Below are 57,671 nucleotides of genomic sequence, written 5' to 3' on the forward strand. Positions count from 1 at the left end.
TTGTTCATTGTCTTACTGGCGATTCCCTTCTTGGGGCAACGCGCACTTCAATATGTCAAAGCAAAACGCGTGAGCTAAAGGGCTCACGCGTTTTTTGTATAGAAAAAGTCCTGAGTAACATGCGGATTACTCGGGACCCTATTTAGGAATCTGTTAATAAATCACTTGTTTTGGGGGGAGTGCATCTATAGACAGTGATTCCTATCATCTATCACAGTGCTTAAGGTCAGAACGTATCACGAACTAACTACGATTATCATAATCGCTGCGTAGATTGTTCGCAAGTGAAATGTGACGATTGCAATCAAGTGGCTAGAAATACGCAAAAATCGTTAGTAGGGTGTTTGAAATCCGGCGTCGTGTCAATCCCAACAAGTCCCTTAGTTATAGGGTGATAAGGTAATTGGGCCAAGACAAAATTTCTATGGTAAGCGATTTAATTTGCTTATTTTAAAAAGGGGCGATATAAGTTATGGTATCGATGATAAGGAAAATCCGAACAAACCGTTAAAATTAGGGGAACGGCTAATGAACTTACATACCGGTGCGAAACAGCGCTTACTTAAATAGAAAATTATGATATCTGCATAAGAAAAATGGTAATAAAACGAGTGCGAGTTGCACTTTTATCCGCCATTTTCTCTAAAATGTGAGACTTTTAGCTGATATTGCCTGTTTCCCGAGACGAAGTCATTTATCTTTCGCTAACTTTCAAGTAGACTATCTTTAGAATCGTTTTTCATGTAGGAGGGTAAACATGAAAGTCATCATTGTTGGTAGTACACACGCTGGTACAAATGCAGCGTTACAGATTTTACGGGATCATCCGGAAACTGAAGTGACTATTTACGAACGACACACAACTGTTTCGTTCTTGTCTTGCGGGATCTCTCTATTCCTCGATGGTCAAGTTAAGCATCTTGAAGATATGTTCTATTCTTCACCTGAAGCACTAGTTGAAGCCGGCGCAAAGGTCTTGACGCGCCGCAACGTTATTAAGATTGATTCAGAAACCAAATCACTTGAGATTGTAGATATGGACACTGGGGACGTTTCTACGGATACTTATGATAAATTAATTATGGCCACCGGCTCGACTGTGACGGTGCCACCAATCTTCGGAATCGATGAAGAAAAAGTTCTCATGTGTAAGAACTATGACCAAGCTGTGGCCATCGATAAGGCAGCCAAAGATAACAAGCGGATCGCGATTATTGGGGCTGGCTATATTGGAACGGAACTTGCTGAAAGTTACGCGCGGACCGGTCACGATGTCCAGTTGATCCAGTCACGGGATATTATTTTAAATCACTACGTTGACAAAGAATTCTCCAATCATATTGTTAGTATCTTGAAAGATCACGGCGTTAAGGTCATGTTGAACAGCCGGGTCACCTCGTTTACTGGGGATGAGAATGGTCAACTGGTCATTGAATCCACAAATGGTGACTTCACGGCCGACTTAGCCGTTGTCTGCACCGGATTCGTGCCAAACACTGAATTGCTGCGGGGCCAAGTTGACATGGACCGGCACGGCGCAATCATTATCAACGATTACGTTCAGACGTCCAACCCAGACATTTTTGCCTGTGGGGATGCCAGTGTCGTTAACTTTAATCCAACGGGTAAACCTGCCTACACGCCACTCGCCACGAACGCGGTGCGGCAGGGGATGCTGGCCGGAATTAACGTTTTTGGTAATATTCAGAAATACATGGGGACGCAAGCGACGTCAGCCATGCAGATCTTTGGCCGGACTTTAGCTTCTACTGGGTTGACGATTGACCACGCCTTGAAGGCTGGAATGGATGCCGACCAAGTGACCTTCCAAGGAACTTGGCGGCCGGATTATATGCCATCGACTGATGATTTGACCATTAACCTGGTTTACAACCGGGAGAATCGGCGGGTCTTAGGCGCGCAATTTATGAGTAAGCATGAGGTTGCGCAGTCGGCTAATGCTATTTCAATTGCGATCCAGAACCGCAACACGATTGATGACTTGGCTTTCATTGACATGCTGTTCAATCCGAACTTCGATGCGCCATTTAATTATCTGAACATTGTGGCTCAGATGGCGGTTGAAAAGGAAACGAAGCGTGGTAACAACCATCCACGGCTGACAGCTGGGATGACTGAAGATTCAGAAAGCGTTTAACTGTAGAAAACGATTCTAACGAGGCTTGGCGTGAGTGCGCCGAGCCTTTTTTTGCGATTTGCGATAGTCGTGTGGGCCTGGCAATTCTTTAGGAAGCAAGCAAAAGACTAGCCAAAGTATACCTATGGGGGTATACTGAATCCATTAATTCATTTTGAAGAGGAGTTGCGAAGCATGCAAGCAATTACGAGCAAGGATTTTGAGCATATTGGTGACGATACTGCCGTGACGGTCGTTGATTTTTGGGCCGATTGGTGTGGGCCATGTAAGATGCAGACGCCAGTCTTAGAAGATCTTGACAAGGCCTATGGGGATCAAGTGAAGTTTGCCTCCCTCGATGTCGATAAGAACCAGGACCTTGCGCAGTCTTTGGGCATCATGAGTATTCCTTCACTGGTGATTTTTAAGAATGGTATGCCGACGGAAAAGGTTGTCGGGTTCCATCCTAAATCAGCCTTGAAGAAGTATATCGATGAAAAGCTTACTGAGGTGACAGCTTAATGGTTCAAACGACGTCGAACCAACTCAAAAACCGGTTGCGGCGCGCTGATGGACAACTCCAAGGGATTTTAAAGATGGTCGATGAGGGGCGGGAGTGCAAGGATATCCTGACCCAATTGGCTGCCGTTCGTTCCGGTGTGGAGCGAATGATGGGGGTTGTTGTCGCCGAGAATGTGAAGCAATGCATTACAGAGAACCAACTCGATGAAGATCAGCAAGCCGAGCTACAAGATGCCTTAGATTTAGTCGTTAAAACACATTGATCTAGAAGTCGCCAAATGGGGCGGCTTTTTTGGTATAATCGAGAGATCTTATTTGAGAGGTGACCCAAATTTATGGCCAATATTTTTGCAATTGTCGTGTGTGCGTTCATCGGCGGCAGCGGACGGTACCTGCTAGGCACCCTGCTACCCGTCACGGCTGGCTTTCCCTGGGCGACGGTTCTAGTCAACTTACTAGGAAGTGGCTTGCTAGCCTGGTTATCTCACGCGGAGACAGTGACGGCCAAGTGGCCCAGTGCTGTGACTGTTGGCGTGGGTGTTGGTGGTCTTGGGGCGTTTACGACCTTCTCGACGTTTAGTCTGGACCTGGAGCGCCTCTTGGCACAACAGTCCTGGGGAACTGCCAGCCTCTATGTGGGTATTACTCTGATTGGTGGTTTATTGTTGAGTTGGTGCGGCGTCTGGAGTGCTCGGCGTTGGTGGGCCTTTCCCGTGGAGGAAACGTCATGATGGCTGCGGTAGCCGGACTTGGTGCGGCGATTGGTGCACTGGGGCGTTATGGCATGACGCGGCTGATTCAGCGATGGACCGGCAATCGCTGGCCAGTGGCAACCTTGGTCATCAACTGGCTGGGGTGTTTCCTGTTGGGGGGTGTCACAGGCTGGCAAATGACGCAACTCGCGGCCGTTCTACTGGGAACCGGTATTTTGGGCGGGTTCACAACCTTTTCGACCTTTAGCCACGAACTGGTCATGTTAGCCGACCAGCGGCGTTTTGGTGCCGCACTAGGGTATTTAGGCCTGAGTGTTGGTGGCGGGCTGTTACTGGCTGCTAGTGGGCTCTGGTGTGGCCTGCATTTTCGGTAAACAATAGAAATCAGTGGTGTTTTACCGGAAACTTCCCTATCATGGAAACAGAATGTTTTTTCGAAGGGAGTGGCAAGCGTGGCGCGAATTGCAACGATTATCAAACGAAATGCCGCGATGCAGGAGCAATTGAATACGGTTAATCAGGCCTACTGGAGTCAACTGGTCAGGCATTTACGGGAACAGCCAAAGTATGCGGCTGATGAAACATTATTACAACAGGACTTGGCGGACCTCTTAACGGAGATTCTGGCCGCCCAAGAAGCTGGTCAATCCGCCAAAGATTATCTGAGTGGTGGCCCGGCAACGGTGGCCATTGCCATGGGAAAATTGGTCAAGCAGCGTCCTTGGTGGCAAACTTGGGACGCCTTGGTACCGCTATTGGTCTTCACGCTGGGCACCATCCTACCTGTCGTCATCTTACCAGCGGTACCCCTACAGATGTTGTTGGTGGCCGTGCAGTACGGGCTCTTCTTCCTAGCGATGGGATTGGGTCTTTGGCTGACACAGCGTTTTACGGCACGCGGCCGGTTAATTGGCTGGTTGGTCATCGTCGTGGGTCTGTTGGCCGCGATGGGGATCGCAGCGCGAACGATTCCGGCACACGGCCTCGTGTATCTGACACGGGTTGGGGGGAGTATTACCTTGCTGGTCTTTGCAGTGGTCGTTACCGGTTTGGCTTGGTGGCAGAATCGGCAGCATCCGAATGCGTGGTTACCTGCCGTGTTAGGGAGTTTGTGGATCACTACGTTACTGGCACTGCTTGCACGGATACCGGCGACATCAGGCCTGATGGTCACGAGCGCCGGTAACTTTCTGATTGGTCTAGGAACCTTACTGGGAGATGTCAGCGTCTTGATCATCGGTTGGCGAATCTGGCGAGCGCGGCAACAAAAGACAGAAGAATCATAGGCTAAGCTTGGCTATTGTTAGACAAGTTGATAAAACTTTAGAAATACGCGCCTGAAGGCATTTGCGAGAATGCCTTCAGACGCGTATTTTAGTTAGTCAAAACGTGATTGATGGCAGTCAGCACCCTGCGTTCCAATTTTTTTAGAAGCCGAGTGGATCGATGGCGTCCGTTTGAAAGCTAGGGGTTGTGGGTAGTCCCAACGCTTGCCGAAGACCTGCGGAGACTTTGGTGATTTCACGCTGTGGTGCAATCTGGTAGTCGATACCATTGAGCGTGGCATTCTCACCTTGGAGCGTTTGGGACTTGATGTGGCGGCTGGTGTGGCCGTCTTTGGCCCGCAACCACATGAGGTCGTTGAAGGTCAGATTGGTCTGGAGGTTGCTACTCAGTGAGTCTAGGACGGATTGGTAGCGGGTCAGCGAGCTGATGCTGGCTTCCTTGAGGACCAGAGCCTTAATGATCTGTCGTTGCCGTGCCTGTCGACCGTAATCACCGAGCGGATCTTGATCGCGCATTCGTGAGTAGGCAAGGGCACTGGCCCCGTTCAGATGAATCTTGTGTCCCTTGACCACGTTAGCTTGCTCGTAGTGAAAGGTCAGTAAGGGATCGACGGAGACTCCCCCCACCGCGTTAATCATTTTCTTCAGGCCGCCCATGTTCAGTAGAACATAGTAGTTGATGGGAATGTTGACGAGGTGTTCCACGGTTTTGATGGTCGTCTTGGCGCCGTAGAGGGGATAAGCGGCGTTAATCTTTTCCTCGTCCTGTTGGCTCCCATAGATGTTGACGAGGGTGTCGCGGGGGATGCTAGTCAGCTTGGCCGTCTGCGTTTTCGGGTTGATGGTCGCCACGATCATGGTATCGGTTCGTCCCACGTCATGACGGCCCAGAGCCCCGGTGTCGGTACCTAATAGCAAGATGGCAAAGGGTTTGCCGCTGGTCAGAGCAGTATTCGTTGGTTTGAGACCATCGGCACGATAGGTCTGAGAAAAGGTGGCTTGAGCCGCGTGCCAAGCGCGCCATCCATAGATGCCACCGCCGATTGCCAGGAGACTACAGATGACAAGTAGCCATCTTAGTAGGTGATGATGAGGCATGAAGGTCCGATGACGTGGTGGTAAAGGTGTATTTTGCATGATGATTCCTCCCCTGAATCTCTTAATCCGCAACCCAGTATAGCCGGGTTTGGTGGCGATGGCGGAGGGAACGCCCAGTTTTGTCATTTTCTTAGGTAACTTTAGAAAACTGCAAGGGAATTAGTAGGCAACGCGTATCTCAGTAATTGTGGGTAGGAAATTAGTAGCAACTGCCTGGACGGTTGGTGTACAGTAAGGGAGTACACATATTTTTAATAAGGGAGTTGGCACAATAATGGCAAAAGTTGAAAGTTTTACGTTAGATCACACCGCTGTTAAGGCACCTTACGTTCGTTTAATTACCCGTGAAACGGGGACGAAGGGTGACGTTATCTCGAATTTTGATTTACGGTTAGTTCAACCCAACACCAATGCAATTCCAACGGCCGGACTACATACGATTGAACACTTGTTAGCAGGCTACCTTCGTGATGAAATGGATGGCGTCATTGACTGCTCACCATTTGGTTGTCGAACTGGGTTCCACTTGATCACTTGGGGTGAACAATCCACCGAAGAAGTTGCCAAGGCTTTGAAGGCTGCCCTTCACCGGATCGCATTTGATACGGAATGGAAAGATGTTCAAGGAACTGACAAATACAGTTGTGGGAACTACCGCGACCACAGCTTGTTCTCCGCTAAGGAATGGAGCAAGGATATTCTCGACGAGGGAATTTCTAAGGACCCATTCAAGCGTGAAGTTATCTAGGCTGACTAAATTTAGAAAGTAACACGCACGTGCTGATTTAAAGGCACGTGTTTTTTTTCGGAGAAAATACTGAAATTTTGGCGACAACGCCCTATACTTAAGACAGTTGATTATTTTCGAATACTTACTTTGGGGAAAAGAGATTCTTATGTCAAGTTGGAAAAGTTTCACATGGTTCTTTGTCATGGGATTTTTATTGGGGACGTTGGGATTGCTGTCGAGTACGCCCGCGTTAGCCTATCACGTTGTTCATCAGCAGTCTAGCGCGTTAAGTGTCGGGCGACTCCGGACCATCAACGATAGTGCCGTGCATTACGTGCAGGTCCCTAAGAAGTATCGTCCTGCGGCTAATCTTCATCGGGCCAACGTCATCAAGCAAACGCGGGGAGCCAGCATTGCCTTTAAGACAAACTATTTGTTGCCGTATCCTGGTTATCGGCATCAGGCCTGGGGTAATCCACAGAGTATCGCAGTCACTGGTCGCTATCTTTACGTGGTGTACTGTCCAACGGCTTGGCACAATCGTGGCCGTCTTGTGCGGTATGACTTGTCGGTCCTACAGAAGCTGCATGTGACGCCGCAACAGGTACAGCAAACCTATCAGACGGGGACGGCTCAGTCACAGGCTATTCGACGTGCCATCAAGGTTGGCCCCGCATTTGTGACGGGACACGGACAGTCTTTGGCGTATAACTGGCATGATCATCAGCTCTATATGTGGTGCGATAAGGAAAAAGCGCCACGAGTCCCGACCAGTCAATATGGGTATATCAGCCAAATCAGTGGTAGCCAGCTGAAGCCCGTCCATCAGGTTCGATTTCGGTTAAAGCACGGGCGTTTTGCGGTTGCAGGCGGCCATGTCTTAACGTTTGACAAGTACGGCAACGCCTACTTCTGGACTCGACCGACCACGCATCACGTCTATATTTATAAGGGCCGGGTCTCGAGTCGTCACGTGAAGTTTCGGTTGACCCATCAGGTCTTACAGCACGGCCCTGGAACGCGGGTTCAAAGTATGGGGTATAATCCGCGCACGGGCAAGCTCTATCTGGTATCTGATGATTCTATTGCCAAGTTGCCGGCGAAAAAATTGAATGGCAAGGGGCACCTAACCAAGGGAAATGTGACTTGGAATAAATTTGCCTCGCGGCGAGAGTTTGAAGGCCTGGCATTCACTCACAATGGTCAAGCCTATCTGCTCAGCAATCATAATCCCGAGATTTTAGCTGGTAACCAGCGCAGTTGGTAGCTAGTAAGTTGAATGAGTAATAAAAATAGTTTCAGACCCCAGCTTTTTCTGGCCGCCTTATACTGGCTGAAAAGATTGGGGGGTAATGAATTATGCGAAAAATTCATTTATGGGGAGCGTTACTCGTAAGTCTTATCTGGGGCGTCACGGCAACTGTACCAGCCCATGCCATGACTACTGTGAGGCAACACGCGGCGGCCTTAGTGACGCCGGCTAAGTTACGGCCACTCGATGACAGTCAAGTTCATTTTGTCACGGTACCCAGTAGCTATGCGCAGGCCGCCAACCTTCACGGAACCAATACGATTGCTAGTGACCAAGGATCCGCGGTGACCTTTACCACGAAGTACCTGCTGCCTACACCGGGCTATCGGGGTGAGGCTTGGGGAGATCCGCAGAGTATGGCCGTGGTTGGGCATTACCTCTACGTCGTCTACTGTCCAACAGCTTGGCACAACCGTGGCCGCATCGTTCGGTTCAATATGAGCAAATTAGCTAGTCTAAAGGCAACACCCCATCAGATTCAGCGGGTCTACACGATTGCGGCAAACCTGTCGGCGAAGGAGAAGCAGATTCGTACGGCAATCAAGGTTGGGCCAGTCTTCGTGACGGGTCACGGTCAATCGTTAGCTTACGATTGGAAGACTCACCAACTTTACATGTGGTGCGATCGTGAATCGGCACCACGGGTACCCGTTAGCCAGTATGGGTACCTTCAGCAGCTGAGTGCCAGCACGTTGACACCGATCCATCGGATTCGTTTTCGGCTACGCGCGGGAGACTTTGCGGTTCCCGGTGGCCACGTCTTAGCGTTTGACCATCAGGGGCGTGCTTATTTCTGGACTCGGCCGAATGCGACGAATGTCTATATTTACCAGGGCCGAGTCGGACGGCATCACGTTGATTTTCGGCTGACTAGTCAAGTTCTGAAGCACGGGCCCGGAACTTGTGTGCAGAGCATGGCGTTCAATCCCAACAATGATCGTCTGTATCTGGTTGCCGATGAGTCAATTGCCAGTCTGCCGGTGTCTAAGCTTGTGGGAAGCGGCCACTTGACCAGTCAAGATGTGAAGTGGACCCATTTCGCCTCGAAACGAGAATTTGAAGGCCTGAGCTTTGGCGGGAATGGACAAGCTTACTTGCTGAGTAATCACCAGCCAGAGGTTTTGGCCGGAAATGTATTGGACTGGTAAATCTCGTCAAATCAAATAAGCAAACGTCAGAATCGTCACACGTGAGTCCAGTCGCTTGGACTCACGTGTGACGATTTTTTAGGGTATGGCTTTCAACCGGTTAGGCGTAGAATATAAATTAATAAATAGTTAATGAGGTGGTACGTATGCGGTGTTGGAAAATGATATTGGCGGTAGTGATTGGTTGGGGCGTATTTAGTGCTACGACGACTGCACAAGCGACGACGGTCAATCACGAACAGATAGCGATTAGAAAAGTAATTAAGCGCGACATGGGACCCGTTCATGGTCGTTGGTCCGTCAAGGTAACGCGACTTGGTCAGCAGCCACTGGCGATAACCGCGGGAAATAAAAAGGTTCAAGGGCAACGGTCGGCAAGCACCATCAAGGTCTACGTCATGCTGACAATCTTTCAGCGGGTTCGGACGCATCATCTAAAGTTGACGAAGGCGGTCAAGTCCGAACTAGGCCGGATGATTCATAATTCGGACAATGCTGCGACCAATCGGCTGATTCATCGGCTAGGAGGCTTTAAGCGCGTCAATCAGACAATGAAGAGCTATGGCTTTAATCATTCCCATCTGCGTCGTTACATGATGGACACACGGGCGTTGCGGCAGGGTCACGATAATTATACGTCGGTCAATGATCTCACCCGATTCTTAACGTTAGTCAGCCAGCATAAATTATTGGGAAAAGTTTATGACGGTAAGATGATGGCGTTACTTCACCACTGCAAGAACCATTCAAAATTACCGAAACTCGTCAAGCATGCAGCGGTATACAATAAAACGGGTGAATTTCCGGCAAAGGGTGTTCAGAACGATGCCAGTCTCTTTGGGACCAAGCATGGCACCTATACGGTTGTCGTCATGGCACAGCAAGGGAAGCAGGCGCAACAGTATCGTGCAATGAATCGACTAGGTCGCGATACCGTGAAGTATCTGGATAGTCATTAAGAGTTGAAAGTTAAATTGTTTGCGTTACTAGGAATTAGCACGGCTAAATTAGTGAAAACAGCTGCACTCCGGCTGCCAGGGATTCCGCTTGCTGTGGGGAACGCCTCCAGCCAAAGGACGGGCTTCCGGCTCTGATTGTGCACGTCAATTTCAATCACTGAATTCCAAATGGTTCCTAAAATTCAAGCATAAAACAATAACATTTCTATAGGCATAATCCACGTTGCCTCAAACCAACTACGGTAGCCGAGAGGTGGGCAGATATGGGCTTAGGCGCGTCGTTCTACTTAGTCAGGGGGTGATTTCCCCACTGGCTTAGTAGAAAACCAAGCTTGTAGACTCGGTCCTCTCGAGGCTTCAAGTTGTGTTCGCACCGATCCAGCTCATATCTGCCGGTCGGCAAGGCGATGACTAGACGATATTGCCTAATTTTAGGTTGCGTATCGTTGTGACAACAGCCATAATGAGCGCTTTGGAACTTTTAACCTTTAGATAGTCATTAGTTCAAAAGATTGTAAGTGGGCTGTGGTAGATACTGCAGCCTTTTTAGTACAGAGTAGCGTGCCAGTTAATGACTTATGAACAATACCTCTTTTGACTTAATGCTGCGCATAATTTATGTAACGGCTTTAATAATTAATTTTATAAAACACATCAGTAGCTTTTGCGAGGTCAATCCGGTAAGCTGGGGATAATCAAAATTCTGACATGGGAGATGGTGGCGACGGCTAGGATTGTTTTCGCAGAACGGCGAGCGCTGGATAGGCTTCCGCAGGAGAACCACTTTGTGTATATTGTCGATTATCCCATTTGCCAGGTCGATCGAGCGGGCCAGTTGCTGGTGGCGAAGAACTACACGAGTTGGGGTGAGATTAAGCAGATTACGATCGATGCTCACCAGCGGTTTGTCATTAAATCAACTTCGGGACATTCCCTCACGCTGGGTGCCAAGAAAATTGTCAATTACGATACTGATGCAGAGGCTATGAGTGTGGCGGCGTTGTTAAAAACGAATGGGTACAGCTTGCCTGTGACGGCTGCCCAACCGATAACCGATGAATTTAAAGTGAAACTGGCAGCAGTCTTTCCGACGGTTGAAGCGTTGACGGAGATTCCAGAGAAGTACGCGGTGATCGACTGCGAATTTGGCGTTCTGTTTGGGACACAACACCAGGGCGACAGCATCGTGCAGCGCCGAGCTACGGTGTACGGGGAAAAGGCGGGGATCTTTCAGCTGGCGGTGCTGGGATATACAGGTAATCGAGCACTAGATTTGTTCTTTAATCATTACTTGGATAATCCCAACTTTTCGGCGGAAGTTAAGCTACGCGGTCTCAAGGAAACTAAGCTGACTTTGGCTGAGTATGATAAGCAGACCGATCCAGTGACCGTGTTGAAAGCCTTTGTCCACGAAGTTTTGGCACGGCGGCTACCGCTAGTCTTTTGGGACAAGAGCAATGACCTACGATTGCTTCGGCACACGTTGGCCGTTAACTTCGACGCATTTTCTGCGGCGGAACAAGCGCTTTTAGGAACGAAATTGGCGGTGTTTGACGGGAGTATTTACACGAATCAGGTCATTAATCGCAGTAATCATCGGAAGAAGGATACGCATCATTATTTGCCATTGAACGGCGTGGCAGGACTCTTAAATATCTTCAACCCGCATCAACACAATGCCTTATGGGACGCGCAGACGACACACGCTGTCGTCAACGCGTTAGCTAAGATTCAGCAGACGGAACCCATGGTTTTGACGCGACCACAGGCAGGCGTCCGGTTAGAGCCGGTAATTGAATCGACAGGGGGATTATCTCAGCAGAAAATCCAGCAGCACGTGTCAGCACAACCACAGGTGTTAGTGCCCACCCCCGCAGTATTTTGCCAATTACGAACAAATGGAAAGACCTACCGGGAGATTGCCAAGCTGTTTGGCATCAGTACTAGCACCGTCTGGCGAGCCGTAAAACAGCATACAAAAAGCGCCATCACCAATTGAATTGGCAATGACGCTTTGATTTTCAAGATTACAGTCGAGGATTATAGGGTAATTGTTGCTTCGGTACCGGTTAAGGCAACCTTGGTAACTTTCCCGTTTTCGTGGACGTAGATGGTGGCCGAGCCAGTCAGATCAAAAGTCGTAACCTTTAATTGGTTACCACTGCGGTCAACCGTGACCTTACCAGCATCCTGTCCCTTTTGGTCAACGACGGCAACGGATGTCGTTCCTTCATGCATGTCGTACAAGTTGATGTCCAGGTCTTTAGTGAAATCGTAGTCGGCGTGAACAGCTTTTGGATTCCGTAAGAGGATCGTGTTGTCACGAGCCAGTACAGGCAGGTCCAATTCACCGTAATCCTTACTGATCCACTTACCATCGGTGACGTCGTAAGTTTCGTCATCATTGATGATGCTAGTCCACTTGCCGGCTGGCAGGTAGAAGTTTACGTGGCCTTCGGGATTGAAGACGGGGGCGACTAAGAGTTGGGTTCCAAACATGTATTGGTTGTCCAACGTGTGAGCCGTCCGATCTTCCGTGAAGTTGAACCACATTGGCCGCATCAGGGGGTTACCGTAAGCCGTGTCATGAGCGGCTTGGGTGTACAGATATGGCATCAGGGAAAGCTTTAAGTTAACAAATTTCCGTGTGTTGTCCACGGCTTCATCATCGAAGTTCCAGGGTACCCGGTAGACATTGCTACCATGATAGCGGCTGTGAGAGGATAGCAAGCCGAATTGTGTCCAACGTTTGTACAGGTCTGGCGTCGGCGTGTCGGGACCATCTTCGAAGCCACCAATATCGTGGCTCCAGAAAGCAAATCCGGAACTCAAGAAGGACAGCCCACCATGTAAGGTATCGGCCATGTTCTTGAAGTTAGATAAGGCGTCACCACCCCAATGTAAGGGGTACTTTTGAGACCCAACGGTAGCGGAACGCGCAAAGACGACAGCCTCGCCCTTACCCTTGTTTTCTTCAATCGTGTCGAAGACGGCCTTGTTGTATTGCAACGTGTAGTAGTTATGTTCACGCTTAGGATCTGAACCGTCAAAGAAGACAGCATCTTCAACGGGAATCCGTTCACCAAAGTCGGTCTTGAAGCAGTCAACACCCATGTCGAGTAGGGCCTTTAACTTGCTCTTGTACCACGCAACGGCATCGGGGTTGGTAAAGTCGACGAAGGCGTTACCAGCTTGCCAAAGATCCCATTGCCAGAGGTTACCATTTTCACGCTTGATGAAGTAACCGTTCTTCTTGCCTTCCTCAAACATCTTCCCTTTTTGGGCGATGTAGGGGTTGATCCAGACGCAGACCTTGATGCCCCGGTCATGAATCTTCTTGATCAGGCCTTCTGGGTCAGGGAATTCGTCGTGGTCCCATTCCATGTTGGACCATTCGAAGCCCTTTTGCCAGAAGCAGTCAAAGTGGAAGACATCCAAGGGGATGTTGTGGTCCTTCATGCCATCGATGAACTTCAGAACGGTTTCTTCACTATAGTCAGTCGTGAAGGAGGTCGTCAGCCAGAGACCGAATGACCATGCAGGTGGTAATTGCATGCTGCCGGTTAATTCGGTGTAGCGGTGCAAAATTTCCTGTGGCGTTGGGCCGTAGATCACGTAGTACTGTAAGGATTCGCCTTCAGTACTGAATTGCACGCGGTCAACATTTTCAGATGTTACTTCGAAATCAACCGTTTGTGGTTGGTCAACGAAGACACCGTAGCCTGCATCCGTCAGGTAGAAGGGAATGTTCTTGTAGGATTGTTCGGAAGCCGTCCCGCCATCTTGGTTGGTGATCTTAACTTCTTGACCGTTCTTAATGAAGTTCCCGAAGCGTTCGCCTAAACCGTAGACCTTGTCTTCAACACCAACGGATAATTGTTCACGCATGTAGTGAACGTTGGTGTCATGGTTCAAGATTTCACCCTGGGCTTTGTTGCGGGATGCCGTAATGACTTTGCCATTAGCAGTGAATTCCATATCAAATTGTTGACGGAGTGGGAGCGAAACGGTTAGGTCGCCACTGGTCAATGAGGCTTTCTTATCCGTAACGTCGATGTTGACGTCAGGGTCTAAGTTGTTGAGTTCATATGAAGGGCCTTGGGTATCTTGATCAAAATGCGTTAGCTTCACACCGATCACATTTTCGACCGGGGAGGTGAGCTTGATTGTGCTCATCCCGAGGTTCAATTCGTCTCCCCGTGTGTTGATTCGCTTGTAAGGGGCGAAGACGTTTAAGGTCTTGCCATCCTTTTCGGCTTCGAATGCTTCAGCCGGTGAGTTAACGTCGTATTCTTTACGAGTTAACCAATAACCATTAGTAAACTTCAAAGTAGCCACTTCCTATTCATAATTTTAGTAATCTATTTTCAAAATTGGCACCAGGCCCAACAAGCCGGATACCAATTTTAAAGTCTAAGTTTTAGTCTTCGACAGTCTTTTCAGCAGCGTGACGAGCAGCGATTTCTTCGTTCATCTTTTCAACCTTTTCATCGGTCAAGTGGTAGAAGGCGAAGACAACCATGGCCAAGATGGTCACGATAATAGGAATAATTGTCGTAGTCATTCGAATGCCGGCTAAACTCCGTGCGGTTTGCTGGTGATTAGCTACGAAACCATAAGCGGCTAAGACGTAACCAGGCACAACCCCACCAAGGGCCATCCCAAACTTGAAGAAGAAGCCGATAACGGCGTTGATAATCCCGTTTTCACGCTTACCTGATTTCCATTCCCCATAAGTGATGGCTTGTGGAACCAGTGCCCACTGGAATCCAGTGGAGAGGATAATACCAGCGGCTTCAATCGTCCGGCCAATGAAGGTCCAAGTCAAGTTGGTAGCTGGAACCGCATACATGATCAAGAACCCAATAACGGCTAAACCAAGACTACCTTGCATTAACCACTGGGTCCCGATCTTTCGGTTCAACCAGGGTGTAATTGGGACAACGATGAAGGCTGGTAAGGTTCCCAGTAAGTTGTACCATTGCATCATGCCAGCGTTACCGGCGTTGTAAGTCATGTAGTAAGCACCCACGGAGTTCACCACGGACATTAAACCAAAGGTGATAATGAAGAAGATAGCCAACGTCCGGAGTGGCCCGTTGATAACCAGTTGGTGATATAGGTCAGAAACCTTAACGCTTGATTCTTGTTCTGGCGCCATCTTAATTCGTTCAACGGATTGGCTGAAACAGAAGATTAAGATTGCGGCACCAGCGATCCCATAGATCACCATCGTCCAGAACCAACCATTTTGGGATTGAACACCAGAATAGTGACCACCAGAAATCATCTTAACGAAGATAGGAACACCAAAACTAACGGCCAAAGACCCTAAGTTAGCTAGGAGCATCCGTACGGAACTCATAGAAACCAATTCCTTGTTGTTCCGCGTCATAGCGGCGTTTAAGGAACCATAAGGAATGTTGACGGTCGTGTAGATAACGGACAGGCCAACGTAAGTGACGTAAGCGTAGACTAACTTGCCCATGGCGCCAACGTTTGGCACATGGAAACAGAGCATGGCGAGTACGGCTAATGGTACTGACATGTAGAGCAACCAGCCACGGTACTTCCCCCAACGGGAGGTGTGTTTGTCAACAATCGTCCCAACGATCGGGTCGTTGATGGCATCAATCAGCCGAACAACCAGGAACATGGTTGCGGCGTCAGCAGCGGGCAGACCGTAAACGTTTGTATAGAAAAATAGCAAATACGTAGAAATAGTGGTATAAATCAAGTTTTGCGCGAAATCCCCGGTTGCCCAACCGAATTTCTCACGCCATGGAAGCTTGACGTCGGTTTGTTCCAACGCTTTAGATGCAGAATCCATTTCTCTCACCTCATATGATAGTTTGCCAATCAAGCTAAGTTGGTTGGTTGTTTACCACAACATACTAACACCTTTTGAAAACGCATACAAGAATAAATTTATTTTTGCTCGGAATTTTGGCGAAAATGACGCGGATAAAGCGGCTCCATTAGCACAATGAAAATGATGTAAACCATTACATAGCTATCATGGCACACTATGAAACCTGATACAATGGTGGGATAAGAATCATTCTAAATCTGATTACTTTCTGAAAATAAACATATTTATGAAGTATTAGTAAATTTGTAAGGCGTTAGTTGGCCGCTTCCAAGTAAAATCCGTATAATGAAAGTCATGAAGTCACAAGTAGGGGGAGTTAGGATGGTTAGATTATTTCGGGGACTGTGGCGCGTCAATCAACGCGTTGATCAATGGCGGGCGATGCGAGCGGTTCATGAGGCATTACGAGTTGCCTATCCCTTTATTTTAGTGATGGCATTGGTAGATGTTGTTGGGCAAGGATGCTTGTCCAAGAGCGGTTTCTTTTTTCAGATTTATCATATTGGAACTTGGCTGCCTGGGCTGGAATTCTGGCGGGAAATCTTACAGGGGGTCAGCGTGGTGGTCAATGGCTTAGTAGCGGTCATGATTGCCTTTACCACAGGTCATTACATGGCGCGGACTTATCACGCGGATGCGTTGGTCGTCGGGCTTATGAGCGCACTGGCTTTTCTAACGCTGAATGTGAACTATGATGCCTTCGGGCAGACCAGTCATGGTGATGAGCTCGCACAATTTTGGATGCCCAACTTGGGACCACAAGGCATCTTTCTAGCAATCCTCGTGGGGTTAGGTGTTGGTTGGCTGGCCAGTCATCTGATGCGTGGACTGGCAACGTGGTGGCGGCATCATCGGCACACATCGTTGTCCTGGACGGGACGGGTGGCATGGTCACTCGTTGTTGTTTTAGGCGTGACGGCTGGGATTGGCTATGGCTTAAGCTGGTTAACCGATGGTGGTATCAATGATCTCGTATACTATGCGTTGCAGTCATTAAATACGAACCTTGGACATAATAGTGTGCGGATTCTGACAGTCACGGCAATCAGCAATGGTCTGTGGTGGCTGGGATTGATTGGCCCCATTGACGTGGCAGGTAATAGCTCCGTCACGTCCCTGCAGAACCTGGCCTACGCAGTCCAACATGGTTCAGGATGGGGTGCCCCCCATCCGATTACGCTACATACGTTGGGGGATGCCTATGCCAACTTTGGGGGTGCGGGGATGACGCTAGCACTCTTGATTGCAATTTGGCTTGGTTCTCGGCAGGCGAGCTACCGACGCGTTGCCACGCAAACAATCTTACCCAATCTTGTGAATTTGAATGAATCCACGTTACTAGGGTTACCCGTGTTATTCAATCCTATCTTACTCTTCCCGTTCATCCTGGCACCGGCTGTGAACATGGTGCTGGCGTGGACGGCGATTACTTTGAAATTAGTCCCGCCAATCGTGTATCCAGTACCGCGAACCACGCCGGGACCACTCGTGGCCTATCTAGGAACAGGTGGTGACTGGCGTGCCCTGTTATTGAGTGTGTTGTGTCTCACGGTTTCCGTCCTAATCTATTTACCGTTCGTTCGGTTGCTCAATACAGAAGGAGGTGCGGACCATGCGGCATAATTGGTGGCGGGGGGCACTACTTATCGTGGTTATTCTGGCTATTTTCTTACCTAGTCAGATGTGGTTGAAGCAGCGCGTTACTAAATATAAGTCAAGCTACAAAACGCCGTTGGCCCCCACGATTATGGTGCCGGGGTCCAGCGCCAGTCAGAATCGGTTCGACGCATTGATTACGCAGTTGCGCAAGGAAACTAAGAAAAACCATAGTGTGCTGAAGGTCAAGGTTGCTGAGGATGGCACAATCAGCTACACAGGCAACATTCGTCAGGGTGATAATCATCCCTTTATTGTGATTGCCTTTGAAAATAATCGCGATGGTTATGGCAATATTAACAAGCAGGCAAAATGGTTAAACTTAGCATTTAAGGATTTGGTCAAGACGTATCATTTTAATCATTTTTCTATGCTGGGTCATTCGAATGGGGGATTGATTCTGAGTCTCTTTACGGAGAAGTACTTGGCACAGACCAAGCACGTCAAGCCGGACCGCTTGATGACGATTGCCACGCCGTACAACATGGAGTCCAACAGTACGACCAAACAAACGGCAATCTTGCGTGAGCTGATCAAAGGCCGGTCTAAGTTGCCCAAGAAGCTGACCGTGTATTCCGTTGCCGGAACCGAAAACTATTCCAGTGATGGCACGGTTCCTGCCAATAGTGTCAATCAGGGGAAGTATGTCTTCCAGAATCAGGTGGCACACTATACGCAAATTACGGTGACCGGGGATGACACGACGCACTCGGATTTGCCGCAGAATAAGCAGATCGTCTTGCTAATTCGGCAGTATATGCTGAAGGAAGTCTTGCCTAGCAAGGACCGTGTACCAACAAGTAAGCAGACCGAGAATAAATCAGCTGATGGAGCGGGGCTTCCCTAAGATTTGATATAATGAAAGAAATGGGTTGTAGGAGGTCCAGACATGAATTTTCGCCAATTGGAATACTTTTTAGCGGTAGCCGACGCGGGGCAAATTACGGCGGCTGCCCACCAACTACACATGGCCCAACCCCCGTTGAGCTATCAGATTAAGCAATTGGAAAGTGATCTGGGGGTACCACTGCTTAACCGATCGGCGAATGGCGTGACGTTGACGCCGGCGGGCCGACTGCTCCAAGACTATGCCTGGCAATTGGTCGACCTGCGTGAACGGGCCGACAGCCAGGTCCGATCGTTGGGACAGGGCTTAGCCGGTGTCTTGTCGATTGGTGTGGTATCTTCTTCAATCGGCGCTACGCCCAATGCAAAGCTCCGAACGTTGACGCGTCACTATCCCAAGGTACAGATTCGCTTGTTTGAGGACAATACCTATGGACTGATCGACCGGCTGGAAAAGCATCTGATCGACGTGGCCATTGTGCGGACACCATTCTCGGCCCCCGGATTGGCCAGCAAAGAGCTCGCCACGGAAAGTATGGTTGCGGTGGTGCCGCATAAGTATGATCACTTTACTGGGGCCACATTGCACGTTGAAGATCTAGCCGAGGTGCCGCTGATTATCTACCGGCGTTTCGAACAGATCTTTCAGACGACCTTTGACGAAAAGGACATGCACCCCTTCGTTGCCTGCACTTGTGATGACGCCCGAACCGCTGTGCAGTGGGCCGAAGCGCGGATGGGCGTAGCGGTGGTTCCACAGACAGTTGCGGAGGAAACAAGTGGGGTAGCGACTAACATTCGGCCGATTCGTTATCAACCGTGGCGGACCACGCTGAAGCTGGTCTGGCCCGCGACAATTACGCCCAGTCCACTTTTACAACGGTTTATCGATAGTTATTGAACATATGCGAAATACAAATCTGAGGGCTTTGCCATATTTTAAAAGTATGGCAAAGCCATTTTGTGTTGTAACCGGTTCCTACGGTGATGGGCTAGTCTTTTCCGAATAGAAATTGGGAGGTAACTGATCGTACTCAAAGATTGATGTTTTGTGTAGATATGCACGAACATGTGGTGAATAGCTTGAACATCGGATTATCGGCACCTCATGATACGTTTAACCACTTGGATAACGTGAGCCAACTTGACTTGTGAGCAAAACGACGAACTTGGCCATCTTTTTAGACGATTCAACTTGCCCTGTGCCAATGAAAAGTTGATAATCAATGACGTAGATTGATTCGTGAGGAGGAAACAAGAAATGATTCAAACAGCCTTAATCATGATTGGGGTGGGTATCTTCGCCGGAATTGCCGGAGCTATTTTGGGCATCGGTGGTGGGATGATCATTACACCAATCCTGACCCTGGGAATGGGATTAAATATTAAATATGCGATCGGTGCCAGCATCATTGCTGTGATTGCGACCAGTTCGGGGTCGACCATCGCTTATTTGCGGGACAATGTCCTGAATCTGCGCGTCGCCATGTTCTTGGAAATTGCAACTACCATTGGGGCCATTGTCGGGGCGTTGCTAACGGGCGTGCTAGATCCGAAGTACCTGTACCTGTTATTTGGGTGCCTGCTGGTCTTCTCCGGGTGGAACATGTACCGCAAGCTACGACGGGGGCAAGAAGTTCTCCAACGTGTTGAACCGGATAAAATCGCCAGTAAGCTCAAACTTAACGGCAGTTACTATGACAAGGCCGAAATGAAGACCATCGACTATCAAGTTGAAAACGTCCCGGCCGGTTTTTCCGTGATGTTTGGTGCCGGAGTGGCCAGTGGCTTGTTGGGTATTGGTTCCGGGGCCTTCAAGGTGATGGCGATGGATACCTTCATGAAGATGCCACTAAAGCCGTCTAGTTCCACGTCGAATCTGATGATGGGGGTCACGGCAGCGGCCAGTGCAACGGTGTATTTCTTCAATGGGGCCATTTTGCCTGGAATCGCCGTTCCAATGGCGCTCGGCATTTTGGGTGGCGCCGTGATTGGTTCGCGGATCATGCAGGTTCTGCCAGCACGGTGGATTCGTATCGTGTTCATCCCCATCATCTTGTACATTGGCATTCAAATGTTGGGTAAGGGACTGGGGGTACACTTCTAATGCAAGAAAAACAGAGCGCAACCGCAACAGAAATGGCGCAGGTCGAAACAATTATTGGCCGGATTTTGCAAATCGGGGTCGTTTTCTCCGCTATCGTGATGGGAATTGGCTTAGTACTGTTTCTGGCGACCGGTAATTCTGGATATGCAGGGCACACCGTCCCGTTAACGATGGGTGCTATCCTAGTCGGCAGCTGGCAGTTAAAGTCATATGCCATTATGATGTTGGGGATGTATTGCCTGATTCTAACGCCAGTCTTGCGAGTCGTGGTGTCCATTTACGCCTTCTACAAGGAACGTGATCACCTCTACGTGGCAATCACCACAGCGGTACTCATCATCCTAATGATTGCGTTAGCCATTGGGGTAACGGGGAAATAACCCGCACACTTATAACTAATGTAAATTTCCTGAGATTTGTCTCATCTTTTTCGCAAAACAACTGATTTTTCGTTTTAATTGCGAATTGGTTGTGGGACACAAGCACGAAAAAAGCCACCGGCAACTGCCAGCGGCTTTTTATTTTTAGTGAGATTAATCTTTATTGCGCGGTGTAACCACCATCAACAACGAATTCTGCACCAGTAGCGAACTTAGATTCGTTAGAAGCTAAGTAAACACAGATCCAGGCAATATCGTTAGGTTCACCGATGTGGCCCATTGGTGTCTTCGTACGTTCTGACATAGCTGCTTCAGCACCAGGGAGATCGTCAACTAATGGCGTCTTGATGTAACCTGGGTGAACGGTGTTAACACGAACATCGTAGTCCTTCAAAGCACAGTCAACGGCAGCTGACTTAGACATGATCCGAACGGCACCCTTAGATGCATTGTAAGCACCTAAGTTAGGGTCACCAACAAGGCCTTCGATAGAAGAAATGTTGATGATTGAAGCACCGAGGTTCTTGTTCTTCATGCGTTGGATACCTAAACGAGTCCCATAGAAGACACCGTCCAAGTTAACGGCTAATTGTTTCTTCCATTCTTCGGTCGTGGTGTTTTCAACACTCTTGTTAACGGCCATACCGGCGTTGTTAACGATCGTGGTTACTGGGCCAAAGGCCTTTTCAGTAGCATCGAATAATGCCAACCAGCCGGCTTCGTCAGTAGCATCGTGTTGGAAGAATTGGATAACATCTGGGCCACCAATGCTCTTAGCAGCTTTTTCACCAACGTCACTGTGACGTCCAGTGATCATAACCTTACCGCCTTCTTCAACGAATTTGTCGGCAACAGCCAAACCAATTCCGAGAGTACCACCAGTAACGATTGCAACTTTTCCATCTAAACGATGAGCCATGTGTATTACCTCCAAATATTTGTGTGATCTGCGTCATGTGTTCTGCTGATTCTCAAATGACTAGGTTTAACGACAAGTGAGGATTGAAAGGACTATCAACAAAATTATAAGTGAACTACGTCACATGCTTGTCACCTATTATGAAACAAAACCATCAAAATTCCAACCCTTTTATTAAAAAAGTTTTCAAAGATTTTTGAAGGGCAATATAACGGCGGTATAACGGGATTTATGCTACACTAATAGTTAATGCATTTTTAGAAAAGTTAAGAGGCGATGACATCGTGGGTACACGAAAGCCTGAACAATGGCGGCGAAATTTAGCCGTTTTATGGTTGGGAACTTTTATTGCGGGTATGGGATTTAGTGAGGTCATGCCATTTTTATCATTGTATGTCGATGACTTAGGTACTTTTTCCAAGGGGCAATTAACCATGTACAGTGGGGTGACCTACGCCGTGACCTTCTTCGTCATCGCGCTAGTTTCACCATTGTGGGGGAAATTGGCCGATACTAAGGGTCGGAAGATCATGTTGCTCCGCTCATCGTTTGGAATGGCCATCGTCATTGGCCTGATGGGGTTTGTTAGTAATGTGTGGCAACTGATTGCGCTAAGATTCCTTCAAGGTTTCTTTGCGGGCTACATTCCCAATGCGACCGCACTGATTGCAGCGGAAACGCCCCGGGCAAAGAGTGGGAGTGCACTGGGCATCCTGACGACTGGATATGTCAGTGGTAACCTGATTGGCCCAGTCCTCGGTGGGATTTTGGCCCAGGTTTTTTCCATTCGTTGGACGTTTATCCTGACGGGGATCTTTCTGATTATTGTCTTCATCCTGAGCGCCACGTTAGTTCACGAACACTTTACGCCGATCTCTCGCGATCAGCAGGAACAGTCTGGCAGTTGGTTACATAGGGTCAAACGGCCCAAGCTGATTCTCGTGTTACTGGTCTCTACGATGATTATCCAGATGGGAAATAACTCAATCACGCCCATTATTAGTCTGTACGTCAAACAGCTGATGAATAATGTTGGGCCAATTACCTTGGTCGCCGGAATCATTGCCGCGTTGCCTGGAATTTCCACGCTACTAGCGGCTCCTAAGTTAGGAGATTATGGCGATCGACGGGGGACTAGCCGCGTTCTCATCTTTGGCTATGTCTTTGCAGTACTCATGTATTTTCCCCAAGGCTTCGTCACAAGTATCTGGCTTCTGGGAATCTTACGGTTTATGATTGGTGTATCTGACGGGGCCTTGTTCCCGGCAGTCCAAACGATGCTGACTAAGAATTCACCCCAAGAATTGACTGGGACCGTCTTCAGTTGGAATCAGTCTTTCCAGGCTGCTGGGAGTATGTTTGGCTCCCTGTTTGGTGGTCTTGTGGCAAATATCTTCAATTATAATGGTGTGTTTATATTCACCGCTATTACCTTATTGCTGAATTTCTTGCTGTTATGGTGGGCCGTCCCCGAAGTACGGCATTTTCGGCAAAAAAACGCGTAACTAGGAAGGATTAACATGGCTAACGAGAATTTACCTACACAATTTCCCAATGATCCGACGTCGCTGGCGGCGGTCGATAATTTTCGGCGGTTGATGCTGGATTATAACAGCGCCGTGAAAGTGGTCCGGACTAAGATTGAGTATCTCGACCAGGAGTATCAGATTTTACACGGCCACACGCTGGTTGATAGCTTACAGTCGCGGATCAAGTCGCCGGAAAGTATCTTGGAAAAGGTTCAGCGTAAGCACTTTGATTTTGATTTGCAGAAGTTACCGGAGGAGATGCATGATATTGCCGGTATCCGGATCATTGTCCGGTTCGAGGACGATATTCTCGCGATGGAAAGTCGCTTGGAGAAGCAGCCGGATATTCAGATTCTACGGCGAAAGGATTACATTACCCATCCCAAGGGCAATGGTTATCGGAGCTTACATTTAATTCTGTCGGTGCCTGTGTATCTAGATGCAGGGGTTGAACCGGTCAAAGTGGAGGTTCAAATCAGAACGATTGCCATGAACTTCTGGGCGTCGCTGGAACATGAGTTAAGCTACAAAAAGAACGTCCAGCATCAGGATGAACTTCGTAAAGAGTTGATTGCTAAAGCAGAGTTGGTACATCAGCTGGATCAGGATATGAATGGAATTAAGAATGAGATTCGGGCCGAAGATGGGCATTTATAACAAGGTATGCAAAGTAAAGAAAGTTATAGGATGATTTTAATCACCCTATAACTTTCTTTTTTGATCATATTTACAAATACAAGTAAGGTTACTTTTGGCAAAATTATGGTTACTCGATAGCATAGACCACCGAAATGTAATCGGATACAATTCAACTATAGCCTAGGTTAGAAACAATTGCATATATGATGTGAACTAAGTTTGCAGACGGGAAAGGAGTAGCAAAATGGAAAAAATTAAGAACCCAATTTTATCTGGATTCAATCCAGATCCATGCATTATACGAGTGCAGGATACCTTCTACATTGTAAATTCTACATTCGAATGGTTTCCAGGTGTCAGGTTACATTCATCAAAGGACTTAATTCACTGGAGACAGTTAGAGTCACCATTGAAGAATAAAACACAACTAGATATTAATGGGGTACCAGCTTCCTGTGGGGTATGGGCACCCGACCTATCCTTTTATGATAATAGATTTTGGTTAGTCTATTCAGTTGTGAGAAACAAGAATAAAAGTTTTACCGATTTAACAAATTATCTAATTACTGCTTCTAATATCGAGGGGCCATGGTCAAAGCCAATCAAGCTGAATGGGGTCGGCTTTGATGCCTCTCTATTTCATGATAGTGATGGCAAAAAGTATTTGGTCCAGCAAACTAATGATTATAGAGAACATAGAATTCCATTTAATGGAATTACGATTACTGAATTTGATGTAAAGACGATGAGGTTATTGCCTCAAACAGCGAGAAAGCTATTCGACGGTACAGACGTGAAGATGATTGAAGGACCACATCTGTACAAAATTGATGGTCTATATTATCTTTTTGCCGCACAAGGGGGAACTACGTATACGCATCAAGAAATCGTTGCAAGATCAAAAACTCTAAGGAGTGGGAGCTTTGAGATTGAACCTAAAGGTCCCTTTCTAACGAACTATGATACGCCAGATTTTGAAATTCAAAAGCAAGGTCACGGATCATTGGTGAAATCGACTAATGATAAGTGGTATTATGCAAGCTTATCAGCAAGACCTTGGCATCACGATTATGAATCGTCCTATGGACCTAGAGGATGGAGCACCCTAGGCAGGGAGACTTCGCTTCAGCAGGTGGTTTGGGATGATAAGGGATGGCCACGGATAGTGGGTGGACATGCAGGCCAATTAGAGATTGAAGCACCTGAAAATATTGAGTCGGCAAAAGAATTAAAGAATACTGATTTTATAGTTTCTGATGAATTTTCTAAAAATACTTTGAATAAGGATTGGAGTACATTAAGAATCCCATTTGACCATCATATGGGGTCAGTTGGTAATGGAAAGTTAAAGTTGATTGGTCAAAATTCTTTAACAAGTACGTTTGACGTTTCGTTAGTTGCTAGACGATGGGAACATTTTAACTTTGATGCAACGGTAGGAGTCAATTATTCTCCAGAAACGTATCAGCAAATGGCCGGGCTATTTAACCTTTACAATAATATGCATTGGACAGGAATTGTTATTTCTTGGGATGAAATTAAGGGAAAAGTGATTGATGTTGTTAATTTTAATGAAAAATATTGCTCTCGATTGGGAAAAGATCTAATCGACATTCCAAATAAGTCAGAAAAAGTATTCTTCAGGACTAGGATTCGAAAGTCTGTATACACTTATGAGTACTCATTTGATGGTCAATACTGGAATGCTACTGGGGTCGAATTTGACGCTGCTGAGTTGTCAGATGAGTACATTCAAAAGAACTATTCGGGCGGCTTTTTTACAGGCGCATTCGTAGGTTTAGGTAGTATTGACTGTTCGGGTAATGAAAAAGAGGCTCAATTTACGTCGTTTGAATATCGAGAAGTTCTTGTGTAATTGTTAGCTTATCTAAGGAGAAAAATCATGGATGAAGTAAAACCCGTTAAACAAAAGGAAAAGATTCCTTGGCGTATAGGTTTTGGCCTGTTCCTTGGTGTCGTTGGTTGGTTTCTACCTTACGCGGGATTAAATGTAACATTATTGCCAGCACAAATTAATTCTGTTGATCCAGTACATAAGGTTCAGTGGATTGCTATGTTTGCAACGGTAGCGATGATTGTAGCGGCGATTGCTAACTTAGTTGCTGGTGCACTATCTGACAGAACACGAACAAGATTTGGAAAAAGAACACCCTGGATTGTTTTAGGAACCTTGGCGACAGTTGTATTACTGTTTGCTATCTCAATGTCTCATACTATTCCTATGCTATTGTTATTTTGGTCACTGTATCAAATTTCATTAAACTGTGTAGTTGCAAGTGTAGCAGCGTTATTAGCTGATGTAGTTGATCCTAAATTACGTGGTACGGTATCAACGTTTATGGGAATTGGTACTACTGTCGGTAACTATGGCTCCGGTTTAATTGCTGCGCATTTTATTGTGCACATTCGAGTAGGAATTTGGGTGTTTGCTTTATTGGCAGTGATTATCGAAGGGTTAGCAATATTCTTAATTAAAGAGCCCGGTAATAAAGAAGTTGCACGTCCTGAAGTCAAAAAGCTAATCGATGTTGTAAAAATGTTTTCACTCCCCAAAAAAGGAGCACATGACTTCTACTATGCCTTAATTGGTCGTTTCTTGATGATCGCCGGAACACATATGATCTTAGGCTATCAGTTATATATCTTTACGGATTATATGAAACTCAGCTCGGGAGAAACTGGATCGTATATTGCTAGGATGTCGAGCATTATGCTGATTGGAGGGGTTATTTGTTGCTTCTTTGCTGGGCCAATTGCTGATAAAATTGGTCATTATAAGCTACCAGTAGTCGGTACAACAATTACCGTTGCAATCGGGGCTGTAATTCCATTCTTTACACCAGATCCATGGACAATGATGGCGTTTGCTGTTATTGCTGGATTCTCTATGGGTGTTTATAACGCAGTTGATCAGGCGTTATTAGTATCAATCCTACCAAATAAGGATGAAGCGGCAAAGGATTTAGGTATACTAAATTTAGCTAATACGGTTGGAAATATTATGGGACCTGTATTAGCAAGTACTGTGATCTCAGTATTGGGTTACAAGTTCATGTTTCCAGCTGAAGCAGCAGTTGTGTTACTATCAGGATTCCTAATCTCTAGAATTAAAGGTGTGAAATAGCTAACAAAAAGATGCAGGCACTTCAGTAGCCAGCATCTTTTGCGTATTATAAGTTTATAATGAAGGAAGGAATGAAGAAGTGTGACTTGTAAATGGCCAACGAAAGGAAAATCTTATGGGACAGCGGATCTTATTTCAAACGTTGGAATCAGGAGTGTATATCTTTGGATGCCATTTAGAAACAGTACCGGCAAGATGGCAGTATCGAAGCGATAAACATGATTTATTTGAGTTGCTCTACGTGATGGATGGCCATCAAAAAACAGTTTTAGAAAATCAAAGTCCAATTATTTGCGGGCCTGGTGAGGCCATAATTATTGCGCCAGGTACAGTGCATAAAAACTTTAATAATAGTGAAAATGATAAGATGTCTTATTTCTGTTTTCACTTTACCGTAGAAAGTCTAGCAATTAAGGCGAAGCTTATTAGAAATATTGTCAATACGAAAATTGAAAGTGAAACGGAAATTGCCAGAGCATCGCAAAAGGTTGCTGAACAGATGATTAGTTATAAAAATGACTGTCAGATAAGTGATGAAGAACGAAAAATAAAGAATGAAATTGTTTTTTTAGAATTTGTTTTAGTTTTGATCAGAGATAATGTTATTTATAAAGAAAATCCAGCATTTACTGTTCGTGAGGCACAAGTAGCACGTGATATAGCAAATTTAATTGAAAATGACTACAGCAATATTCGGTATGAAGATGAGAAGGTTAAAAAGCCTACAAGCTTCGGGGAGATCTGTTGCGCACTGTCTATTAGTACGGGCTATGGACATCGTGTTTTTAAAAAGGTATATGGTATTACACCGCTTAAATTATCTTCTGAGTATCGATGTCAAAGAGCTAAAAGACTTTTGGGCGTTTCAGAGTACTCGATTGAGGATATTGCCTATCTATTAAGTTTTAGAAGTTTAGCGAGTTTTAGTAAACAGTTTAAGAGATGGACGGGATTGACACCTAGCAATTATCAGAAGAAACTTAAAATTGATCGTCATGAGGCCAACTATTTATTATAAATACGGTCGGTTTGTTTCAAAAAATAAAACCCTGGCATTTCGCCAAGGTCCCGGTTGTTTCGGTCATGCTTATTGTGAACGCTTATTTACCTTCAGAAGACTTGATGTCGCTACGACCGAGTAACATGATCCCATTGACGGCGACGACAGATACAACTGCCATAGTAATGCCAATAGTCATTGGGTCGTAAGTTACTTGTTTCAAGGCACCAACGATGTAGCCAATGACCTCACCAAAGATAACCGCCCAAAAAATCACGACTAAGTTAGATTCTAACCACTTCACACGCGTCACCTCACAATCGTTATTAGTTTAACACGATTCGAGGGTTGCGGGTAGCTCTAAATTTCAGCGATGAAGTTGAAATTTAAAGAATTTGTGCGCCGACCGTTAGTTGTGGGGCTGAAGCATCTAGCCTGGTGCGGTTGGGTTGCGGAGAGACCAGTTCTTCTGTATAATATAAACTAATTAAATTAAAGATGGTTGAAGCGACTGCTTTCAAGAATAGTGTTCTCCTTGGGTTGGGAGGGCCGTTTTGAGGCGGTCGCTTTTTAGCTGCTTGGGGTAAAATGGTCAGCTAATGGGGGCCAAAACGACAGATAAAACCAACTATAATGGAAAATTAAAAGGAACTCGTCAAACAAAGGAGGTTACTCGTGGAACTCTTAAGAAATTTAACGTTAATTCTATTAGCAACAACGATTGTTGGCCACTACAGTACGCGAATCGGCATTCCAGCCGTTATTGGACAACTCTTGGTGGGGGTCATCATTGGTCCGGCCATGTTGGGGTGGATCAGTCTGACGCACACGCTCGAAAGCTACGCCGAACTAGGTGTCATTATTCTTATGTTTATTGCGGGCCTGGAGAGTGACCTGAAGCTGCTCAGACGTTACTTGAAACCGAGTGTCTTGGTGGCTATCATGGGGGTCTTGATCCCAGTAATTGGGACGTATCTGGTGGGGATGATCTATCACCTTGGGACCACAGAAAGTCTCTTCATCAGTGTCATCTTCGCAGCAACCTCTGTTTCCATTTCTGTAGAAGTCTTGAAAGAAATGAATGCGCTGAACAGCCGAGAAGGGACCACGATTCTCGGGGCCGCCGTCGTGGATGATGTGCTGGCTGTGATCATCCTGAGTGTCTTAGTCTCCACGACTGGGACGGCTGTGGGTGATAGCGCCGCGGCTTCTGGTAGCCTATTGTTGACAACGATTGAGCAGATCGTCTACTTTGCGGCTATCTACTTCGTGGTTCGCTGGGTCGCACCTTACATGGCTAAGATTGGTGATCGGTTATTGATTCCAATGGGGCAGACGCTGATGGCCATCATCCTGTGTTTTGGGATGGCTTACGTGGCTGAATTGGTCGGCTTGAGCGACGTGGTTGGGGCATTCTTTGCCGGAATCGCCATCTCTCAGACCAGTGCCAAATCCACCGTCGACCGGCACATCGAGCCAATAGGTTACGCACTGTTTATCCCAGTATTTTTCGTCAGCATCGGCTTGAACATGGACTTCAACGGTTTGGGCAAGCAGATGGGCTTCATTGTGGTATTGACCATTGTTGCGGTTCTCACCAAGTTGATTGGAGCAGGCGCTGGTGCCAAAATGGCCGGCTTCTCGCTGGATAGTTCCACGGCCGTTGGAGCCGGGATGGTCTCACGGGGTGAAATGGCTTTGATCATTGCCCAGATTGGGTTTACGGCGAAATTGATGTCGCCGGTACGGTACTCGGCCATCGTGGCGGCCATCATTGTTGCGACGTTGGTTGCACCATTCCTCTTACGGGTGACCATGAATCGAGCCCATCGTGGCGAAGCCGACCGATCTAAGGTTCGACCATCAGAATAGTTAGAATTAGGACAGTGAAATTAGCTGCGTCTTGGCATACGTTTCAGTAACTGAAGGTTGAAAAATCTAAAATACCCATCATAACTGTTGCAACAACGATAGTGAGACTAAAATTAGGCAGCGTCGTCTAAACCAGTCGGCTTACCGTTCACCAAATTTAGGCTGGAACGCTGTGGGGAGGACGCCGCCAGCCTAAGAAGCGGTCTGCCAGCTCGCTTTGAACCGCCCAACCTGCGTTTCAAAGTCGCCATTTTCCAAGTTAAACCACTTGAAAAATCCCACGGCTGAGCCTAAATTTGGTTCACTCACGCCTACGTAGACAGTGACCAACTATCGTGGACTAACGTTGTCAGTCCAGCGATTGTCAACTAGTTTTGTGGATTAAATCTCTGTTAGCTGGGCCTTTCTAGGTGTACTTGGACTTTCAACCTTCAGTCAGTAAGACAAATTTAGAAATGAGCGAAGAGTCTAGGGCTTTCCTAGGCTCTTTTTTAGGCAGTTGTGGCCGATGATAATTTTGCGGTTAAAACGATTTTTATAAAAAGATGAGACAACTTCCCCAAAAATTACATTAGTAGTAAATAGGTGGGCAAAAAGAAGGCCAACTCAATTTGAGCTGACCTTCTCGTTAAAACTTTAAGTTAAGATTGATCCGTTTTGCGTTGTGCCTTGCGCCGCCGTAGTGGTCGTAACCATTCTCCGGCAATCAGCAAGAAGGCGAAGATAACCGCCCCTACAGCACTCAGCAGAGCGCCAACCGTCAGACCTGGTGTCGTATATTTCAGGACCACGTGATTCTTACCTACGTGAATCGGGACGCCAATCATGCCGCGGTAGTTCTTGACCACGGGGATGATCGACTGGGCATGCATAGCCGAACGAATCTTGACCGGCTTGCCATCAACTGTAGCGTGCCATCCAGCTGTGTCCGGAATCGACACGTAGAGTAGGCGACGTTGTGGCGTTCCCGTTACGTGCCCTGACAACCAGGTGACCCCACTCTTACGATCCAACTTGAAGCGATTTTGCTTCAGACTTTGTGCTAGCTTGACGTACTTGGCTTGGTCCAGCGAAACGAACTCGTTATCATAACCAGCCTGAGGACGTGATGTGACGTAGCTGACCGTCACGACTTCACCCTTAGTATGCTGGCCCAGCTTGAAGACGTAACGCGTACCATCGGCGTTGATCAGCGGTTTAGCTTTCTTGCCGTTGACCAGCAGGCTGGAGTAGATAACGTTGGCCGATGGGGAGTAGGCATGCAGGAGCCCGGTCGCGTTGATCCGGAGCTTAAACGTTTGCACGTACCGGGGACCCTGATGACGATTGTGTTTGACCGTCGCTCTAGCCGCTTCCTTGGCCGTTGCTTTGTGTGCAGAGATATTCATGACCGTTGCCCGGGAGAACGTATTCGGTTCCGCGCCCAAGGCGTCCAGGATCATCTGCTGGTTGAACAGCGCCGTTTGGTCACGGAGTTGAACATCGGCTAACTTGCTTGGTACGGCAAACCCGAGGCCAGCGTACGAGTTCAAGCGCGTCACAGGGTGCTTGTTGTCAGCGTTTAACCGGTATTTCACACTGAACAGTGTATCCGTCAAATGCGTGTAGCCCTGTGCACTGATTCGCCGCACGTTAGGGCTAAAGTAACCCAAATCGTGTTGGAAGACCCGCGACTGTTCGTCCAGCGTGGATGAGTAGGAACTCAGACCTGCATAGTCAAACATTAACGGATCGTTGTAGTGGTTATACGTTCCGGTGTAGGCATTTCCAATGGTTGAATGTAGGTAGTCGACCCGGTGCAGATTGAACTTAGTCGAGGACGCATCAATTTTGTTGAGAATTGCAGAATCTTTTTTGAAGTATTTCTCGAACTTAGTCTGAGATCCGAAATCCATCCCGTGTGTGGCAACAAGCAGATTGCCGCCCAACTCACAGGAGATGATCAGGCCCAGCAAGCTGATTCGAATCGGTCGCCATTCCGTCACGAAGATCAACATGGTGTTGAGTAACAACAGACCCAGTGCCAGCCACAGTAAGTGGAAGTTGGGTTGGCTGTTGAGGTAGAGATCGTTGTTGTAGCTTGGTGACATCTTTTCCCACAGTTTGGGGATGAATTGAGCCGACACGAAGCCAATCGTGAGCAATCCAGCGCCCCATAACAAGGCGAGAATCTTCTGCGGGTCGTTCATACTTTGATCGGGATGCGTTTGCCAAGCCCGATAAGCCGTAACGATGGCCAAGAAGGTAAAGAAGTAGACGTTTCGGAACGGGAAGCCGGCTGGCTGCTGCATCATGTGCCAAATAGTATTGAACACTGTCAAGAACAGGCTCAGTCCCATCGCAATCAGCAGCCACATCGTCCGGGTCTTTTCGACTGCCTTGATCTTCGGTGACACGAAGTAGACAATCAGCAGTAGGAACATCAATGTCTCCATAAATAAGCTTGGTGCATGGTACAGATGTGATGTGAAGTCGGTCGTCCCCACCCCAAACTGGGCGAGAACTTCTGGGCCGAACAGCGGTGTCGGCAGGTAGTTATCCACGAAAAAGTTGCTCTTCCCCGTTTGTAACATGCCCAAGGCTGTCGGAATTAGAACGACCATCGACATCAGACCAGCTAGCAGCGAGCCGAAGATGAACTGTCGAATTGCTGGCCAGTGCATGCGCCACGTTTCTTTGAACGGTGTGGGTACCGGCTGGTGTTCTACAGTCAAGTAGATAAAGTACATGAGTGAAAACAGACAGGTCATGTAACCTAGATAGTAATTAGACAGGATGGTCAGCGTTAGGCTCGCGGTGTAGAGGCCAAAGTGATGCGTGCTGATAATCCGGTGGAGTCCTAAGGCGACGATTGGCAGCCAAATCAGGGCATCCAACCACATGATGTCGTAGAAATACATGGCCACAAAGCCACACAGGCTAAAGGCCGTTGAGAACAGCAGGAGTGACCAACCACTACGCAAGAAAGCGTGGCGTAGGAAAATCGCCATGGTTAAGCCAATCGTGCCAATTTTTAAGATGATGATCCAAGCAATCGCAGTTGGTAACTGTGCTGCTGGAAAGAGAAAAATCAAGAGATTAAACGGGCTAATCACGTAGTAGGTCAATAATGGCACCATACTACTCCCCGTCCCCAATGCAAATGAAAATAGGTGGAACTGCCCGTGCGTCACGGTCGAGCGCAAGTACTCCAGAATCGGAATGTACTGTGAGCCCGTGTCGCTAAACAACAGACTATGCTTGCCAAATGGCGTAACCTTCAGTTGCCAGAAGACCACGCACATGATGACCAGCGGAATTAAAAATGCCCCCAAATACACCCAGCGACTGACTCTTAGCTGCGCCAAAGTGTTATGATGTTGCTCCATGAAAACCCCTCCGTTGATGACAATCAAAATGTCTGACCCTAATAGGATAACATTCTCTGTGCTTGGATAAAAGTTTACCTTAAATCCCGGGTACTGCGGCAAAGAACGTGCTAAACTTCGGATAAACTTAGACTTTGGTAAGGAAAATAACTTAAGGTTGCGTTATCGTTAATCTAGTAGGCTATAATTCTAGCGCATGTTGTGGGGTGTTTCGGCTGCCAGGGTCGTTGTCTTGCCGAGCAATGTGGCGATTTAACACGACGGTGGGTTCAGCTGTAATTGAGGTAGCCCTAGTGGCAATTACCATTGTGGTAATCGACTTGAAATGCGCTTTTCTATTTTTTAAGGTTAGGCTAAATAATGATGAATGTAACTTGATAGCAGCAAGTTCGTGGTACGGTTAAGCTATGTTAGGCTTCACTGCTGGATTGGCATTGCCCGTGGTTCTCAGGGTGAGAGCCTTGTCTGGCAGATTATTGTTAAATTAACGACGTGATTAAACTTTGAAAAATCAAAGGAGGAATGCCCGTTGAGTACTACCGCTAAAGTGTTAGTCGTGGAAGATGAACGTGAATTATCCGCGGACATTGTCGAATTAATTAAACCGATTTGTGAAACGACCACCGCATTTGATGGTGAACAGGGTGAGTTTTTGGCCAGTCAAGGGGTTTTTGATGCCATTATCTTGGATCTGATGTTGCCCGGCGAGAGTGGGCTGGATCTGCTACTGCATATTCGCAACAAATCTATCAAGACCCCTGTGCTCATCCTGACGGCTAAGGATACAATTGCTGATAAGTTGCGGGGCTTCAATGATGGGGCCGATGACTATGTAACCAAGCCATTCCACCGGGAAGAACTACTGGCCCGGATGAAGGCGTTATTGAAGCGGACAGGCCATTTGAACAGTACCGATGTCATTAGCCTCGGTCAGCTGGAGATCAACACCAGCAAGCATTTAGCTACGTTTAAAGGGGAGTTACTGACACTGAAGGGCCGTGAGTTTGATCTGTTGGCTTATTTAGTGGCTAATCCCGGGACAATCATCACGAAGGAACAGATCTTTAACCGGCTGTGGGGCTTTGATTCCGAGACCAGTCTCTCCGTCGTCGAAGTCTACATGAGTAACCTGCGAAAGGAGCTCAAAAATGCCGGCAGTGACCTGTCGTTGCGGACCATCCGTAATGCGGGATACATTGTGGAGGCCCCCGATGAGCAATAAGGTTAATCGCGCCCAACAGTGGCGTCTGTTTATTAACAATTTTATTGGTTTCACCATCATCTTCGTTCTGCTGGGTGTCATTGTTTTCGTGTTGTTTCGCAGTGCAATGCTGACCAGCACCGACCAGGCTTTGCGGGTCGAACGATCCTCGCGATTGAACGGGGATATGTTGACGAAGAAACCGATGGCCCAGGGCAAACAGCCCGGGAAACAGATGCAGGCTGGCAAGGCCATTCACCCGTTCATGACGACCACCCTGACCTTTAACGACAAGGGTAAGATTATCAACCACGTGCAACTGGGCTCGCGTTACGACACGTTGAAGAACATCAAGTTGGATAAGTCACAGGTTGGTCAGCTGCATACGATTCAGGTGGGTGGCAAATATAATTTCCGGACGTTACTGGTCAAGGTACCCAAGACTAATGCGGACAAATCAGTCGCGGGCAAGTACCTGCTGATCATGGAAAACATTGATCCGCAGAAGGCGGCCATGAGCAACTTTACCCGGGTACTGTTGATTACGATGGGGGTCTTCTGGTTACTGTCGATTCTGATGAGTATCTGGATGTCGCGTCTGACCATGCGGCCAATCCTGAAATCTTGGGGCCGACAAACGGAATTCGTGGGCAACGCGGCACATGAATTGCGGACACCGCTAACGATCATTCAGAATAAATTAGAACTATTACTGACCAAACCGAACGATAAAATTATCGATCAGGCGGAAAATATTGCAATTGCTAATAGCGAGAGTCAGCGGCTACAAAAGTTGACTCAGGATCTGCTGGCGCTGGCTCGGTCGGATTCCAATACGTTGCAGACGAACTTTGAGAACACCCACGTTGCGTCATTTTTGCAGTACACGGTAGAGCCCTACACGGAGATTGCGGCTAGTCAGGGTAAGACATTGGTCTTGGCACCAGTCACGGACTTTCGAGCGACATTGGATCAGAACCTGATTCATCAATTGCTAAACATTTTAATCGACAACGCTCTGAAATACTCACCCAAGGGCAGCACAATTACACTGTCGACTAAGGTCATTGGGCGCAAGTGGCAGCTGATTGTTGCCGACCAAGGTATTGGTGTCAACGAAGATGAACGTAAACGAATCTTCGACCGCTTCTATCGGGTCGATAGCTCCCGGAGCCGCCAGACTGGTGGCAACGGACTGGGCCTTTCGATTGCCCATTGGATTGTGAACCTCCATCACGGTAACATCGCAGTGAAGGCCAATTATCCGCAGGGAAGTCGGTTTGTGACGACGCTGCCGCTGAATCCACCGACTGGGTTGGGTGGTCACCATGAGAAAAAGGCGTAATCACTTAGACCGGAACGTCTATAAAAAGCGATTTATGACTGAAGGTTGAAAATTCCAAAATACTCATCATGACTGTTATAACAACGATACTGGCCCCAGAATTAGGCAACGTTGTTCAACCATTGCCTTACCGGCCGGCAGATATGGGCTGGAACGGTGCGAACACAAACAGTTTGACTTTCAACCTTTAATTATGAAAATATCTGTTACCAGTAATCAGGGGTGATTACGAGTGACGGATATTTTTTAGAATCCAATCTAACCGAGGGATGAATTTTACCCGAATGCTTAGTAAAGACCGTTTCTCTGGATCTCACAGTGGGTGGAATTGTTGACAATTGTAGGCGAAGGGCGTTAACCCTTAAGGTGATAAAACCAGACCAGTTTCAGATGATTGGTGGGTACAACTGTTTTAATCGGTCCGTTTCTATGGTAAGATTTGATTCATTGGGACTATACTGCCAAGCGCATAAGGAGCTTTTGAAGAGATGTTAACAATCCGTGATATTGCCGCTAAGGCCGGCGTGTCGGTTTCCACAGCCTCCCGGGCATTGAATAATAATCCACGTATCAGCGCCGCTACCCGGAAACGGATTCAGGCGTTGGCCACAGCAGAAGGCTATCGGCCAAATTATAATGCCAAGAACCTCACGTCTGGCGAAGCAAATGCAGTGGGGGTCGTGTTTCCCACGTCCGACCGCAACTCGACAGATAATCCGTTTTATATCGATATTTTACGGGGAATCAATACCGAGTTGATGAAGCGTCAGTACGTGCTGTCCGTGGCTATTAGTAAGACGGCTGACGCGCTACTAGAGAATGTGAAATCCATGGTGGCGCAGGGGAAGATTAAGCGGTTTGTGTTACTCTACGTGCACCAGAATGATCCCGTAGCGGCTTTCTTGCGCGATAAGCATCTCCACTTCGTGACCATTGGGGAACCAGTCGATGGCACCCACGATTACTTTGTGGATAACGACAACTTGGAAGCCGGTATTGGTGGGGCAGGCTACCTCCTAGACCAATTAGCCGTGAAGCATCCCGTATTCGTCGAGTCCGGGCACGACTGGGGTTACGAACGGCAACGACGTCAAGGTTACGAGCGGGTAGCGGCCCAGTTCAACGTGGAACCGCTGACCTGCAAACTCAGTGATATTGAGTACGCGCAGTCGTTCATCAAACATCATCCTGAGATCGATGGCATCATGGCAACCGATGATTTTAATGCCATCGAGTTCTACCGGCTTGTGCGTGAGCAGTATGCCGTCAGCCATTTTCCGGTGGTCAGCTATAACCACTCGTTGCCGACTGGCCTGACAGATGCAGACCTGCACTCTGTCAATCTATTCCCCGAGAAGATGGGGTCAGCCACGGTCAGTTTGTTGTTCGGCGACCGGCAGACCGGGGATGCAAACGCACCCAAACAAATTAGAATTCCGTACGAAATTAAATAAAAAATCAGGGTCCGGTTTGTGGGAGAGAAATCCCACAGCCGGGCCTTTTTTAACTGTCAGGTGTGAAATAGTGCACGAAGAAACTTTTGCGCAAACGGTTGCATTTAGATGTAAGCGGTGCCATAATATACTCACGCGATAAGTAATTACTTAGCAATTATTAAATTTGAAATTAACCTGAGGAGGTTTTTGGATCATGGCAGACGAAACATTATCGGCCGAAGAAGCCAAGAAACATAACGGGTTACCGACATTACCCGCCAGTACCATTTGGATGATCAACTTTGGATTCCTAGGTGTCCAGACGGCCTTTACTTTACAGAGCTCACAGATGAGCCGGATCTTCCAAACGATTGGGGCCGATCCTAACAGTTTGGGGTGGTTCTTCATTTTACCCCCATTAGCTGGGCTGATCGTACAACCAATCGTTGGGTACTATTCCGACAGAACCTGGGCACCCAAATTTGGGGGCCGCCGGTTGCCTTATCTCTTGTTAGGAACCATCGTGGCGGTTATCGTCATGTGTCTGTTACCGAACTCCGGGAGTATGGGCTTTGGTTACGCGTCACTCGCCGCCTTACTCTTTGGGGCCATTACCGTGGCCTTCCTGGACTTATCATCTAACGTGGCTATGCAGCCGTTCAAGATGATGGTTGGGGACATGGTCAACGATGACCAAAAGAGTTACGCTTACGGGATTCAAAGCTTCTTATCCAACACGGGTGCCGTGTTAGCCGCTATCTTGCCCTTCCTGTTTGCTGCGATTGGCTTAGCCAACACCGCTGCTAAAGGGGTTGTGCCAGCAACGGTTAAAATTGCCTTTTACGTTGGTGCCATTCTATTAGTTATTACGAGCTTGTTTACGATCTTTCGGGTCAAGGAATACGATCCAGATACTTATGCGAAGTACCATGGGATCTCCAAGGAAGATAATGCTGAGGGTGGTAACTGGTGGACACTTCTGAAGTCTGCACCAAAGGTCTTTTGGACCGTAACCTTAGTTCAATTCTTCTGCTGGGTGGCTTTCCAATATCTCTGGACTTACTCCGCTGGGGCCATCGCTTCTAACGTTTGGCACACCACTAATGCCGCTTCTGCTGGTTACCAAGCTGCCGGGAACTGGTACGGGGTCTTAGCCGCCGTTCAATCCATCGCCGCTGTTATCTGGTCATATGTCTTAGCTAAGTTACCAAACAGCGTTCACAAGATTGGGTATGCTGGGAGCTTAGGTTTAGGTGCTCTTGGGTTCATTTCCGTCTTCTTCGTCCACAACCAATACACGTTGATTATTTCCTTCATCCTCGTTGGGATTGCTTGGGCTGCGATGAACACGTACCCATTGACGATGGTCACCAATGCCTTATCTGGTGCTCACATGGGGACTTACTTGGGCCTGTTCAACGGTTCAATTTGTTTGCCACAAATCGTGGCTTCCCTGGCCAGCTTCGCACTGTTCCCATTATTCGGTCACGCCCAAGCCAACATGTTCTTGTTAGCTGGGATCATCATGGCTATTGGGGCATTGTCAGTCTTCACCATCAAGGAAACTTACCGCGCTTAGTTTTGCTAGAAAGCCAGCGTCAATTTCTGTAAAGTTAAAGTGCAAGTTAAAGTGCAAGTTAAAGTGCAAGTTAAAGTGCAAGTTAAAGTGCAATCTGTAAAATAGATATTAAACAAACGAGAAATTAAGTAAACATAAAAAGGAGAAATGACACCATGAAACGAATTTTTGAGGTACAACCGTGGAACGTTATCACTCATACCTTTGACCCCAAAGACAAACGCCTCCAGGAATCCATGACCAGTATCGGGAATGGCTACATGGGGATGCGTGGGGACTTTGAAGAAGGTTACAGCGGTGATTCCCTCCAAGGCATCTACTTGGGCGGCGTCTGGTATCCAGACAAGACCCGAGTTGGTTGGTGGAAGAACGGCTATCCTAAGTACTTTGGGAAAGTGGTCAATGCCGTCAACTTCATCAAGCTTCCCGTTGAACTCAATGGGGAAGCGGTAGATCTAGACAAGGATACGATTTCTGACTTTACCCTCGACCTCGATCTGCACCGGTCCGTTTTGACCCGTTCCTTTACGGTTGAACGTGGCGATGTTCGGGTAGCCTTGAAATTCGAACGGTTCCTGAGTGTCAGCCAACAAGAACTCTCCGCACAAAAGGTGACGGTTAAGAATCTGGGAGCCACAGCCGTTGACGTGACTTTAAAGCCAAGCATCGATGCCGATGTGATGAACGAAGAAGCCAATTACGACGAACGTTTCTGGGATGTGTTGGCCACAGACCAACAGGCTGACCGAGGCAGTATTGTCGCTAAGACCACACCGAACCCATTTGGTACGCCACGCTTTACCTCTGGCATGGAGATGCGGATTTTGACGGCCCTCAGCAATGTTGCCGTCACGCAACCGAATGACAAGGAAGTTATGACCGCCTACACAGGTAGTCTCGCACCCAACGCATCAACAGAGTTAGAAAAGCGCGTGATCGTCGTGACTTCACGAGATTACGATTCGCAAGAAAAATTAACGCAGGCCATGCACGACTTGAGTGATAAGGTCGCCGGCGAAAGCTACGCGGACTTGTTGGCCGCTCACACCAAGATTTGGGCCGACCGGTGGGAAAAATCCGATGTCGAAATTGCTGGGGATGACGCCTCGCAACAGGGGATTCGGTTCAATCTATTCCAGCTATTCTCCACATACTATGGTGAAGATTCCCGCTTGAACATTGGACCTAAAGGCTTCACTGGTGAAAAATATGGTGGTGCGACTTACTGGGATACCGAAGCCTTCGCTGTTCCCGTTTACTTGGGAATCACCAATCCTGAAGTTACCCGGAACCTCTTGATGTACCGCTACAAGCAACTCGATGGTGCCTACATCAACGCGCAAGAACAAGGCCTCAAGGGCGCCTTATTCCCAATGGTGACGTTCGACGGGATCGAATGTCATAACGAATGGGAAATCACCTTTGAAGAAATTCACCGGAACGGGGACATTGCCTTCGCCATCTACAACTACACGCGTTACACCGGCGACACCTCCTACGTTCTACACGAGGGAGCCAAGGTTCTTTCCGAAATGTCTCGCTTCTGGGCCGACCGGGTTCACTTCAGTAAGCGTAACGGTCAGTACATGATCCACGGCGTTACGGGTGCCGATGAGTACGAGAACAACGTTGATAACAATTGGGATACGAACCTCCTGGCCCAGTGGACGTTGAAGTATACGCTGGAAATCTTGGGTCAAGTCGATGCCGAAACAGCCAAGAAGCTCAACGTTTCTGATGCCGAGAAGAAACAATGGCAAGACATCGTGGACCGGATGTACCTACCTTATGACAAGGACTTAAATATCTTCGTTCAGCACGACGGCTTCCTCGACAAGGACATCGAACCCGTCAGCACAATTCCAGCTGATCAGCGACCAATCAATCAACACTGGTCCTGGGATAAGATTCTGCGGTCACCTTACATCAAGCAAGGTGATGTTCTGCAAGGGATCTGGGACTTTATCGATGACTTTACGCCGGAACAGAAGAAGGCTAACTTTGACTTCTACGAACCCTTGACGGTTCACGAATCCAGCCTGTCGCCAGCTATTCACTCTGTGTTGGCTGCCGACCTGGGTTACGAAGATAAAGCGGTCGAACTCTACGAACGGACGGCTCGGTTGGACTTGGACAACTACAACAATGACACCACGGATGGTCTGCATATTACGGCCATGACTGGTGGCTGGATTGCAGTGGTTCAAGGGTTTGCTGGTATGCGTGTGCGTGATGGCCAGCTCCACTACGCACCATTCTTACCAAAGAACTGGACGCGCTATGCCTTCCGTCAGGTCTTCCGTGGTCGCTTGATTGAAGTCACGGTTGACGGGCAAGGATCCCACTTCAAGTTACTCAGCGGTGATCCGTTGACGATTGATGTAGCGGGTAAGCCAGTGGAAGTGAAGTAAGTTTAAAAATTAGTTACTGTCGCCAAAGAACGGCGGGGATGCTTGCAATGTAACCTTTGCAGTGTAAGCGTTTCTGGGTGTGGTAAGGCTGGCAGGCTCATTTTAAAAGTAACTGCTGGTGGATGAAATTACACAGAAGCCGTCCAGCCCACGGATCGTTGTGTAGGCTCGAAGTCAGTAGTTGTGCGAGCAGATTGCAAGATGCTCACCTCATGCTTATTGAATTGAAATCTGTATCGCAAAAAATCACCATTTCTAGTGCCAGTGAGCACTAGGAATGGTGATTTTTGGGTTCTATGTCAACTATTGTTGGTAATTCCGTTTTTAAACAGGGTCAGAGGCAGGACTTGCATAGTAAAAGAATAAAACTTTATAGACGTTGAAACTAGACGCCTCAAATCCATCAGCTTGAAAATGATAGGGATTAATATCGTATTGCTTCCCGCTAGCTCTAAGAGAACTGGTTGGCGTAGTAGATATTTTAGGTTTCACTTTCATGAATGTTCGAAATTGTCCATTTATTAACATGTTCATTTTGATTGCATTTTTGGGAGATGTTGCGAGTATCAAAGTCGTTATAATGAAAATACCTAGTACCACAAGTATTGATTTCAACCAGATTTTACTCTTGAGCATGAGAGCTTACCACCTTAATGAGGATAAATTATTCAGATGAAATTTTAGTTAACGACGAATACCCTCATCAATCTGCATTTTTGATGGGGGATCATATCGTGAACTTGTCATCAATTAAAGACGGTCAGTTATTGGGTGCTTACTTAAAAAGTGTTACCTATGGCTGTCAGAAATCTTGTTGGCTGTCGAAGGCTACAAGTAAAGTCGGCACCATAGGCGAGTACGGTCACCCTAGAAATCTTGTGGGAGGCTTTCTTGTTGTTGCGCCTTGGTCTTGGCGAGGGGGGCATTATCCTGCCAGTAGGTTAGCCATTCACCGTTCATGGTCAGGCTTTCCAATTCCAATTGGTTGTTGCTGAGGAGGTCTTGTTCCAGGCGTGACTTGAAAGTGGCGATCAGTTCCTGAATCGCTTGTAAATTTTGGGGAAGGTCGTTGCCATCCAAGGCCGCCATCTTATCATGAAACTCGTGGCGTAGACCGTCTTCAATATCACGGAGCTTACGTTCATTTGCTCGGGCTAATTTGGGTTGATTATTGGTGTCAAAAGCCATGGCGGGACTGATACCGACGAATTGGGCATTGATTTTGGGTGTATCAATGCCATAGGGGGTCTGGTCGCCGTTGCCAAACACGTCGAATTCCCGGATGACCGTTAAGACTTCTGTCATGGTAAAAACTCCTTTGTTATCTATGATGATTTCAGTTTAGAGCATACGAAAACCCACGTCAAACGAAGCCGCGGGCAGGGCTTGACGTGGGTCGTGTTTTTGTGATGGGTTTTGGGTAATATCGTAGATAAGTAAACATTAGGAAAGCTGGCATTAGTTCCCTTAAACTGGCTCTCGCCGGGATGTCCGGGAACTTGCGGCCTCTGAAACGCGTTCCCTCGGGCAGTCCCTTCCGCTTAACCCCAATAAGCACCGGCTCGGTTCCACCGAGCGGGCACTTATTGACGTTAATGCTCAGGGCCTAACCGCCCTCACTTACGCTCTGATTGAAACGAGTTCCGCAAGGCAGGTTCCTCCGCTTAGAAAGCTAAGTCCTCCTGTCCGGCTATTGCTTTTAATGGCTAGGTAGGTTTGGACCGCTAAACTTTCTTTCACCGGTATATCCGGAAATATGCGGCCTTTGAAACGAGTTCCGCAAGCCAGATTCCTGCGCTTAACCCCATTAAGCACCGGCTCGGTTCCACCGAGCGGGCACTTAATGACGTTAATGCTCAGAATCTAAGCGGCTTGCTCCACTCTCTGCACCTCTTACCAGCTAGCCTTCCTCACTCCTGGAATCTTTCCCTCGTGGGCGAGTTGGCGGAAGTTAAGTCGGGACATTCCGAATTTTCGCATGTAGGCGTGTGGCCGGCCATCTAAGTGGTCGCGGTGGTGAACTCGGACTGGTGAAGCGTTCCGGGGGAGTAAGGCCAATGCAGCGTAGTCGCCGGCAGCCTTTAATTCTGCGCGTTGGTCAGCGTACTTTGCGACCGTTGCTTCAATCTTTTTTTCTTTTGCAATCTTTGATTTTTTAGCCATGAATTAAGGAATCTCCTTCTATCTAATTAGTAATTATTACGTTTTACTAGCATACCATGGGTTCTCGAATGCTGTCAACGATTGTGTCCTTCAGACAATTCAGTACTGTCACTTGTTACAGGCTACAGCGCGATTGATTCAAGTCTCAATGAGTTCATGAGAAGAAGTGGTGGTACTGAACAAGTTTGAAAATGAACGATGGGGTTAAATGTTTCATCGGGCTTTCTAATTAAAATTCGGATCGCCGTTTGTAATAGACAGTGAAGTCGATATTTAATAAATCTCTGTATAACAAGGAGGAGAAGAGATTTAGTTAGGTACTAAGTAATATTAGTGAAAAGAAAAAATAAAAGCAGTGTAACAGTTTTACGAATATGTTACAATAATAAAAGATTTTATATGAGCTATTTAATAAATTTTGTCAGGGGAGTTTATTATGGATAAATACAATCAGCTTAAACAACTATTGTTAGTAGGCGCGTTGGGAGCGATGATCACCGTGGGGGCAGTTGCAGGTGGTCGGACAACGGCGTTCGCCGCCAGTACTGATACCATTCAGGTCACAACGGATACCCATGCCGATCAGGATAAGGTGGCTTTTACAGATCCAACACTGGGTACGGTAGTTGCTAATGCCCTGGATGTCAGCGGGGATGTCACTTACGGTGATATTTGGCACTACCAAGGGAAACAGCCATCTTTGAGAAACGTCGGGATGTCAAATGATATGCCGGAGATTACGTCGCTTGAGGGCTTGCAGAGTTTACAGGAGCTACCAGCTGGGATTGGTGTAGCCGTTCAGCTGGCCTTGGCGACAGGGGTATCCTTGGCGCCGTTTAGTGGTCTACCTGTTTCAGGGAGTTTTACGGTGGAGCAGGATGGGATGCATGGTCGGGATTTCACAGCGCTAAATGATATCCATGTCCTAGAAGATCCGACCGGATACGTCAAGCGGCAAGTCAACGTGTCTGGTCTAACAGGATATGCCAATGGAAATGGGTTAACTGATGCGGACGTACAGCAGCTTAAACCGCTATTTTCACAGTTTTCGAAGCTGAAATACAAAAGTGATGATGGCAGGCTTATAGTGACAGTTAACAATCAACGACTGACAGATTTTTCATTCTTTAAGCAATTTGGTAAGGTTAAGCTGTTAACGACTGGGCAGTATGAGGTTTTGCCAAAGCCTGTCTATATTGATCCGGCAACCTTTACGCAGGATACGGTAGTGCGCTTGCCAACGCAGATTAAGGGGTTAGATGGGGAGCCTGTTCAGACGAGCACGTATGTCTGGAGTAATGCCTCCAGAACTTTGACGATGGACGGGACGGATGCATTGATCAAGGGTGTAAATGCTAACACCAAGTGGATCATCGTGGTCCATCAATATTCGAATGTCAATTTCCCTGACATTGATCCCATTACCTACTCGGATGGCAGTACACTTACCACCGACGGCATGCAGTATTACCCAGTAAAATGGGAAAAGGTGCCGGCTGAATCTTCGGGTTCATCTTCCACTGGTACGACGGGAAGTGGGTCAAATAGTCAGTCATCGACATCTAGTGCGACAGAGTCAGTCGTTGCGGCTGGAGACGGCGATCGGGGAATAGCGGCTAAGGGTAGTGTCGTTTACGCTATCAAGCCAATTTACCTCTATCAACGACCGAATTTCACTACGAAAGATCGGCAAGTAAGATATACCAAGCAGCCACGGATTAATCGGCCAATGTTTGTTGTCACAGGGTATGCCAAGTCAAATAGCGGGCATCTTCGGTATCTAGTGAAGGATGTTAACCATCGCAGTGAGACGGCCGGAAAGACGGGATACATTACGGCTAACAGTAAGTATACGGTTCCTGTGTATTACCAAGCAAAGCATGCCAAAATCACGGTCATCAACCCGCAAGGAATCAGCGCTTATCGTAAAGTTAGTCTGAGTGGCAAGGCAACCCATTATCGGCAAGGGACGGTTTTAAAGGTTGTTGGATTAAAGCACTATCATTTAACCACGCGCTTTAAACTCAGCAATGGATCGTATGTGACCGCGAACCGTAAACTTGTGAAAAGTGGCAAGGTCATCATGCCAACTTATATTCGAACTAAGACGACCATTCACCGGTACCGTACGGCTGATTTAACCGGGAAGCAGAAAACCTATGCCAAGAATACGCGTCTCAAGGTTCAGGGATGGGCTTATGGTCACGCTGATAATTTGAAAATATTTGGCGCTTTACGTTACCGGGTAGCCGGTGGGTATGTGACGGCTAATGAGAAGTTCGTCCAAGTTATGCGTTAGTCAGCAAGTTTCGTGTGAAAGCACAGCGCCTACAAGCGACTGAGAGTAGTAAAAAAATAAGAAGTGCCTGTTAGGTCAGGCTGACGCTTACAGACGAAGCAGATTAAAAAGCACCGCACTGTGATGAGCAGTGCGGTGCTTTAAGATATCTTTGATTAGTATTTAACTTCGTATGAGATTTGGTAAGTCTTGGTCTCGCCAGCAGGCACAGACACGTCCCCAAAGTTTGGATGGTGTGGCGTATCGGATAAGGTTTGCGCTTCCAGAGCAACCCCCATGTAAGGTTGGCCGGCACCAGTAGCTAATTTCATATCTGAGGTGAAGGAGTTAGCCGTGAAGACGACCAGGCCATTCCGACTAGACTTGATGGTTACGGAGCGGTTGGATTGGGGATCGCTTAATTCAGCAATCGTGTTGTCTTCGCCCGGTGTAACGTGGAATAAGTCATCGAACCCTTTTTCGTTAGTCCCTTGCATACCACGGATGGCTTCGCCCAAGTTTTGACCATTGCTGAAGTCAAATGGCGTGCCGGCATTTTGAATGAAGTTCCCAGTAGGAATCTTTTCACTCGTCACTTCCAAATGTTCCTTGGCGTTGATCTGTAACGTTTGGCCAGAAATCAGTTGATCGTCGCTCAGGTTGAAGTAGACGTGCAACGTTGGGTTGAAGAGGGTCAGAGCCGTTGAGTTGGATTCAAACTTCAAGTTAACGCGGTCATTGTTGTCCAGAGAGTAGATCATCTTAGCAGTCATATCGCCAGGGAAGGAGTCGTCGCTGGATTTGAAAGTGTGGCTCAAAATAATCTTGGCTTCGTTTTCGTCGGAGTCGTCGATTTCGCCATCCCAGTTAACAGTGTTGAAGCCGTGGGGGCCACCGTGAAGGTTCGTGTCCTTACCTTCGTTGGTATCAACTTTGTAAGTCTTGCCGCCCATTTCGAAGGTACCGCCGCCTAAACGACCCCCGATACGGCCAATTCCCATGCAGACGTAAAACGGATTGGACAGGTAATCCTCCATTTTATGGTAAGATAACACCAAGTTCTTGTCACCCTTATCAGTTGGTACGGATAACGTATGTAGCGTTGCGCCCCAGCTTAGAATGCCAAGTTTGACGCCGTTCTTATTTTCAATCGTATATTCGGTGACAGCCTGATTCTGGTAAGTATCCCATTTCGTCGTAGCAGTTTTCATGAGCAAGTCCTCGATTTCTATAGATTAAAGCGTTTTCATTTCTGGCTCTATTCTATATTTTTATCCGTACAATTGTCAAATATAGTTGGGACGAAAATCAATAAACGGGTGACCTTTTTTGGCCATCAACGAGACAAAGCCCGTAGTTACGGTAGTCTCAGCTGAAACAACTTTATGCGGATAATTTTTCAAAATTGCATTTTATCATAACAAATGTTAATTGGCGGAGATATAGCTTGTGCGCAATCAAAATAACTGGCATAATGGTTTAGTTTAGGGGGGAGTGCATTGACTCTTAAATGGCGTTGGTTACCGACAATCGTTGTTGGTGGCTGGCTCGGTTACCGTTGGGCGAGTCGATTAGTCGTTGCACCAGAGCCACTGGTTCGGCGACGAACCGATATGCCCTATTCGACCGTGCCGACCCTTCTGATTCCCGGGTGGGGCGGCCAGGCGTGGACTTACAATGGTTTATTACGCTGGTTAGCACAACAGGGATATGGTCATAAGGTCCTGACGGTTCGCGTTGATTGGCACGGCGGCCTCCATTTTGTTGGTGACTGGTCGGTCACGGCCACGAACCCTTTGATTCAAGTCTTGTTTGACCACAGCTTGACGCGTGACTATCAGCCGCAGGTCAGATGGCTCACGGCGATCCTAGCTGCACTGAAGACGCGCTACGGCGTGACGACGTACAATGCTGTGGCCCATTCCTGGGGTGGTAGCGCGGCAGTTCACAGTCTGGTACTTTACGGGCATCGCTCTGATCTGCCGGAGTTACGCCGATTGATTTTGCTGGGAGCACCGGTTGATGAAGGAAAAGTAGGTGGTCCTGTTGACATGGCCTATGAGCGGCTGAGAGCGGCGCAACATCATTTGCCGCCGATGAGCCATGGTACTGTCATTAACGTCTATGGGACACTCTCAGGCCGTTTCACGGATGGCTCAGTCCCCGTTCATCAAGTGACCGCGTTACGGCCAATCTTGGCAGATAGCACGATAACTTACCGGGAAGTGCATGTGCCGGCAACGAGCCATGGACAATTACACGCTTCGCGGAGAATGTGGCGGTTAATTGCGAGGCTGATTTGGGGCCAGCTACCAAAATAACCGCCGACCCAATTTAGGTCAACGGTTAAAAGTTTAGCTAGCTTTAAACTTCACCTGCTAAAATAGAATCAATGATGTCGAGAACGCCATCGTGATTATTGTCGGCAGGCGTGATGAGATTGGCCACGGCTTTAACGGTGTCTGTCCCGTTCTGCATGGCAACCCCCAAACCCACGTGAGCCAGCATGTCGCGGTCATTATCGTTGTCACCGAATGCGGCAATTTCAGCCGGGGTGATGTCCCAGGACTTCGCTAATTGGGTAACACCAACTGCTTTGTTCATGTGTGCCGCTACGATATCGATACTGCCAAAGCCGCTAGCCATGGCATTGATTTGACCGGGGAACCGGTGATTCAGCCGACTAGCTATGTGTTGAATCGTGTCGTTTGGCCACTCACCGTTGATTTTATAGAAAGTGTCTGCCACTTGGGTGAGGTCATCGACCAGGACAATGTTATTGAAGAAGTAGGCCTGAGACGTAGGATCACTCGGGTGGCTTCGCCGGTTGATGTAAGTGCCGTGTGCACCAGACAAGCGTAAGACCTGTGGCCGGAGTGTGTCATCGGCGAGAATATCAGTCACGATTTGGTGAACGATCGGCGTGGGGATGATATCCTCGAATAGTGTTTGACCGTGATCCACAATCAGACCGCCGTTTTCGGCGACGAATGTCTGGACGGCCGGTGTTGGTGCAAAGACGCGGTGGAGGTGCCCCAGGTGATTGCCGCTGGCCACGACGAAGTGGATGTTAGCGGCTCCGAGTGCCTTTAGTTGGCGGGCAAAGCGGGGCTGGTTGTAGTGCCGTGCTTGATCCAAAAAAGTGCCATCAACATCGGTCGCAATCATTTTAATTTTTGTCATACCAAACGCCTCATTCGTTTATTTTTTCTTAACTTTAATCATACGGGGTTCTGTTTCTGAATTCAATGTTCTAATCTGGAAGAAATATGACAAAATGATGGCGTATCACTAGTTTTTTCATTCGTAATGCTATAAACTATTAATGAATCGGTAACATAAAGGCTGAAAATGAGGGTTATAATAAATGGTTAGCGGGTGAGAATAGTAACATCTTTTTTACCACGCACATCAGGTAACCCAACTGGAAAGGAAGAAAGCAAAAAATGACGCAAACTAACGAATTAAACCAATCCTTGGAATGGTTTTCCCAACTCCAAAAGATTATGCGGCCAGTAACAACGATTAAAACGGAGGAAATCACGATTTCCTTGGAACAATTCAACCTGTTACATGCTATCACGACTCAGCGTGAGGAATTCACGCCAACTCGGTTTGCTGGCCAAATCGGGGTTTCTAAGTCAATGATCTCCGGTCAAATCTCGCGGTTATTACGGGCTGGTTTAATTGAAAGCATCGCTTCAACGGTTGACCGTCGTCAACACAATCTGAAATTAACGCCAGATGGTGTTAAGGTTTACACGTCCGTTCGGGGCCAAGTTGTTGAACGCCTCAACGGTTTACATGACGATATCGCCAAATTAATGTAATAAACTAAACTTAATTTACAATTTTAAAAGAATCCCCTTTACGACTAGAATCTTTCAATCGTGTGACAATTAGGTTAAGATGACCCAACGCTTTAATGTCTTAGCTATAATGGAACTGTTGGAAGAATTTGGAACTGGAGGGGATTTTTTGAAATTACGGGTAAAACTCGGGTTATTGGCCACAGTTGCAATGGGGGCAACTGTCCTGGGACTGGGTGGTTTTTCTGGAACACCGCTGGCAACTCAGACAGTCGTGGCACATGCTGCGACGACGATCAACGCCAAAAACCAGGGGATGGTTGGTAACGCCAAGACCGTTAACAATGAGGCACTGCAGACAATGTTAGATAATTGGGACAATGGGGATCTTACGGTTCACGTCCCTAAGGGCACCTATGTATTTGATGCGGGGAATATTAAGCTGCATTCGAATATTACGTTCAAGTTTGATAAGGGTGCAGTCTTCCGGATCACGTCAGGTAATCGGGTGAACTTTGTGTATCCAAGTCCCGAAGCTGGCTACGATGGTGGGATTAGCAACGTCAAGTGGGAAGGTGCAACCTTCCAAGGGGATAACACCTCGTCAGGGCAAAGTGTCTTCACGCAAAGTGTCCATCATGCGACGAATGTGACGTTTGACAATTGTGTCTTTGACAATGCTGAATCGCCTACTGGTCACTACATTGATCTCGATGGAAGTCATGATATTAACGTGACCAATTCCGTCTTCACAGGGTTTAACGGCTCGCAAGACTACAAGGAAGCCATTCAAATTGACTATTCAAATGCCAAGGCGATGTCTTATAAGAACCCAGGCGATCAATACGACAACTTGCCAACTTACGATGTTAAGGTCAATAATAACCAGTTCTTACCCGTTTCTAAAAAATCCGGGCAGGTGCAGTCGTACGCGCCTAATCCTATTGGGGAACATGCAATATACGGTCACGGCGCAGCCGGCATTATCCACAACGTGTACTTCACGAACAACACAGTGGTTGATCCCAAACCGCTGATGGATGATGGTGTGGCAACGATTCACTTTAAGGGTGTGTCAAACCTGTGGATCACGGGGAATAAGTTCATTAACCAGCATGTCTTGGGTTCTGGGAACTACATTTATTTGTATAATTCTGAGTCCGGGTATGATATGACCAACTTAAATATTGAAAATAATACATTTACGAACGTTAATCCAACTAAACAGTACATTTATCTGGATAGTTCTACGGCAACTAATCCCATGACCAACGTGTCGATCACGGGTAACAAGGCGACGACTCAAAAGACCGGGGTTTCCTTTGTGAAGAGTAACTTCGCACTGACGGGCGATACGATTGCTATTAGTAATAATACGATCAAGAAAGCCAAGAAGGCCACGGTGGTAACCAAACCAACCATTCCAACGACTTCCGTTAGCAGCGCAACTTCGCAAAAATTAAAGAAGCGCAAGCAGACGAATAAATCGGAAAAGTACTATTCTGGTTTGGCCTCTCAACACGCGCAATTGGCAGCGAAGTATAAAACGTATGCCGTCTACAATCACATTCGGGGACACAAGAACTGGAATGTGCTGAAGTTTAACTGGAAGACGATCAAGAGCAAGCGGGTCTACATTGACATGCGTGCTACGGCTGACACAGGTAAGTGGTACCGTATTCGCTTTAGCAAGAGTACCAGTGCGAAGTCGTATTGGATTCGGAAGGGCGCTTTGAAGTTTGATACGTTCAAGAGTGAAACTTATGACAGAACGTTCAACTTGATGAAGGTCTACGGCGTTTACACCCGGCCATTTAACGATCCTTTACTGGCTAAGCAGAAGGGTACCACTGCGGACATGTCCGAACGGCGGGTAACGATTACTCACCGGGTAAAGCGGACTGACTCTAATGGGCATGTTTCAACATACTACCAGATGTCCAACGGTCTTTGGACACGAGCATTAGCATTTGATTTAGATTCTTAATTTAGACAAACTGTGATCTTCAGAGACGCCACCCTATCGAGTTTGATAGGGTGGCGTCTTTTTTTAAAAAAATTTGATTCAAATCAAAGACTTTTACCGATGAAAAATGGTACACTGTTTCCAACCTTTAAGAAATTTGAACCAGAATGAAGTGTATGGCTTTCATGAGGCGTCGAAAAATGTAAGCCCTAACAAATTCATAGAAATTTCATTTTTCTGTCCTAAAAAGGTTGGATTATCTTGGTAAGGTTACAGTAAGCTTGATGTAATGGGATTGCTGGTAAATCACCGATTTGCGAGAATCTTGCGAAATTATTAAAAGGTGTGCTTAGCTGAGGGTAATGGGTTTCATCATTTCTCATTGTGGTGTACAATAAGAAATATAAATTAGCACTCCAACAAAAGAGTGCTAAATCTGGTACCTCATCGAAGAGAAGATAACTGGAGGGCGATTCTATGATTAAAATGTACTTTCATGCTAAGACTACTGCGGTAACTAAGGCTATGAAGTGGCTTGCTAACCACGACGCCATCTTTACTGCTCGTGACATTAAAAAACAACCATTAACGCGTGATGAAATTCTATACATGTTGTCCCTGACAGAAGATGGGACTGACGACTTGATCTCTACCCGTTCTAAGGCCTACAAGGCTTTACCTGACTCCGTGCAAGACATGGGGATGAATGAACTCGTGGACCTCTTACAACAGAACCCAGGGATCTTAAAGAACCCGATCGTCGTTGACCGCAATAAGCTAGCGACCGGCTTCGACTTGGAGACCATCCGGGAATTCGTTCCAGCAGCTTACCGGAAGAAGGAACTGGCTAGTTTCTTCAAGATTTTAAACGGTGGCAACAAGAATCTGGATGTATCACCAGCATAGTAATGAACGCGTAAATAAAGGCTACTACTCGAGTTTTGAGTGGGAGCCTTTTTTGTCGCCATGTATTGCGGAGATCGGGCTTAAAAAGTCACATATAGTTGACATCTAAATAAGACGCTCCTATACTAAAAATGTCATATATATCTAACATTTCAAAAGAGGTGACCTGCGTGAACCGCGTCAAAGAGTTTCGGAAAGCTGCTGGTTTGACCCAGTATCAACTTGCCAAACAAGTGGCGGTTGCCCGGCAGACCATTAACTTAGTTGAAAACGATAAATATAATCCGTCACTTGATCTATGCTTACGGTTAGCGAAGGTCCTCAGCACGGATCTGAATCATTTATTCTGGGAGGGGTAATCATCATGAAGAACGGGGAAACTTTACGTGATCGCTTTGTAAAATACTTTTTCAACATTTCAGGGGACTTTGACGAATACAAGCGCCAAGAAGTTAATCGTATTGGGACTAACGCGCTGTTGATGTGTGTACCAGCGCTGTTATTGCCACCACTCGTTGCTATTTTCTGGGCCACCACTTCGCCAGAATATGCGCTGCTAGGTATTGTTTTATTCAATTCTATCTTTTTTGGGGTCGTTGTTTGTCCCTATCTCATGGTAGCCAGCCGGCGCGCGCACCTGACAGATAATGAAGTTGACGTTCAGGATATGCCAGCAGCGTGGGGGCGTGTTCTGAAGTCAGCCCTGGGCCAAGGCATTTATTTTGCAGTGTTCACATACCTTTTGAAGGCCGTACTCGATTGGTTCTTCGATGGCGCCAACTTTATGCTACAATTGCGTTCAGTAAGTAATATCAAAAGTGCGGTCCTAGCTGGAATCTTTTTTGGGGTAATCATGGGTATCACGTACTGGGGACGACTGAAAAAACAACTCTAGGTAGAAATTTTTGTGGCTGAAACCAAGTGACTCTGGAAGGCAAAAAAAAGCCGCGATTCACATCGCGACTTCAACATTCTCATTTAACTTAAGGTTGCTGGACGGGAGTAGCCGACCGTGTGCCACCAGGAAACGTTGGTGGCTTCAGTCACAACACCGCGCAGTTGGGCATCGATCATCTTGTTGTTCCCCAAGTAGATTCCACAATGGGTGATGTTACCGGTGCTAGTTCCGAAGAAGATCAGGTCGCCGGGTTGGGCGTTCTTAGCGCTCACGTGCGTGTAGGCATCGTATTGCTGTTGTGCCGTCCGGGGAAGTGTTTGACCAATGGCCTTGCTATAAACGTACTTCGTGAAACCGGAGCAGTCAAACGAGCTGGGGCCATTGCCACCATAGACGTAAGGCTTGCCCAAGAGGGACTTGGCTTGCTTGTAAATTGAGGCGTAGGTGCCGTTCCCACTCGTTGATGTACTAGTTGTGGTGGTATGCGCGTAACTCTTGCTTTGCAGGTAGCCGTGCCAAATCCAACCGGACGCGGTCTTACGACCATTTGTGACGTAGTAGTAGAGGTATTTTACGCCATTTTTCTTAATAATGTAGCGCTTCTTGGTAGCATGCCAAGTCGTGTTGGGGTAGTTCTTTAGGTAGTGGGTCTTCTTGCCGAAAGTCATGTTGCTGGCGGTGCCCCCTAAGTTGTAGGTCCAACCGGTCGCGCTCTTTCGAACGTAAGCCGTGTCGGTCATGTTGCTGGTGCTAACAATGGTGTTCGTGCTGTTGGCATGTGCCGTTGTCGTGCCTAGACTGATTGCGGGAACCAGGGCAGCGGCAAAGGCAATTGCCAATCCAATTTTCTTCATATGCATTATTAATATCCATCCCTTATGTAAAATTGTCATCGCTTAAGTACAACTTCTAAGATAACCCAGAAGTTTTACAGGATGGTTACGCCCCAATATTATTGGCGTTACGCTTTTACCGGACAATGTAATATTACAAGGGTTGGATGATTTTATTGAAATATAAATACTGGCTGATGGGCCGCAAAATCAAGCGCCCCTTTGCTTCTGAGTTATGGTAGACTATGAATAGTTTGAAAAATTATTGCGAAATTATAACAAGGTGGGTGTCATTTTATGAATGGATTTATAGGCGAGTTTTTCGGAACCCTGATTCTGATCCTGTTGGGGACTGGAACGGGAGCCGGAATCAACCTCAAAAAGTCTTACGCGACTGGCAGTAACTGGACGTTTGTCAGTCTTGCGTGGGGGATGGCTGTGACCATGGGCGTTTACGTGGCCGGGATGCTTGGTTCCGACGGGCATTTGAACCCCGCAGTCACAATTGGTTTCGCTGCCTTTGGCTTCTTTCCGTGGTCAGACGTATTACCATACATAGCTGGGCAATTCTTGGGTGCTTTTGTAGGTGCAGCTATTGCCATCGTCCAGTTCTACCCGCATTTCAAAGCGACGCCGGATGAGGCAGCCGGAAACAGCGTTGGCATCTTCGCCACCCGACCTGCCATCAAGAATCCCTTGTTTAATTTCATCTCCGAAGTTGTGGCAACCTGGGCGTTCATCTTTATTCTCTTGAATATGGGGGACTTTACGCAGGGACTCAAGCCATTCATAGTTGGAATTCTGATCATGACCATTGGGATGGGATTGGGAAGTACCACCGGGTTCGCGATTAACCCGGCGCGTGACTGGAGTCCACGATTGGCTTACACCATCCTACCCGTTCCCAATAAGAGTTCCGCTGAATGGAACTATGCGTGGGTGCCAATGTTTGGTCCGCTCGTTGGCGGATTGTTGGCGGCCGGATTGCAGGCTTGGATTAAATAAGATCAGTCTAAACGATAAAAAATGTCAGATAACTCGTAAAAAGTTATCTGACGTTTTTGCTATTCGTGATCTTTGATGTATCCGGGGATGGGGATTTCGGGGTCAATCTTGGGTGTGTTAATAAATTTGCCACCGAAGGCATGCCGATAATCGCTGGGGGTCATGTCGGTGTATTTTTTAAAGAGACGTGAAAAATTCCGACTATCGTTAAAGAAAGAATCACGAGACACCTCATCAATACTTTTGGTGGTCGTTGTTAAAAGAACTTTTGCTTGATCAAGTTTGCAATTGTTCATATAACGATGAATTGAAATATCGAATTCTTGTTTGAATAACCGATTCAAATAGCGCTTATTGAAATGGAATTTACTGGCGATTTCATCAACGGTCGAGATGTGGTCGATATTTGCTCGAATCCAGTTTTTGACTAAGACCATGGTTGGCGGTTCAGATTGTTCGGACGTTTGCGAATAGTCAAACTCAGTTGCAAGGTAGGTTAAAAATACTGCGGTTGCTAGGCCAGCAGTTGTTGTCTGACGATTTTCTGAAAAGTCCAAGATCTGGTGGGCAAGGACGATTGCTTTGTTTAAATCTGGTAGCTTAAAACTTTCGGGTAGCGTCATTAGAAATGAGTTTTGATCGCGAGTTACTTGTGGTAAGTCGTCCGTTACTTGGACGGTAGCCTGTGGAAAAAAATGAATCCAAAGAAATTCAGTACCTTCAGGGGAAACTTGCGAGCCAACCATGTGGTGGTATGGTGGCACAAGAAAATAATTTCCTGCTGTAATGCGATGTTCTTGGTTGCGCAAGCTTAGATGTAATTCTCCTTGGAGAACAATGATAATCTCGTAGTTACCCTTTTGATACATGGGCTTGTGAATCCAATTGTCAGTAGTCACGAAGAAATTACCACTTGTAAAGAATGCCAGTGGCTTGGACAAATCAAAAGTATAGTAAGGCATGGTGGCCCCTCCTAAAGTTAATATGACTTAAGTTCCTTTTTGACACAATATGTATAGTGCCGTGCATTTTATTCGGTTTAAACACCAGTTACAATTAAGAACGTAAGCGCTTGCAAATAAATTACAAAGGAACCTGGACTTATGGAAAATCAAACTACAGAGGTCACCCAGACTGATAGTGTTAAATTGTCATGGCGGGAACGAATCGGTTTTGGACAGCTCGATTTAGCCGGACAATTAGTTTTTAACATGATTACGGTATATCTATTATACTACTTTACCGATGTGGCATTAATTCCAGTTGGAACTGCCGGAACTATTCTTTTTATTGCCAGAATATTTGATGCACTAGATGCCCCAATTTGGGGAACCTTAATTGATATGACGCACACCCGTTGGGGGAAAGCACGTCCATATTTTTTATGGGTTATTTTACCATTTACGATTAGTGCCATCTTAACATTTTCAGCACCTAATTTATCATTGCATGCCAAAATTTGGTACTGTGCCATTACATATATTTGTACTGGTGTCTTGTATACGGGTCTGAATACACCATTAGCAACTGTGCTGCCGTTACTGACTCGTGATCCTCAGGAACGATTAACTTTAAACTCAATTCGTATGACCTTTGGGCAAGTTGGTGTTCTAATCGTTAATGCGTTGGGACTACCACTTGTTGCTTTTTTTGGAAAAGGAAATAAAGTGGTTGGTTTTCGTTGGACAATCATTATTTTTGCCTTAGTTGGAATGATCTTAACACTGGTCTCTTTTAGCAATATCAAGGAACGTGTGAAGCCAGTTGTTCAAAAGGTCTCAATAAAGAAAAGTGTTCGTGCGATGAAGAATAATTGGCCGTGGGTGATTATCATCATTAGTAATCTTTTCTTGTGGATTGCATTGACCTCACGTTCTTCAACGATTGTTTATTACATGACCTACAATTACGGCAATCAAGATATGACGTCGGTTCTTAATAGCATGAAAGTCATCCAAGTTGTGACAACGTTGTTGATTCCGTTGTTTGCTCGCAAACTATCCAAAAAGATTATCTGGATAACCGGATTGATAATGTGTATTACAGGACAATTGATTATTGGGTTTGCGGGAATGAATTTACCAGTCATTATCGTGGGCTGGTTACTCGGCTGTTTAGGAATCGGATTTGCAGTGACGATGCCATTTGCTTTGATCGGTGCTACTGTTGATTATGGTGAATGGAAGAATGGAATTAACGCAGCCGGGTTATTGACCGCAATTGGGACATCATTCTGTATTAAACTTGGTAGTGGGATTGGCGGAATGATTTCCGCTAAAGTGATGGCTGCATTCGGATATGTGGCGAACAAAACACAAACTGCGGCCGGGTTACAAGGTATTAGTATTTCGTTTGTTTGGGTGACAATTATTGCTTTAGTAATTGCCATGGTGCCACTGTTCTTTTACGGCAAGTATGAACGACTCGAAACTAAAATTACCGATGATTTAAATGAGCGTAAAGTTCAAGCATAAGGGAGCGGAAATATTATGATAATTGCTGATAAGAATAAATTAGTTTATGAAAATCAAGGGGAACACCTAGAGATTACGCCGTGGGGCACGGATAGTTTCCGGGTACGTTCTACAAAGTTTCCACAATTG

At 47.0% G+C, this 57,671-nt stretch carries 53 protein-coding genes (2 of these 53 cut by a window edge); 39 read left to right on the forward strand and 14 right to left on the reverse strand.

What is annotated here, in order from left to right; translation table 11 throughout:
* From ACKTSF_RS00530 to ACKTSF_RS00560, 7 genes are all read left to right on the forward strand, one after another.
* A protein-coding gene (locus ACKTSF_RS00530) for a VTT domain-containing protein (RefSeq protein WP_407885608.1) crosses the window boundary here: on the forward strand, positions 1 to 78 show its 3' portion. It extends 564 nt beyond the left edge of the window; 78 of the gene's 642 nt are visible here — the last part of the coding sequence; the start codon falls outside the window, past its left edge; it ends in the stop codon at positions 76 to 78.
* A gap of 679 nt (positions 79 to 757) precedes the next feature.
* A complete protein-coding gene (locus ACKTSF_RS00535) occupies positions 758 to 2,158 on the forward strand; it encodes an FAD-dependent oxidoreductase (protein WP_407885610.1) in 1,401 nt (466 codons plus the stop codon).
* A 174-nt stretch (positions 2,159 to 2,332) separates the two neighbouring features.
* Complete coding sequence (trxA, locus tag ACKTSF_RS00540; protein WP_407885612.1) at positions 2,333 to 2,659, forward strand: thioredoxin; 327 nt, start codon at positions 2,333 to 2,335, stop codon at positions 2,657 to 2,659.
* Positions 2,659 to 2,922, forward strand: a complete 264-nt coding sequence (locus ACKTSF_RS00545; protein WP_407885614.1) for a metal-sensitive transcriptional regulator — start codon at positions 2,659 to 2,661, stop codon at positions 2,920 to 2,922. The genes trxA and ACKTSF_RS00545 overlap by 1 nt, the downstream gene beginning before the upstream one ends.
* Positions 2,923 to 2,994: 72 nt before the next feature.
* Complete coding sequence (locus ACKTSF_RS00550; RefSeq protein ID WP_407885616.1) at positions 2,995 to 3,390, forward strand: fluoride efflux transporter FluC; 396 nt, start codon at positions 2,995 to 2,997, stop codon at positions 3,388 to 3,390.
* Positions 3,387 to 3,746, forward strand: coding sequence for a fluoride efflux transporter FluC (locus ACKTSF_RS00555; protein ID WP_407885618.1), 360 nt, complete (start codon positions 3,387 to 3,389; stop codon positions 3,744 to 3,746). The genes ACKTSF_RS00550 and ACKTSF_RS00555 overlap by 4 nt, the downstream gene beginning before the upstream one ends.
* Before the next feature lie 78 nt (positions 3,747 to 3,824).
* Positions 3,825 to 4,658: a DUF1129 domain-containing protein gene (locus tag ACKTSF_RS00560; RefSeq protein ID WP_407885619.1), complete on the forward strand. Its 834-nt coding sequence runs from the start codon at positions 3,825 to 3,827 to the stop codon at positions 4,656 to 4,658.
* A gap of 141 nt (positions 4,659 to 4,799) precedes the next feature.
* On the opposite strand, the gene ACKTSF_RS00565 is transcribed toward ACKTSF_RS00560, so the two are convergent.
* Positions 4,800 to 5,795: an LCP family glycopolymer transferase gene (locus tag ACKTSF_RS00565; RefSeq protein ID WP_407885621.1), complete on the reverse strand. Its 996-nt coding sequence runs from the start codon at positions 5,793 to 5,795 to the stop codon at positions 4,800 to 4,802.
* Between the two features lie 235 nt (positions 5,796 to 6,030).
* On the opposite strand from ACKTSF_RS00565, the gene ACKTSF_RS00570 reads away from it, so the two are divergent.
* The 5 genes from ACKTSF_RS00570 (at position 6,031) to ACKTSF_RS00590 (ending at position 11,904) form a co-directional block, all read left to right on the forward strand.
* A complete protein-coding gene (locus tag ACKTSF_RS00570; protein WP_407885623.1) occupies positions 6,031 to 6,504 on the forward strand; it encodes an S-ribosylhomocysteine lyase in 474 nt (157 codons plus the stop codon).
* 184 nt (positions 6,505 to 6,688) lie between these two features.
* On the forward strand, positions 6,689 to 7,753 hold the full coding sequence (locus tag ACKTSF_RS00575; RefSeq protein WP_407885625.1) for a hypothetical protein: 1,065 nt from the start codon (positions 6,689 to 6,691) through the stop codon (positions 7,751 to 7,753).
* 92 nt (positions 7,754 to 7,845) lie between these two features.
* Positions 7,846 to 8,946, forward strand: a complete 1,101-nt coding sequence (locus ACKTSF_RS00580; protein ID WP_407885627.1) for a hypothetical protein — start codon at positions 7,846 to 7,848, stop codon at positions 8,944 to 8,946.
* A gap of 146 nt (positions 8,947 to 9,092) precedes the next feature.
* A complete protein-coding gene (locus ACKTSF_RS00585) occupies positions 9,093 to 9,905 on the forward strand; it encodes a serine hydrolase (protein ID WP_407885629.1) in 813 nt (270 codons plus the stop codon).
* A gap of 787 nt (positions 9,906 to 10,692) precedes the next feature.
* The gene (locus tag ACKTSF_RS00590) at positions 10,693 to 11,904 is read left to right on the forward strand and encodes a helix-turn-helix domain-containing protein (protein WP_407885630.1); all 1,212 of its coding nucleotides are present in this window, start codon (positions 10,693 to 10,695) and stop codon (positions 11,902 to 11,904) included.
* A gap of 41 nt (positions 11,905 to 11,945) precedes the next feature.
* Here the strand turns inward: ACKTSF_RS00590 and yicI are convergent, their stop codons facing one another.
* Together yicI and ACKTSF_RS00600 are read right to left on the reverse strand one after the other, a co-directional pair.
* The gene (gene yicI / locus ACKTSF_RS00595; protein WP_407885632.1) at positions 11,946 to 14,234 is read right to left on the reverse strand and encodes an alpha-xylosidase; all 2,289 of its coding nucleotides are present in this window, start codon (positions 14,232 to 14,234) and stop codon (positions 11,946 to 11,948) included.
* 91 nt (positions 14,235 to 14,325) lie between these two features.
* Positions 14,326 to 15,735 (reverse strand): glycoside-pentoside-hexuronide (GPH):cation symporter, encoded by a 1,410-nt coding sequence (locus tag ACKTSF_RS00600; RefSeq protein ID WP_407885634.1) that lies wholly within the window; start codon positions 15,733 to 15,735, stop codon positions 14,326 to 14,328.
* A 363-nt stretch (positions 15,736 to 16,098) separates the two neighbouring features.
* Between ACKTSF_RS00600 and ACKTSF_RS00605 the strand changes: the two genes are divergently transcribed.
* The 5 genes from ACKTSF_RS00605 to ACKTSF_RS00625 all read left to right on the forward strand — a co-directional run bounded on the left by ACKTSF_RS00605 (position 16,099) and on the right by ACKTSF_RS00625 (position 20,766).
* Positions 16,099 to 17,400, forward strand: a complete 1,302-nt coding sequence (locus ACKTSF_RS00605) for a PTS transporter subunit EIIC (RefSeq protein WP_407885636.1) — start codon at positions 16,099 to 16,101, stop codon at positions 17,398 to 17,400.
* A complete protein-coding gene (locus ACKTSF_RS00610; protein WP_407885638.1) occupies positions 17,390 to 18,280 on the forward strand; it encodes an alpha/beta hydrolase in 891 nt (296 codons plus the stop codon). The genes ACKTSF_RS00605 and ACKTSF_RS00610 overlap by 11 nt, the downstream gene beginning before the upstream one ends.
* Positions 18,281 to 18,322: 42 nt before the next feature.
* Positions 18,323 to 19,180, forward strand: a complete 858-nt coding sequence (locus ACKTSF_RS00615; protein ID WP_407885640.1) for a LysR family transcriptional regulator — start codon at positions 18,323 to 18,325, stop codon at positions 19,178 to 19,180.
* A gap of 360 nt (positions 19,181 to 19,540) precedes the next feature.
* Complete coding sequence (locus ACKTSF_RS00620) at positions 19,541 to 20,386, forward strand: sulfite exporter TauE/SafE family protein (RefSeq protein WP_407885642.1); 846 nt, start codon at positions 19,541 to 19,543, stop codon at positions 20,384 to 20,386.
* Positions 20,386 to 20,766 carry a DUF1634 domain-containing protein gene (locus ACKTSF_RS00625; RefSeq protein ID WP_407885644.1) on the forward strand — a complete coding sequence of 127 codons (381 nt, stop codon included), beginning with the start codon at positions 20,386 to 20,388 and terminating at the stop codon, positions 20,764 to 20,766. Before ACKTSF_RS00620 ends, ACKTSF_RS00625 begins: the two co-directional genes overlap by 1 nt.
* 160 nt (positions 20,767 to 20,926) lie before the next feature.
* Here the strand turns inward: ACKTSF_RS00625 and ACKTSF_RS00630 are convergent, their stop codons facing one another.
* Entirely contained in the window at positions 20,927 to 21,685 is a 759-nt protein-coding gene (locus tag ACKTSF_RS00630) for an NADP-dependent (R)-specific alcohol dehydrogenase (RefSeq protein WP_125700905.1), read from the reverse strand.
* Between the two features lie 284 nt (positions 21,686 to 21,969).
* Here ACKTSF_RS00630 and ACKTSF_RS00635 point away from each other — a divergent pair, with 284 nt between their 5' ends.
* From ACKTSF_RS00635 to ACKTSF_RS00655, 5 genes are all read left to right on the forward strand, one after another.
* Positions 21,970 to 23,190: an MFS transporter gene (locus ACKTSF_RS00635; RefSeq protein WP_407885646.1), complete on the forward strand. Its 1,221-nt coding sequence runs from the start codon at positions 21,970 to 21,972 to the stop codon at positions 23,188 to 23,190.
* A 15-nt stretch (positions 23,191 to 23,205) separates the two neighbouring features.
* Complete coding sequence (locus ACKTSF_RS00640) at positions 23,206 to 23,871, forward strand: GTP pyrophosphokinase (RefSeq protein ID WP_407885648.1); 666 nt, start codon at positions 23,206 to 23,208, stop codon at positions 23,869 to 23,871.
* A gap of 226 nt (positions 23,872 to 24,097) precedes the next feature.
* Complete coding sequence (locus tag ACKTSF_RS00645; RefSeq protein WP_407885650.1) at positions 24,098 to 25,729, forward strand: glycoside hydrolase family 43 protein; 1,632 nt, start codon at positions 24,098 to 24,100, stop codon at positions 25,727 to 25,729.
* Between the two features lie 27 nt (positions 25,730 to 25,756).
* On the forward strand, positions 25,757 to 26,998 hold the full coding sequence (locus tag ACKTSF_RS00650) for an MFS transporter (protein ID WP_407885652.1): 1,242 nt from the start codon (positions 25,757 to 25,759) through the stop codon (positions 26,996 to 26,998).
* Positions 26,999 to 27,113: 115 nt separating this feature from the next.
* Complete coding sequence (locus tag ACKTSF_RS00655) at positions 27,114 to 28,016, forward strand: AraC family transcriptional regulator (protein ID WP_407885654.1); 903 nt, start codon at positions 27,114 to 27,116, stop codon at positions 28,014 to 28,016.
* A gap of 82 nt (positions 28,017 to 28,098) precedes the next feature.
* On the opposite strand, the gene ACKTSF_RS00660 is transcribed toward ACKTSF_RS00655, so the two are convergent.
* Both ACKTSF_RS00660 and ACKTSF_RS00665 read right to left on the reverse strand, forming a co-directional pair.
* Entirely contained in the window at positions 28,099 to 28,302 is a 204-nt protein-coding gene (locus ACKTSF_RS00660) for a YjzD family protein (RefSeq protein ID WP_407885656.1), read from the reverse strand.
* Positions 28,303 to 28,384: 82 nt separating this feature from the next.
* The gene (locus ACKTSF_RS00665) at positions 28,385 to 28,519 is read right to left on the reverse strand and encodes a hypothetical protein (RefSeq protein ID WP_407885658.1); all 135 of its coding nucleotides are present in this window, start codon (positions 28,517 to 28,519) and stop codon (positions 28,385 to 28,387) included.
* 154 nt (positions 28,520 to 28,673) lie between these two features.
* Here ACKTSF_RS00665 and ACKTSF_RS00670 point away from each other — a divergent pair, with 154 nt between their 5' ends.
* The gene (locus tag ACKTSF_RS00670) at positions 28,674 to 29,870 is read left to right on the forward strand and encodes a cation:proton antiporter (RefSeq protein ID WP_407885660.1); all 1,197 of its coding nucleotides are present in this window, start codon (positions 28,674 to 28,676) and stop codon (positions 29,868 to 29,870) included.
* A gap of 641 nt (positions 29,871 to 30,511) precedes the next feature.
* Here the strand turns inward: ACKTSF_RS00670 and ACKTSF_RS00675 are convergent.
* Entirely contained in the window at positions 30,512 to 33,238 is a 2,727-nt protein-coding gene (locus tag ACKTSF_RS00675) for a YfhO family protein (protein ID WP_407885661.1), read from the reverse strand.
* Positions 33,239 to 33,767: 529 nt separating this feature from the next.
* Between ACKTSF_RS00675 and ACKTSF_RS00680 the strand changes: the two genes are divergently transcribed.
* From ACKTSF_RS00680 to ACKTSF_RS00705, 6 genes are all read left to right on the forward strand, one after another.
* Positions 33,768 to 34,460 carry a response regulator transcription factor gene (locus ACKTSF_RS00680; RefSeq protein WP_407885663.1) on the forward strand — a complete coding sequence of 231 codons (693 nt, stop codon included), beginning with the start codon at positions 33,768 to 33,770 and terminating at the stop codon, positions 34,458 to 34,460.
* The gene (locus ACKTSF_RS00685) at positions 34,450 to 35,784 is read left to right on the forward strand and encodes a HAMP domain-containing sensor histidine kinase (protein WP_407885665.1); all 1,335 of its coding nucleotides are present in this window, start codon (positions 34,450 to 34,452) and stop codon (positions 35,782 to 35,784) included. The genes ACKTSF_RS00680 and ACKTSF_RS00685 overlap by 11 nt, the downstream gene beginning before the upstream one ends.
* 68 nt (positions 35,785 to 35,852) lie before the next feature.
* Positions 35,853 to 35,975 (forward strand): hypothetical protein, encoded by a 123-nt coding sequence (locus tag ACKTSF_RS00690; protein WP_407885667.1) that lies wholly within the window; start codon positions 35,853 to 35,855, stop codon positions 35,973 to 35,975.
* A gap of 297 nt (positions 35,976 to 36,272) precedes the next feature.
* Positions 36,273 to 37,238, forward strand: a complete 966-nt coding sequence (locus ACKTSF_RS00695) for a LacI family DNA-binding transcriptional regulator (protein WP_407885669.1) — start codon at positions 36,273 to 36,275, stop codon at positions 37,236 to 37,238.
* A gap of 196 nt (positions 37,239 to 37,434) precedes the next feature.
* Positions 37,435 to 38,799, forward strand: coding sequence for an SLC45 family MFS transporter (locus ACKTSF_RS00700; protein ID WP_407885671.1), 1,365 nt, complete (start codon positions 37,435 to 37,437; stop codon positions 38,797 to 38,799).
* 155 nt (positions 38,800 to 38,954) lie between these two features.
* On the forward strand, positions 38,955 to 41,210 hold the full coding sequence (locus ACKTSF_RS00705) for a glycoside hydrolase family 65 protein (protein ID WP_407885673.1): 2,256 nt from the start codon (positions 38,955 to 38,957) through the stop codon (positions 41,208 to 41,210).
* Positions 41,211 to 41,534: 324 nt separating this feature from the next.
* Here the strand turns inward: ACKTSF_RS00705 and ACKTSF_RS00710 are convergent, their stop codons facing one another.
* The 3 genes from ACKTSF_RS00710 to rpsN all read right to left on the reverse strand — a co-directional run bounded on the left by ACKTSF_RS00710 (position 41,535) and on the right by rpsN (position 43,373).
* Complete coding sequence (locus tag ACKTSF_RS00710; RefSeq protein ID WP_407885675.1) at positions 41,535 to 41,846, reverse strand: YjcN family protein; 312 nt, start codon at positions 41,844 to 41,846, stop codon at positions 41,535 to 41,537.
* Positions 41,847 to 42,077: 231 nt separating this feature from the next.
* Positions 42,078 to 42,515 carry a hypothetical protein gene (locus ACKTSF_RS00715; RefSeq protein ID WP_407885677.1) on the reverse strand — a complete coding sequence of 146 codons (438 nt, stop codon included), beginning with the start codon at positions 42,513 to 42,515 and terminating at the stop codon, positions 42,078 to 42,080.
* A 588-nt stretch (positions 42,516 to 43,103) separates the two neighbouring features.
* The gene (gene rpsN, locus ACKTSF_RS00720; RefSeq protein WP_407885679.1) at positions 43,104 to 43,373 is read right to left on the reverse strand and encodes a 30S ribosomal protein S14; all 270 of its coding nucleotides are present in this window, start codon (positions 43,371 to 43,373) and stop codon (positions 43,104 to 43,106) included.
* Between the two features lie 436 nt (positions 43,374 to 43,809).
* Here rpsN and ACKTSF_RS00725 point away from each other — a divergent pair, with 436 nt between their 5' ends.
* Positions 43,810 to 45,672 carry a DUF5776 domain-containing protein gene (locus tag ACKTSF_RS00725; protein ID WP_407885681.1) on the forward strand — a complete coding sequence of 621 codons (1,863 nt, stop codon included), beginning with the start codon at positions 43,810 to 43,812 and terminating at the stop codon, positions 45,670 to 45,672.
* A 155-nt stretch (positions 45,673 to 45,827) separates the two neighbouring features.
* On the opposite strand, the gene ACKTSF_RS00730 is transcribed toward ACKTSF_RS00725, so the two are convergent.
* Positions 45,828 to 46,862 carry an aldose epimerase family protein gene (locus ACKTSF_RS00730; protein ID WP_407885683.1) on the reverse strand — a complete coding sequence of 345 codons (1,035 nt, stop codon included), beginning with the start codon at positions 46,860 to 46,862 and terminating at the stop codon, positions 45,828 to 45,830.
* A 288-nt stretch (positions 46,863 to 47,150) separates the two neighbouring features.
* On the opposite strand from ACKTSF_RS00730, the gene ACKTSF_RS00735 reads away from it, so the two are divergent.
* Positions 47,151 to 47,972, forward strand: coding sequence for an alpha/beta hydrolase (locus tag ACKTSF_RS00735; protein ID WP_407885685.1), 822 nt, complete (start codon positions 47,151 to 47,153; stop codon positions 47,970 to 47,972).
* 43 nt (positions 47,973 to 48,015) lie between these two features.
* On the opposite strand, the gene ACKTSF_RS00740 is transcribed toward ACKTSF_RS00735, so the two are convergent.
* Complete coding sequence (locus ACKTSF_RS00740) at positions 48,016 to 48,834, reverse strand: Cof-type HAD-IIB family hydrolase (RefSeq protein ID WP_407885686.1); 819 nt, start codon at positions 48,832 to 48,834, stop codon at positions 48,016 to 48,018.
* 263 nt (positions 48,835 to 49,097) lie between these two features.
* Between ACKTSF_RS00740 and ACKTSF_RS00745 the strand changes: the two genes are divergently transcribed.
* The 5 genes from ACKTSF_RS00745 to ACKTSF_RS00765 all read left to right on the forward strand — a co-directional run bounded on the left by ACKTSF_RS00745 (position 49,098) and on the right by ACKTSF_RS00765 (position 53,227).
* On the forward strand, positions 49,098 to 49,481 hold the full coding sequence (locus ACKTSF_RS00745; RefSeq protein WP_407885688.1) for a MarR family winged helix-turn-helix transcriptional regulator: 384 nt from the start codon (positions 49,098 to 49,100) through the stop codon (positions 49,479 to 49,481).
* 148 nt (positions 49,482 to 49,629) lie between these two features.
* Positions 49,630 to 51,447 carry a glycoside hydrolase family protein gene (locus tag ACKTSF_RS00750; RefSeq protein WP_407885690.1) on the forward strand — a complete coding sequence of 606 codons (1,818 nt, stop codon included), beginning with the start codon at positions 49,630 to 49,632 and terminating at the stop codon, positions 51,445 to 51,447.
* A 456-nt stretch (positions 51,448 to 51,903) separates the two neighbouring features.
* A complete protein-coding gene (locus tag ACKTSF_RS00755) occupies positions 51,904 to 52,332 on the forward strand; it encodes a Spx/MgsR family RNA polymerase-binding regulatory protein (protein ID WP_407885692.1) in 429 nt (142 codons plus the stop codon).
* Positions 52,333 to 52,502: 170 nt separating this feature from the next.
* A complete protein-coding gene (locus tag ACKTSF_RS00760; protein ID WP_407885694.1) occupies positions 52,503 to 52,691 on the forward strand; it encodes a helix-turn-helix transcriptional regulator in 189 nt (62 codons plus the stop codon).
* Between the two features lie 5 nt (positions 52,692 to 52,696).
* Positions 52,697 to 53,227, forward strand: coding sequence for a DUF3278 domain-containing protein (locus ACKTSF_RS00765; RefSeq protein WP_407885696.1), 531 nt, complete (start codon positions 52,697 to 52,699; stop codon positions 53,225 to 53,227).
* An 83-nt stretch (positions 53,228 to 53,310) separates the two neighbouring features.
* Here ACKTSF_RS00765 and ACKTSF_RS00770 read toward each other — a convergent pair whose 3' ends face one another.
* Complete coding sequence (locus ACKTSF_RS00770; RefSeq protein WP_407885698.1) at positions 53,311 to 54,084, reverse strand: C40 family peptidase; 774 nt, start codon at positions 54,082 to 54,084, stop codon at positions 53,311 to 53,313.
* Positions 54,085 to 54,360: 276 nt separating this feature from the next.
* Between ACKTSF_RS00770 and ACKTSF_RS00775 the strand changes: the two genes are divergently transcribed.
* Complete coding sequence (locus ACKTSF_RS00775) at positions 54,361 to 55,068, forward strand: MIP/aquaporin family protein (protein ID WP_407885700.1); 708 nt, start codon at positions 54,361 to 54,363, stop codon at positions 55,066 to 55,068.
* Between the two features lie 59 nt (positions 55,069 to 55,127).
* Here ACKTSF_RS00775 and ACKTSF_RS00780 read toward each other — a convergent pair whose 3' ends face one another.
* Positions 55,128 to 56,030 (reverse strand): helix-turn-helix domain-containing protein, encoded by a 903-nt coding sequence (locus ACKTSF_RS00780; RefSeq protein WP_407885702.1) that lies wholly within the window; start codon positions 56,028 to 56,030, stop codon positions 55,128 to 55,130.
* A 141-nt stretch (positions 56,031 to 56,171) separates the two neighbouring features.
* On the opposite strand from ACKTSF_RS00780, the gene ACKTSF_RS00785 reads away from it, so the two are divergent.
* Both ACKTSF_RS00785 and ACKTSF_RS00790 read left to right on the forward strand, forming a co-directional pair.
* Positions 56,172 to 57,542 (forward strand): MFS transporter, encoded by a 1,371-nt coding sequence (locus ACKTSF_RS00785; protein ID WP_407885704.1) that lies wholly within the window; start codon positions 56,172 to 56,174, stop codon positions 57,540 to 57,542.
* Positions 57,543 to 57,557: 15 nt separating this feature from the next.
* Positions 57,558 to 57,671, forward strand: the 5' portion of a protein-coding gene (locus ACKTSF_RS00790) for a glycoside hydrolase family 31 protein (RefSeq protein WP_407885706.1). Its footprint extends 1,932 nt past the window's final position; 114 of the gene's 2,046 nt are visible here — the first part of the coding sequence; it begins with the start codon at positions 57,558 to 57,560; its stop codon lies beyond the right edge, outside the window.

Origin of the sequence: Levilactobacillus muriae, from assembly GCF_045862015.1 — a bacterium.
Lineage (GTDB): Bacteria > Bacillota > Bacilli > Lactobacillales > Lactobacillaceae > Levilactobacillus > Levilactobacillus muriae.

Bases quoted from the DNA above. Each gene is read 5' to 3' on its own strand.
- ACKTSF_RS00785 (WP_407885704.1), top strand. From the start codon at position 56,172: ATGGAAAATCAAACTACAGAGGTCACCCAGACTGATAGTGTTAAATTG.
- ACKTSF_RS00555 (WP_407885618.1), top strand. From the start codon at position 3,387: ATGATGGCTGCGGTAGCCGGACTTGGTGCGGCGATTGGTGCACTGGGG.
- ACKTSF_RS00550 (WP_407885616.1), top strand. From the start codon at position 2,995: ATGGCCAATATTTTTGCAATTGTCGTGTGTGCGTTCATCGGCGGCAGC.
- ACKTSF_RS00605 (WP_407885636.1), top strand. From the start codon at position 16,099: ATGGTTAGATTATTTCGGGGACTGTGGCGCGTCAATCAACGCGTTGAT.
- ACKTSF_RS00780 (WP_407885702.1), bottom strand. From the start codon at position 56,030: ATGCCTTACTATACTTTTGATTTGTCCAAGCCACTGGCATTCTTTACA.
- ACKTSF_RS00625 (WP_407885644.1), top strand. From the start codon at position 20,386: ATGCAAGAAAAACAGAGCGCAACCGCAACAGAAATGGCGCAGGTCGAA.
- ACKTSF_RS00575 (WP_407885625.1), top strand. From the start codon at position 6,689: ATGGGATTTTTATTGGGGACGTTGGGATTGCTGTCGAGTACGCCCGCG.
- ACKTSF_RS00655 (WP_407885654.1), top strand. From the start codon at position 27,114: ATGGGACAGCGGATCTTATTTCAAACGTTGGAATCAGGAGTGTATATC.
- ACKTSF_RS00630 (WP_125700905.1), bottom strand. From the start codon at position 21,685: ATGGCTCATCGTTTAGATGGAAAAGTTGCAATCGTTACTGGTGGTACT.
- trxA (WP_407885612.1), top strand. From the start codon at position 2,333: ATGCAAGCAATTACGAGCAAGGATTTTGAGCATATTGGTGACGATACT.
- ACKTSF_RS00565 (WP_407885621.1), bottom strand. From the start codon at position 5,795: ATGCAAAATACACCTTTACCACCACGTCATCGGACCTTCATGCCTCAT.
- ACKTSF_RS00545 (WP_407885614.1), top strand. From the start codon at position 2,659: ATGGTTCAAACGACGTCGAACCAACTCAAAAACCGGTTGCGGCGCGCT.
- rpsN (WP_407885679.1), bottom strand. From the start codon at position 43,373: ATGGCTAAAAAATCAAAGATTGCAAAAGAAAAAAAGATTGAAGCAACG.
- ACKTSF_RS00740 (WP_407885686.1), bottom strand. From the start codon at position 48,834: ATGACAAAAATTAAAATGATTGCGACCGATGTTGATGGCACTTTTTTG.
- ACKTSF_RS00705 (WP_407885673.1), top strand. From the start codon at position 38,955: ATGAAACGAATTTTTGAGGTACAACCGTGGAACGTTATCACTCATACC.
- ACKTSF_RS00765 (WP_407885696.1), top strand. From the start codon at position 52,697: ATGAAGAACGGGGAAACTTTACGTGATCGCTTTGTAAAATACTTTTTC.
- ACKTSF_RS00570 (WP_407885623.1), top strand. From the start codon at position 6,031: ATGGCAAAAGTTGAAAGTTTTACGTTAGATCACACCGCTGTTAAGGCA.
- ACKTSF_RS00690 (WP_407885667.1), top strand. From the start codon at position 35,853: ATGACTGTTATAACAACGATACTGGCCCCAGAATTAGGCAACGTTGTT.
- ACKTSF_RS00600 (WP_407885634.1), bottom strand. From the start codon at position 15,735: ATGGATTCTGCATCTAAAGCGTTGGAACAAACCGACGTCAAGCTTCCA.
- ACKTSF_RS00675 (WP_407885661.1), bottom strand. From the start codon at position 33,238: ATGGAGCAACATCATAACACTTTGGCGCAGCTAAGAGTCAGTCGCTGG.
- ACKTSF_RS00645 (WP_407885650.1), top strand. From the start codon at position 24,098: ATGGAAAAAATTAAGAACCCAATTTTATCTGGATTCAATCCAGATCCA.
- ACKTSF_RS00650 (WP_407885652.1), top strand. From the start codon at position 25,757: ATGGATGAAGTAAAACCCGTTAAACAAAAGGAAAAGATTCCTTGGCGT.
- ACKTSF_RS00535 (WP_407885610.1), top strand. From the start codon at position 758: ATGAAAGTCATCATTGTTGGTAGTACACACGCTGGTACAAATGCAGCG.
- ACKTSF_RS00615 (WP_407885640.1), top strand. From the start codon at position 18,323: ATGAATTTTCGCCAATTGGAATACTTTTTAGCGGTAGCCGACGCGGGG.
- ACKTSF_RS00775 (WP_407885700.1), top strand. From the start codon at position 54,361: ATGAATGGATTTATAGGCGAGTTTTTCGGAACCCTGATTCTGATCCTG.
- ACKTSF_RS00710 (WP_407885675.1), bottom strand. From the start codon at position 41,846: ATGCTCAAGAGTAAAATCTGGTTGAAATCAATACTTGTGGTACTAGGT.
- ACKTSF_RS00640 (WP_407885648.1), top strand. From the start codon at position 23,206: ATGGCTAACGAGAATTTACCTACACAATTTCCCAATGATCCGACGTCG.
- ACKTSF_RS00745 (WP_407885688.1), top strand. From the start codon at position 49,098: ATGACGCAAACTAACGAATTAAACCAATCCTTGGAATGGTTTTCCCAA.
- ACKTSF_RS00585 (WP_407885629.1), top strand. From the start codon at position 9,093: ATGCGGTGTTGGAAAATGATATTGGCGGTAGTGATTGGTTGGGGCGTA.
- ACKTSF_RS00725 (WP_407885681.1), top strand. From the start codon at position 43,810: ATGGATAAATACAATCAGCTTAAACAACTATTGTTAGTAGGCGCGTTG.
- ACKTSF_RS00755 (WP_407885692.1), top strand. From the start codon at position 51,904: ATGATTAAAATGTACTTTCATGCTAAGACTACTGCGGTAACTAAGGCT.
- ACKTSF_RS00730 (WP_407885683.1), bottom strand. From the start codon at position 46,862: ATGAAAACTGCTACGACGAAATGGGATACTTACCAGAATCAGGCTGTC.
- ACKTSF_RS00715 (WP_407885677.1), bottom strand. From the start codon at position 42,515: ATGACAGAAGTCTTAACGGTCATCCGGGAATTCGACGTGTTTGGCAAC.
- ACKTSF_RS00700 (WP_407885671.1), top strand. From the start codon at position 37,435: ATGGCAGACGAAACATTATCGGCCGAAGAAGCCAAGAAACATAACGGG.
- ACKTSF_RS00770 (WP_407885698.1), bottom strand. From the start codon at position 54,084: ATGAAGAAAATTGGATTGGCAATTGCCTTTGCCGCTGCCCTGGTTCCC.
- ACKTSF_RS00620 (WP_407885642.1), top strand. From the start codon at position 19,541: ATGATTCAAACAGCCTTAATCATGATTGGGGTGGGTATCTTCGCCGGA.
- ACKTSF_RS00695 (WP_407885669.1), top strand. From the start codon at position 36,273: ATGTTAACAATCCGTGATATTGCCGCTAAGGCCGGCGTGTCGGTTTCC.
- ACKTSF_RS00610 (WP_407885638.1), top strand. From the start codon at position 17,390: ATGCGGCATAATTGGTGGCGGGGGGCACTACTTATCGTGGTTATTCTG.
- ACKTSF_RS00580 (WP_407885627.1), top strand. From the start codon at position 7,846: ATGCGAAAAATTCATTTATGGGGAGCGTTACTCGTAAGTCTTATCTGG.
- ACKTSF_RS00685 (WP_407885665.1), top strand. From the start codon at position 34,450: ATGAGCAATAAGGTTAATCGCGCCCAACAGTGGCGTCTGTTTATTAAC.